General features: G+C 41.7%; 33 protein-coding genes and 1 pseudogene. 12 read left to right on the forward strand and 22 right to left on the reverse strand.

Annotated features, from left to right (window positions below; translation table 11 throughout):
* The 9 genes from CDG79_RS21260 to CDG79_RS21300 all read left to right on the forward strand — a co-directional run.
* Positions 1 to 1,117, forward strand: a 1,117-nt coding sequence (locus CDG79_RS21260) for a nitrogenase component 1 (RefSeq protein ID WP_094343900.1), incomplete at its 5' end; no start/stop codon positions are given.
* A 163-nt stretch (positions 1,118 to 1,280) separates the two neighbouring features.
* The gene (locus CDG79_RS21265; RefSeq protein ID WP_223278240.1) at positions 1,281 to 2,483 is read left to right on the forward strand and encodes a nitrogenase component 1; all 1,203 of its coding nucleotides are present in this window, start codon (positions 1,281 to 1,283) and stop codon (positions 2,481 to 2,483) included.
* Positions 2,464 to 2,811, forward strand: coding sequence for a hypothetical protein (locus CDG79_RS43905; RefSeq protein WP_223278241.1), 348 nt, complete (start codon positions 2,464 to 2,466; stop codon positions 2,809 to 2,811). Before CDG79_RS21265 ends, CDG79_RS43905 begins: the two co-directional genes overlap by 20 nt.
* 274 nt (positions 2,812 to 3,085) lie before the next feature.
* A complete protein-coding gene (locus tag CDG79_RS21270) occupies positions 3,086 to 4,564 on the forward strand; it encodes a nitrogenase component 1 (protein ID WP_223278242.1) in 1,479 nt (492 codons plus the stop codon).
* A gap of 504 nt (positions 4,565 to 5,068) precedes the next feature.
* Entirely contained in the window at positions 5,069 to 7,381 is a 2,313-nt protein-coding gene (locus CDG79_RS21275) for an NACHT domain-containing protein (RefSeq protein WP_094343901.1), read from the forward strand.
* Positions 7,382 to 7,681: 300 nt separating this feature from the next.
* Entirely contained in the window at positions 7,682 to 7,858 is a 177-nt protein-coding gene (locus CDG79_RS21280; protein WP_189525072.1) for a hypothetical protein, read from the forward strand.
* Between the two features lie 391 nt (positions 7,859 to 8,249).
* Positions 8,250 to 10,376, forward strand: a complete 2,127-nt coding sequence (gene recD2, locus CDG79_RS21290) for an SF1B family DNA helicase RecD2 (RefSeq protein WP_094343902.1) — start codon at positions 8,250 to 8,252, stop codon at positions 10,374 to 10,376.
* Between the two features lie 676 nt (positions 10,377 to 11,052).
* Positions 11,053 to 11,982: a tyrosine-type recombinase/integrase gene (locus CDG79_RS21295; protein WP_094343903.1), complete on the forward strand. Its 930-nt coding sequence runs from the start codon at positions 11,053 to 11,055 to the stop codon at positions 11,980 to 11,982.
* A 291-nt stretch (positions 11,983 to 12,273) separates the two neighbouring features.
* A complete protein-coding gene (locus CDG79_RS21300; RefSeq protein WP_094343904.1) occupies positions 12,274 to 12,675 on the forward strand; it encodes a hypothetical protein in 402 nt (133 codons plus the stop codon).
* A 120-nt stretch (positions 12,676 to 12,795) separates the two neighbouring features.
* Here CDG79_RS21300 and CDG79_RS21305 read toward each other — a convergent pair.
* Positions 12,796 to 13,828, reverse strand: a pseudogene (locus CDG79_RS21305) (ISKra4 family transposase).
* Positions 13,829 to 13,873: 45 nt separating this feature from the next.
* Here CDG79_RS21305 and CDG79_RS21310 point away from each other — a divergent pair.
* Complete coding sequence (locus tag CDG79_RS21310; protein ID WP_223278243.1) at positions 13,874 to 14,269, forward strand: hypothetical protein; 396 nt, start codon at positions 13,874 to 13,876, stop codon at positions 14,267 to 14,269.
* Between the two features lie 70 nt (positions 14,270 to 14,339).
* Here the strand turns inward: CDG79_RS21310 and CDG79_RS21315 are convergent, their stop codons facing one another.
* The 8 genes from CDG79_RS21315 to CDG79_RS21350 form a co-directional block, all read right to left on the reverse strand.
* Positions 14,340 to 16,727 carry a DUF6519 domain-containing protein gene (locus CDG79_RS21315; RefSeq protein ID WP_094343906.1) on the reverse strand — a complete coding sequence of 796 codons (2,388 nt, stop codon included), beginning with the start codon at positions 16,725 to 16,727 and terminating at the stop codon, positions 14,340 to 14,342.
* Positions 16,728 to 16,736: 9 nt separating this feature from the next.
* Positions 16,737 to 19,298, reverse strand: coding sequence for a hypothetical protein (locus CDG79_RS21320; RefSeq protein ID WP_094343907.1), 2,562 nt, complete (start codon positions 19,296 to 19,298; stop codon positions 16,737 to 16,739).
* Complete coding sequence (locus CDG79_RS21325; RefSeq protein WP_094343908.1) at positions 19,295 to 22,201, reverse strand: putative baseplate assembly protein; 2,907 nt, start codon at positions 22,199 to 22,201, stop codon at positions 19,295 to 19,297. Before CDG79_RS21325 ends, CDG79_RS21320 begins: the two co-directional genes overlap by 4 nt.
* Positions 22,198 to 24,729 (reverse strand): putative baseplate assembly protein, encoded by a 2,532-nt coding sequence (locus CDG79_RS21330; protein ID WP_094343909.1) that lies wholly within the window; start codon positions 24,727 to 24,729, stop codon positions 22,198 to 22,200. The genes CDG79_RS21325 and CDG79_RS21330 overlap by 4 nt, the downstream gene beginning before the upstream one ends.
* Positions 24,726 to 25,127 carry a GPW/gp25 family protein gene (locus CDG79_RS21335; RefSeq protein WP_094343910.1) on the reverse strand — a complete coding sequence of 134 codons (402 nt, stop codon included), beginning with the start codon at positions 25,125 to 25,127 and terminating at the stop codon, positions 24,726 to 24,728. Before CDG79_RS21335 ends, CDG79_RS21330 begins: the two co-directional genes overlap by 4 nt.
* Entirely contained in the window at positions 25,127 to 25,735 is a 609-nt protein-coding gene (locus tag CDG79_RS21340) for a phage baseplate assembly protein V (RefSeq protein WP_094343911.1), read from the reverse strand. Before CDG79_RS21340 ends, CDG79_RS21335 begins: the two co-directional genes overlap by 1 nt.
* Positions 25,732 to 26,889: a hypothetical protein gene (locus tag CDG79_RS21345; RefSeq protein ID WP_143855536.1), complete on the reverse strand. Its 1,158-nt coding sequence runs from the start codon at positions 26,887 to 26,889 to the stop codon at positions 25,732 to 25,734. The genes CDG79_RS21340 and CDG79_RS21345 overlap by 4 nt, the downstream gene beginning before the upstream one ends.
* 141 nt (positions 26,890 to 27,030) lie before the next feature.
* The gene (locus tag CDG79_RS21350; protein ID WP_094343913.1) at positions 27,031 to 27,315 is read right to left on the reverse strand and encodes a hypothetical protein; all 285 of its coding nucleotides are present in this window, start codon (positions 27,313 to 27,315) and stop codon (positions 27,031 to 27,033) included.
* Positions 27,316 to 27,441: 126 nt separating this feature from the next.
* On the opposite strand from CDG79_RS21350, the gene CDG79_RS21355 reads away from it, so the two are divergent.
* A complete protein-coding gene (locus CDG79_RS21355; RefSeq protein WP_094343564.1) occupies positions 27,442 to 27,630 on the forward strand; it encodes a hypothetical protein in 189 nt (62 codons plus the stop codon).
* Here CDG79_RS21355 and CDG79_RS21360 read toward each other — a convergent pair.
* From CDG79_RS21360 to CDG79_RS21420, 13 genes are all read right to left on the reverse strand, one after another.
* Complete coding sequence (locus CDG79_RS21360; RefSeq protein ID WP_094343914.1) at positions 27,622 to 28,266, reverse strand: hypothetical protein; 645 nt, start codon at positions 28,264 to 28,266, stop codon at positions 27,622 to 27,624. The genes CDG79_RS21355 and CDG79_RS21360 overlap by 9 nt on opposite strands.
* Before the next feature lie 129 nt (positions 28,267 to 28,395).
* On the reverse strand, positions 28,396 to 28,824 hold the full coding sequence (locus CDG79_RS21365; RefSeq protein WP_094343915.1) for a hypothetical protein: 429 nt from the start codon (positions 28,822 to 28,824) through the stop codon (positions 28,396 to 28,398).
* A gap of 168 nt (positions 28,825 to 28,992) precedes the next feature.
* Entirely contained in the window at positions 28,993 to 29,289 is a 297-nt protein-coding gene (locus CDG79_RS21370; protein ID WP_094343916.1) for a hypothetical protein, read from the reverse strand.
* On the reverse strand, positions 29,276 to 29,605 hold the full coding sequence (locus tag CDG79_RS21375) for a BrnT family toxin (RefSeq protein WP_223278244.1): 330 nt from the start codon (positions 29,603 to 29,605) through the stop codon (positions 29,276 to 29,278). The genes CDG79_RS21370 and CDG79_RS21375 overlap by 14 nt, the downstream gene beginning before the upstream one ends.
* Before the next feature lie 21 nt (positions 29,606 to 29,626).
* A complete protein-coding gene (locus tag CDG79_RS21380; RefSeq protein ID WP_094343917.1) occupies positions 29,627 to 30,256 on the reverse strand; it encodes a hypothetical protein in 630 nt (209 codons plus the stop codon).
* A gap of 265 nt (positions 30,257 to 30,521) precedes the next feature.
* On the reverse strand, positions 30,522 to 32,171 hold the full coding sequence (locus tag CDG79_RS21385) for an eCIS core domain-containing protein (RefSeq protein ID WP_189525073.1): 1,650 nt from the start codon (positions 32,169 to 32,171) through the stop codon (positions 30,522 to 30,524).
* Positions 32,168 to 32,425: a hypothetical protein gene (locus CDG79_RS21390; protein ID WP_094343918.1), complete on the reverse strand. Its 258-nt coding sequence runs from the start codon at positions 32,423 to 32,425 to the stop codon at positions 32,168 to 32,170. The genes CDG79_RS21385 and CDG79_RS21390 overlap by 4 nt, the downstream gene beginning before the upstream one ends.
* The gene (locus CDG79_RS21395) at positions 32,422 to 34,404 is read right to left on the reverse strand and encodes an ATP-binding protein (RefSeq protein ID WP_094343919.1); all 1,983 of its coding nucleotides are present in this window, start codon (positions 34,402 to 34,404) and stop codon (positions 32,422 to 32,424) included. The genes CDG79_RS21390 and CDG79_RS21395 overlap by 4 nt, the downstream gene beginning before the upstream one ends.
* Complete coding sequence (locus CDG79_RS21400; RefSeq protein WP_094343920.1) at positions 34,401 to 35,648, reverse strand: DUF4255 domain-containing protein; 1,248 nt, start codon at positions 35,646 to 35,648, stop codon at positions 34,401 to 34,403. The genes CDG79_RS21395 and CDG79_RS21400 overlap by 4 nt, the downstream gene beginning before the upstream one ends.
* Positions 35,645 to 38,404: a hypothetical protein gene (locus tag CDG79_RS21405; protein WP_094343921.1), complete on the reverse strand. Its 2,760-nt coding sequence runs from the start codon at positions 38,402 to 38,404 to the stop codon at positions 35,645 to 35,647. Before CDG79_RS21405 ends, CDG79_RS21400 begins: the two co-directional genes overlap by 4 nt.
* On the reverse strand, positions 38,404 to 39,141 hold the full coding sequence (locus CDG79_RS21410; RefSeq protein WP_094343922.1) for a T4 family baseplate hub assembly chaperone: 738 nt from the start codon (positions 39,139 to 39,141) through the stop codon (positions 38,404 to 38,406). The genes CDG79_RS21405 and CDG79_RS21410 overlap by 1 nt, the downstream gene beginning before the upstream one ends.
* Before the next feature lie 54 nt (positions 39,142 to 39,195).
* Complete coding sequence (locus tag CDG79_RS21415) at positions 39,196 to 39,666, reverse strand: phage tail protein (RefSeq protein WP_094343923.1); 471 nt, start codon at positions 39,664 to 39,666, stop codon at positions 39,196 to 39,198.
* A 10-nt stretch (positions 39,667 to 39,676) separates the two neighbouring features.
* Positions 39,677 to 41,284, reverse strand: a complete 1,608-nt coding sequence (locus CDG79_RS21420; protein WP_094343924.1) for a phage tail sheath family protein — start codon at positions 41,282 to 41,284, stop codon at positions 39,677 to 39,679.
* A gap of 713 nt (positions 41,285 to 41,997) precedes the next feature.
* Here CDG79_RS21420 and CDG79_RS44890 point away from each other — a divergent pair.
* The gene (locus CDG79_RS44890) at positions 41,998 to 42,126 is read left to right on the forward strand and encodes a hypothetical protein (protein WP_262985815.1); all 129 of its coding nucleotides are present in this window, start codon (positions 41,998 to 42,000) and stop codon (positions 42,124 to 42,126) included.
* Positions 42,127 to 42,235: the final 109 nt, after the last annotated feature.

A 42,235-nucleotide genomic window follows, 5' to 3' on the forward strand; every position in this document is an offset into this window, starting at 1 on the left:
ACGATATCCCGATTTACGGATTATCCCAATTATTACGACTTGTTCAACTGAGACAATTGGGGACGATATCGAAGGAACCATTAACAAGCTCAACGGCTTTTTAAAGGAGGCTTATCCCGATCGCAAGATTATCCTTGTTCCTGTACATACTCCCAGTTACAAAGGTAGCCAGGTAACAGGCTATAATGTCGGCGTACACGCAATCATTTCTAGCCTAGCAAAAAAAGGCAAACCAACTGGCAAGTTGAACATCATCACCGGGTGGCTTAACCCTGGAGATGTCACTGAAGTTAAGCGTATCTTAAAAGAGATGGACGTTCCAGGAAACATTTTACTGGATACAGAAACCTTCGATGCGCCCACCATGCCTGATAAGACAAGTTTTGCCTTTGGGAATTCAACCATTGAAGACATTGCTGATTCTGCCAATGCGTTGGGAACTATTGCCTTATGCAAATATGAAGGCGGTAGTGCAGCCGAATTCTTACAAGAGAAGTTCAAAGTTCCCGCAATTCTTGGCCCAACACCAATTGGTATTAAAAATACCGACATCTGGCTGCAAAATATTAGCAAACTTACTGGTAAAGCAATACCAGAATCTTTAGTTAGAGAACGTGGTAAAGCTATTGATGCGATCGCCGATCTCGCACACATGTTCTTCGCCAACAAGAAGGTTGCTATTTACGGAGATCCCGATTTAGTAATTGGTCTAGCAGAGTTCTGCTTAGAAGTTGAGTTAGAGCCAGTGTTGATGTTGTTGGGAGACGACAACAGAGCTTGCACCAAAGACCCAAGAATTGCCGAGTTGGAGAAGCAAGCAGCTTGTGATATCGAAGTTATCTGGAATGCAGACCTCTGGGAATTGGAGCGCCGCATTACAGATAAATCCCTCGAAATCGACTTGATTCTCGGTCATTCCAAGGGTCGGTATATTTCTATCGATAACAAAATTCCGATGGTTCGGGTAGGCTTCCCCAGCTTTGACCGCGCAGGTCTGTGGAAATATCCTGTGATTGGCTACAAAGGAGCAGAATGGCTAGCAGATAACATTGCCAACGCCATGTTTGCAGATATGGAGAACAAGCACGATCGCGAGTGGATCTTAAACGTCTGGTAGATTGAATTTTCAACGCAAAGGAACGCAGAGTCAAACGCAAAGGAGCGCAGAGTAAATCAAATTTCAAAACTTTGCGTTCCTCTGCGCCAACCTCAGCGACCCTACCCTGCGGGAAGGCGAAGCGCCTATGCGTTTAAAAAAGATAAAATATTGGAGAGCGATCATGACTGCAAGTATAGATCAGAATGTTGTATTTTACGGAAATTTGAGCGAACTGTATCGCTTGGCAAAAGAGGGTAAGATTAAGACTACTTTACAAGGTAGTCATACTCGCCCCTGTAAATTTTGGACTGCAACGAAGATTTTAAGTGGCATAAAAAATGCGATCGTCATTTCTCACGGGCCGAGTGGCTGTGCTTATGGTGTCAAGCGGGCATACAAGCTGACCAATAGCCGCAATAGTGGTTCCCCTTATGAACCCGTGGTGACTACAAACATGAGTGAGAAGGCGGTAATTTTTGGTGGAGAAAAAGAATTAGCAGGCGCGATTCGAGAAGTAGATGAAAAATACCATCCCGATGCGATCGTTGTTGCTACTAGTTGCGCGTCTGGCATTATTGGCGACTGTGTTGATGATGTCGTGAATAAGGCGCGCGGCGAAATCCAGTCTGAGATCATGACGATACATTGTGAAGGATTTGCCGGAGAGTATCGCAGTGGATTTGACATCGTATTTCGGCAAATCGTAGACTTTATGGAGCCACCAACTCCAGAACGGAAAGCACAACTAGCCGACGCTGTCAATATTGTGGGCGCAAAGATGGGCCCTGAAAGAACAGAAGTCGAAACTGATGTTAAAGAACTGGTGCGATTGATAGAAGGAATGGGGGCACGAGTTCATAGCGTCATCGCTGGTGACTGTACTTTAGAAGAACTAAAGCAAGCGCCGAGTGCGGCAGTCAACTGTACTTTATGTTTGGATCTTGGCTATACCATCGGCAAAGCCATGTCAGACAAGTTCGGTACTCCGCTAAATTCTACTATCCTTCCTTATGGAATCACTGCTACAGAAAAATGGCTCGAAGGCGCGGCAAAATATTTAGGCATGGAAGAGCAAGCGGCTGCCCTAATGGAAAAGGAATATGCCGCAATCAAGACTGAATTTGAAGCAGCTAAGGGTTATATAGAAGGGAAGTTAGCGATTATCGAAGGACATGATGCTATCAAGTGCTTATCCCTTGCTCACATGTTGGATCGTGATTTTGGGATGCGTGTAGTAATCTATAACTTCCATCCCTGGAGTACNAGAAGCACGAGAAACCAGTGTAGACTACCTATTGGAAACAGGGTTAGACCCGGAAATCCTGATTACGAAAGGGACACTGGCCTTTGGCAAGTACGAGTCCATGAAACAAACAGAAGATGAATTACTGGATTTCATTGGTGGTCTTGATGCAGAATCGGTAGTTTATTTTGGTTCTTCCTTGAGTTTCCCCCATATTCCTGTAGTCGATTTAAATGCTATCTTAAATCGTCCCAGATTTGGCTATCGCGGAGCCTTAAAGGTCGCAAGGTGTATCAAAACAGCACTTCAATATGGCTTTAGACCTCGCAGTTCCTTAACCAAGCAAATGGTGTTCCCTAAAAATTCCGGGTTAGCATCTACTCAATCACTAAGCGGAAAATTAGCTCAAGACATGCCTGATTGTACCGTATATGCAGAGAAGAGACGGGGCAAATGTTGCAACGAGTAATAAATGAAATGTGACTTTGCTGAATATAAAGTATGGATTTGTCTCACGCAGAAAATTGTAGGTTGGGTAGAACGAAGTGAAACCCAACAAACTCTTCGGAAATGTTGAGTTTTGTTCCTTAACCCAACGTACGTAGACTGATACGGACAAGGCTTAAGCCAAAAATGTCAAAGCAGAAGCCGTTACAAGCTGCGCGAAACACGAAAACGTCAAAGCAGAAGTTGCTACAGGGAAGGCAGAAGCTGTTACAAGCTGCGCGAAACACGGAATCGTCTTGGCAGAAGTTGCTACAGGGAAGGCAGAAGCTGTTACAGGCTGCACAAAACACGGAATCGTCTTGGCAGAAGTCGCTACAGGCTGCGTGAAACGCATTTACCATAGTCAAGCCTTAGAAAAACAGGAGGAAAAAATGTCTGCTGAAACAACTTTTGACAATTGTAATCATAGTAAAGACCCAGTAGTTGGCTGTGCCCTTGAAGGTATTGCAACTACGGTTGCTGGTATTAAAGATGTCAGTATTGTAATTCAGTCTCCACAGGGTTGCGCGTCCACTGTCGCAGCTGGGTATGATGCTCATGAGGTTGATTTCACCAAGCGGAAAGTAGCTTGTACTCGTCTTTTTGAGTCAGACATTGTAATGGGAGCGTCTGAGAAACTCAAAGGGATGATTAAAGACGCGGATAAATCTTTTGATGCTAAGGTGATGTTTGTCGTTGGGACTTGCGCGGCAGACATCATTGGTGAAGATATTGCGGGATTGTGCAACCAGCTTCAGCCAGATATCAAAGCCAAACTCGTTCCTTTAATGGCTGGTGGGTTTCGGGGCAATGCTTACGATGGCTTGGAGATGGGTTTGGAAGCTTTACTTCCTTTTATCAAAAAAAGGCAGACCAAGAGAAGGGGCAGGAAGCCAAGGATTGTAAATATCATTGCACCACAGGCAAATCTGAATCCTACTTGGTGGGCTGATTTGGAATGGGTAAAGCAGACATTAAAATCTTTAAGGATTAAAGTACAGACTGTCTTTTCTCATAATACCTCATTTGAAGAACTGGAGCTAGCTGGTGAGGCAACCGCCAATATTGTTCTCAGTCATGATGTTGGGTATAAGTTTGCTCGGAAAATGCAACAGACCCATGACATCCCTTTGATCCTTGATGATATACCTTTACCAATAGGTGTAAACAACACTACTCGGTGGTTGAAGGCATTGGCGGCACATTTCAAGATAGATGAAAAAGTAGAGCCAATCATCAAACAAGGCGAAGAAATGGTTGTAGATACACTTCGCAAACGAGCATTGATGATTATTCCCCGATATCGCAACTGTAGAATTGCCGTATCTGCGGATGGGACGCTTGGCATTGGACTGGTCAGAATGCTCTTTGAAGAATTGGAGATGATTCCAGAAGTCTTATTATTTCGCTCGGCGATGCCTGATTCTCGTTCAATTTTGGAGCGAGAACTGCACAGCCTCGGTCTTACTTCCCGCGTAATATTTTCGGCAGATGGCTATCAGGTAAAACAGACTTTAGAAGAGTTTGATGTTGATGCTGTGATTGGCTCGGCATGGGAAAAATACATGGCAGAGGAATTGGGAATCAAAATTGCTTTTGATGTATTTAGCCCCACTAACAGAGAAACCTATGTTGACAAGCCATATTTTGGGTATGAGGGCATGATAAATATCATGGAGGTGATTGCTAACGATTGGGATAGAGCTTTTCGTTCTAAAGAGATTCATTGGACATAGAAAGGTATTGTGTCAAGAATGTTTTCATATCTTGATGCAGAGTTATCAAGAAGTATTGTGCTACACGTCTGGAGCAACGGGGAGTAACTGCCCTTAGCGAATGGCACTAAGAAAAGCGGAAATGCTTATCAATTAAGCAGTTTGTAATTGTTTACGTAATTCATGCCGGGGCTCTGTGACTGTAACCAGAAGTTTGCCGGGGCGGCACGTTTATGCTTTCAAAACGCCTGGGCAAATTTCGGTGAAAAATTAGTTTTGATGTATGGGTGGTAAGAAGTTAGAGGGTGTATTGGCAGCCAAATCTTCGACATCATCGAACCACATACACTGCCACACAGGCTTATTGCTTTGATTAGAGGGCGGAGCTTTACATAGTTTGGTTTTTTCCTGCCTACTTACTTATATCCTTAACCAAGGAGAGAGTGATTACCACAAAAAAAACTCTATGATGAAAGATGTTAATAAAAGTTTGAGTCCTTGATTTTAGGATCAAGTTTTTGTCCTATGGTCAAACGATCGCTCCAAGCATCACTCACTGGGATTCAAGAGGCTAAAAAAGCGTTTGCTCGCAAGGGTTGGACACAAGACAATCTAGCAGCAGAAGTCAACCTCAAGACTAGACAACCAATTTGGCGGCTTTTCAGTGGTCGTCCAGTTGAGCGTCATACTTTTATTGAAATTTGTTTAGTGTTGTCACTGAATTGGCGGGAGATTGCGACTAATCCTCCAGCAGAATTTTTGGAGCGAGAAGAATACGCGCAGCCTCTTGCGTCGGATATTGATAAATTAGTGAAGAAAGTGCGATCGCAACGCTTCGATAAAATTCAATACCAGTGTGGTATTTTGCAGTTATTGGATATCAGCCGTCCCGTTGCGATCGATGACATATATATAGATGTGAATATTTTGGAGGAGATTGCTAGCCTTCAGTACTTAGAAATCACCGATCTGCAAAACCTTTATCCCAAAGAATTTGACCGTTTTGGCTTAGGTGAGGCTGACGAAAAACAGATACCTGGTACACAGGCAGTTGAAACCTACTCCAAGCTTAGGGTGCTAGGCAAACCAGGAGTAGGTAAAACCACCTTTTTGCAATATCTCGCCATTCAGTGTAACCAAAACGCATTTACGGCAAATCAAGTGCCAATCTTCATCACCCTAAAAAATTTTGCTGAAGAATCTATTGTCACCAACGAGTTCAGCCTGTTAAAATACATCAGCCAGGAGTTCCTTGCATCTGGAATTTCCGATCCTTCAGTAATTGAAACCTTGCTGAATGCAGGCAGAGTGTTACTGTTGCTTGATGGTATGGATGAAGTTCTTCACCAACAAAGTAATGCTGTCTTAAGCGAAATTCGCAGGTTTTCAGAGAAGTATCACACAAATCAGTTCGTGGCGACCTGTCGAACAGCAGCTCAAAAACTCAGACTCCGAGGTTTTACCGATGTTGAAATTGCTCCCTTTACCTTAGAACAAATCCGAGCCTTCGCTCAAAAATGGTTTGTGGTCTTTACCAAGACTAACCAAAAAGATGGTCTGGCCGAGTCTGTTGAGTTTATTCAGAAGTTGGAATTAGCTGAAAATTGGCAATTTCGCCAACTCGTCGTCACACCCCTATTTCTGCATCTTGCCTGCTGGGTGTTTCACGGTCAAGAAAAATTTCCGACTAAGCGGACTGACTTTTATAAGGAAGGTTTAGACCTTCTATTGGGCAAATGGGATGAAGCCAGAGGCATTGAACGGGATGAAGTTTACCGAGGGTTTTTATTACCACAAAAGCTGAAATTATTGAGTAAAATTGCCGCAGCGACATTTGAGCAAGGTCAGTACTTTTTTGAGCAACGCGTCGTTGAGCAATATATTGGTGACTATATTCAGAATCTCAGCAACGTGCCAATGGATGCAGAGTCACTGCAAATCGAAAGCGAAGCGGTGCTGAAAGCAATCGAGGCTCAACATGGGCTACTGGCAGAACGGGCGCGGGGAATTTTTTCCTTTTCCTATCTAGCATTTCAAGAATACTTCACAGCGAGGAAAATCGTTGCCAGCCATAACTTAGAGGCATTTGGGCAAGCGCTCTATGGTCTGGTCAATCATATCACCGACCCCCACTGGCGCGAAATCTTCTTGTTAACTGCTACCATGCTCAGGAGTGCAGACTCTCTAGTACAGTTGATGAAGCAACAGATTGATACACTCGTTGCCGAAGACGCTTATTTACAAGAGTTTTTGACCTGGGCTAGCCAAAAATCTCGCAGTATTCCTACCCAATCAAAAGATGCGACAGTTCGAGCCTTTTACCTGGCCTTGAGTCGGACTCCTCACATAGCTTCGCACTTTGCCCTAGCCAGCAGCCTCGACCAGGGGATGTTTCTGGATGCGGCATTAGATGACCTGCTGCTGGAGTGTGTAATTGATGGAAACCAGGACTTTGCTCACATCCACGCCTGCGGAGAAGCTATGAGCAACATTCTGGGCATTGTTCTGGATGTAGGACTCCATAAATCCTTGCAACAACTCTCTGACCAATTGCCAAATTCTGGTCAAAGTCAACAACGGTTTGAGCTATGGTCGCAAACGAACTATTCAGCTTGGGCTGAACAGGTAAAGAAGACGGTCGTTAATTATCGCAATATTAACCACGAGTGGCAGTTTAGCTCTGAGCAACAGCAAGTGCTGCAACGCTACTATGATGCCAATCAACTACTACTCGATTGCCTGCATAGCAATTGTGAAGTGACGGCTGCTATCAGGCAAGAAATTGAAGCCACTTTATTGTTGCCTCAGAAGGAACTTGAGGATAGGGAATGGCAATAATTCGTTTGGGGACTTCCAATTAAAAAAATATCCAATTTTGTAGGGTGCGTTAGCGACAGCGTAACGCACCGCCAGATATCTCGGTGCGTTACGGCTTTCGCCTAACACACCCTACTGTATATTTTATTTTTTGGAAGTCCCTTGGTTAATTCCTGAAAGAGGTTTGGATTGCAAAAATCATCAAGAATTAAGTTTTGTGTCGTAGTTAATCAACTAATTCAGAAAATCAAACAATACTAAGTTTATAACGTAAAAAATTTCACCAGAGATAAAACGAATGCTGTTCCTACCGCAGCAAACGTGAAGATTGAAGCTCTGTCAAAGCAGGAAAAGCAAACAATAGTAGAACAAGCCTTCAAGGACGCAGAAGTAGAAAATTATGCGCTGACAAATTTCGGTGTGTCAGCAACCACAGCATTAATACCCACTGGGAAAACTTGCTTGACTCTCGAAAAATGGAAGAAGACGCAATCGTAAAAATCAGGCGCAGTCGCTTCCTTGGATCGCAGTTCAGTCGCGGCGACTTCCTCCATCTCCAGCACAACCAACCAACGCAAGTATTGTCTTATTCTTTCTTAGATAAAGAAAATAATTTAACTTGTTGACCCCTTGTCCCCTGCTTGCGGTAAGTTAACTTTAACCCTAGTTGGTCTAACAACCCCAACAGCCAAATCGGTTTGGGGTCAGAGGAAACAGTGAAACCCAAAATTTTTGATGTGAGCAGCACAGTCAACAGCGATCGCCGATATATTTAATAGATGTTGGTCGTCAGCAGTGATTTCCTTACCAGCGACGAGTCGAGAGAGAATAATGGCACATCAAATTGGGATAATCTCTTTTAGTCGTAAATATTTTACCCCTGACCAAGATGCCAGCGCCTTTAAAAGTTGACCTGTCACCAATAGAAGATCAAGCCCTACTAGCACTCACTCAAGCAAAAGGTATACCACCAAGAACTCAAAGTCGTGCCACTGTACTACGCTTATCAGCCGCTGGATGGACAGTGCTAAAGATCGCACAATACTTAAAATGGCATCCACAGACTGTACGCGACACAATTCATCGCTGGTACTGGGGCAAACTCGATAGTTTGTGGGATTGTTCGCGTCCGGGTCGCCGTCGCCGATGGCATAACCCAAATATGAAGTCTCTGCTTCAATTCAAAATATCTTTATTTAGCTATCAACTTATTTTTATTTTATTTTCTTACATCTCTTACATCTATTTAATGCTATTTCTCCACAGTCATGGCGTTTCTACTACTTATGCAGTCAAAATTTACAGGCATTACTTGGATGAAGCACTCGCTACTCTCACCAGTAATCCCTACCAGTTAGCTGCTGACATCTACGGTATTGGTTTTCTGAGAACTGATAAAATTGCCTTTAATTTAGGAGTTGCGCCTGATAGTCAGTTCCGTTACCGTGCTGGTTTAATTCATGTTTTGAACGAAGCTGCTGCCGATGGGCATTGCTATTTACCCCAGCCAAAACTCATTGAGAATGTTATCAAACTGCTGACTACAGCAGATCGCACACCCGAAGAAGATGCCCTCGCTGATATTATCAAAGACATGGCACTCAAGGATGACTTAATCCGCGAGAAAAGCTCAGACCAAACACTGCTATGTTATCTACCAACCTACTTTCACACCGAACAGAACCTTGCTCAATTAATACAATCTAGATTTTGCCAACCAGTTGCACAAGATATGCCTCGTGTTCGCGCCTGGATTGAGCGCTTCACCAAGAGTCGTAAAATCAAACTTTCACCACAGCAACGGCTAGCGGTAGAAATGGCTGCATATTCAAGGGTAATGATTCTTACTGGTGGCCCCGGTTGCGGTAAAACTTTCACCACCGAGATCATAGTCTCTCTGTGGAAAGCAATGGGCAAATCTATCGCCTTAGCTGCGCCAACTGGACGCGCTGCTCAACGCCTGAGTCAAATCACACAACTCGAAGCCAAGACCATACACTGCTTGTTGGAATTTGACCCAAAGACAATGGGCTTCTTACGCGATAATCAAAACCCTTTACCCCATACCGCAATTGTCGCCCTAGAAGCTAGTATGCTTGATTTGTTTCTGGCATCTTCTTTGGTAAAGGCGATACAATACGGTTCCCAACTACTGCTAGTGGGTGACATTGACCAGTTACCCTCTGTCGGTCCCGGTCAAATCCTTGCTGACTTGATTAATTCTGGTCACGTTCCGGTGGTACGGTTGACCAAGGTATTTAGGCAAGCCCAACAGAGCGCAATTATCACCGCTGCTCACCAAATTAACCGAAGCCAGTTTCCCACAATTGAACCGATTTCCGATAATCCCGTGTCTGAGTGTCTGTGGCACGGCGGCGGTCATCACCCCAAACATGGTGTTAAAGCAATATCCGAAATCATTACAGACTTGATTCCCCGCCTGGGTTACAATCGAGCTACTGATGTGCAAGTGCTTTGCCCCACCTCGCGGGGTTTGCTTGGGACTCGTAACCTCAATACCGTATTGCAGCAGTTGATTAATCCGCCCAGTCCCGACAAAGTAGAGATTACCAGGGGCGGGAATTTATTACGAGAAGGCGATCGGATCATTCAACTGACTAATGATTATAATCACGAAATTTTTAATGGCGACTTCGGAATTATCAAGGCCATTGATCTTGAAGAGATGGAAGTTACTGTACAGTATGGTAAGCATACTGTCATTAGAACCAGAGCAGACTTAAATCAAATTGCCCTCGCCTGGAGCTTCACCATTCATCAAAGCCAGGGTTCAGAATATCCGGTAGTAATTCTGCCAATTTATACGCAGCCTTATATGATGTTGTCTCGTAAACAGTTGTACACAGCATTAACTTGTGCCAAGCAGTTAGCGATTGTCGTTGGTTCCAAGAAAGCGATATCCAAGGCTTTGCGTTCTAGTGACGACCAACTGCGATATACGCGATTACAGCAGCGGTTGGAAAGCGCTTTTTTGCACCCGACGATTACAATTTAGAAATGTTCAACTTAACAATTTCACCCGGCTTGCGGTTGTTGCTCTCATGTCTCGTAAGCGATGGCGGGGCATTTCATTACTGGTAAGTGCCTTGGCAATTCTTGAGAAACTACTTCTCTAGCTCCCGTTTACGGTTCTAGAAAAAAAGTGTCTTAAACACAAAGCAATCAAACCACTCTCAAAAAATAAACTAAAAATGACTCTATAGTTTTATGGCGTGATAGCGCTTAAAAAGCAGTACACTGCCACGTAAATAAACCCTCTATTCCGATTGGTACTGAAGCAACATAAGTAGGGGAGAATTTTGTACAAGTTCTTTAAAATAAGCACCCTTGTCCATTTTTTTAACCAAATACTACATTTGTAGTGTTTGTATATCGCATTTGGAGTCCGCTCTTTGACCTCTTATATCATTTATTAACTATAAAGTCATTTTTAGTTTATTTTTTTCACCTATTTTTAGGTTTTTCAAAATAAATACCCTGCTGAACAATTGCATAACAGTATTGTGTTTGTCATGCTCCTCAGTATTAGAGGTGTACTATACGCAAAAATCGAGAAATTTTCAGTCGCTTGAGGGTGAGTTGAAACGCCCATTTTAAAGGACAATAAAAATCAGATACTATAAAATCAGACGAAACCAATATTGTGTCTGATTATTAAGGGAGTAATAAAAATGACGCTCTCTCTTGTCCACATAACGGCCCATAGAAAGGCTCTTGCTTCCTTGCCAGTAGCGCAGGCGGAGGCGAAGTTGATTGGGTTGTGGTTGGAAGGAAAAGCAGAGTCATCTATCATCTCTTACCGACGCTACATTAGGCGATTTCTGGAATTTTTGGACAAGCCCCTCAAAAAAGTGACTTATGAAGATTTGGTAGAATACGCCAGTTGTTTTGGGGACAATGCTCTTAGTACAAAACGGATATATATTGCCGCAGCTAAAAGCTTGATTAGTTTCGCTCATAAAATTGGATATCTCCCTTTTAATGTGGGTATGGCGCTAAAACTCGGTGAACTGCCGGATGTAATCAACGAACGCTATTTAGACGAAGCTGATATTAAATTGTTGGTAAGAGCAGCTTCTAAGCATTTAACTGATGCTAAAACTCCTAAGCGCCAGTACACAGCCCTACGTAATTTGTTAATTATCAAACTCCTGTATCAGGCAGGGTTACGGGCAAGTGAAATCTGCGATCTGACTTGGGGAGATTTGACACCCCGTGGTGAAAGTGGTCAAGTTTACGTGCGAAAAGCCAAGGGCAGCAAAAATCGGACAATTCTCATCAAGCCAAAGCTTTGGGCGGAATTAATGGAGTTCAAAGATAATGCTCACTCCAATCAAGCAGTGTTTCCAAGTCAAAAAGGGGGACATTTAGACCGTCAAAACTTGCACCCGATTGTCAAAGCAATTGCACTTGAAGCTGGATTAAGCGAACTAGTTTCTGCTCACTGGTTACGTCATGCCCACGGTTCTCACGCCATTGAGCGCGGGACTAATCCTGTATTGGTGAAAGAAACTTTGGGTCATGCCAATTTAGCCATCACCGATCGCTATCTCAAGGCTAGACCCAATGACAGTAGCGCTTTGAACTTGATGGATCTTTGACATTTACACAAACTCTAAGATTTTAACCAGTGAGAATGCAGCACAAATAAGAACCAGTGGCATCAATTGCTATTGGAAACTAAGCAGAAAAACTGCTTTCAAATGCTAAAGAGATTTTTCCCTAGCCAGCCCCCTCCATAGGCAACACTTCTTCCAAGAGCCATTCATAAAATTCAGGAACTTGAGATTCCACAAGTCGCAGTTCATTTGCCCAGCAATTCCAAATTCAAATTTTGACAAGAGGTACAGTCTACCTTGAGGATAAAGGAGTATCTCTTCAAGGGCATCGAGATGGAGCCGATGACACTGAGTTTTGGGGTAATGCTGGGATTTCTGACTAGAGCGATCGCTAAAATCAAGGACCCCCGGCAAGCTAGTAATGCGACCCGCTACAGCATCAAAGATACTGTGCTGGCAGCTTTTTCAGTATTTTTCATGCAGTGCGAATCTTTTTTGGAACACCAGCGTCAAATGCATAGTCGTTGTGGGCAAGATAAGCGAAGAAGCTTGTTTGGTTTGACGCAAATTCCCACCACGCCTCAAATTCGCAATATTCTGGACGAAATCGCAGCAAGCGGATTATTTCAGGTATTTACATGGGTTTACCAGGCATTGAAAGGGCTGGCGCCTAAAACCCTATCACTATCTGGGTGGGCATCTGTTGGTAGCCTTAGATGGCACTCAGTATTTTAGTTCTGGAACCATACGGTGCAAAGCTTGTATTCGACAAAATTGACCACTTGTTCCCTAAACTACATTTGATTTGGGCAGATGCCGGATATGCTGGCTCGTTAGTCAATTGGGTTCGATATTTCAGAGGATGTGATTAATACTCTCAACATTCCACTGTGCGCCAGAAATTTTTATCCTAGCTCCAATCTGTTTAATAGCAGACTCGACCGCACCAGAACCAATAGAGCAAAGTTGTTCAGCCTGGTAATAGCTGTAATTGACAATACGAGAGCGATGTTTTTCAAGATAAGCAATGAAGTTTTTCGCTTGTTTACCTCGGCAATGAAGAAATAAAGCTTGAGTATTATTTACCTGACCTTGCCATAACAGAGTTTCAGCAGCTTTTAACCGCTTTAAAGAACCACCCACAATGCAAGAGATTCTCTTTGAGGTGATACCAATCTAAGATTTCCCAACGCTCAAAATGCTGTGATTGGCCAAACTCTTTGACTAAATTCCAAACGCCATCATGACCATCTCCCAAGCAGACAAGTGGGTTAACCAAATGCTGGCTATTGACATAATCAACTAACGATTGGTTGTCATCAAAAAATGCACCATAGTAAATCCCTTGCAAACGAACGGTTTTATAGTCGCGCCAGTGACAACCTGCTTTCGGTTTACCCCTGAGTCGGACTTTTCCTCCATCTACACTTACTTCTGAAACGGCTTGTAATGCTACGGGTAGCTGAAAATCTTGTTCGAGAACTAGTTTTTGTTGTGTCGTGTGACCAACTTTCACTCCTGTTAATGCCTCAATCTCGATTTCTGCTTTTTGGTATGATTCATTTGCTGATAGCCTTAAACAGCACTTTTGAAGTAATGGACTTAAACGACTTCTTGGCTTTAAACCCAGTCTATGTATCTGTTTCGCTTTTAATTTTAATTCCCCTACTAGACTTTTGATTTTCCTGGTTTTACCAAATGATTGTTCCAGTTCTCTGTTCGATAAAAAAAGGGCTATTTCTGGGCTGACTAGTTCTAATACTTGACTGCGAACTGTTTTTTCTATGCCTTCAAGGTCTGTCAGCAAAATTTTGTCTGCTTCTTCATACAGCAGTGTTGACAATTCTTGTAAGCAGGCTTTGATCCGTTCTTCTTTCTCTTGGTTCATAGTCAGCGATCGCACAGGGTTCTTTCCTTCTACATTTTCTCAGAAATGGTAAATCTTCCAAAACTGGATGCTCCCCTATTAAACGAGCGTATAGGTCAGCTACAGCAACAATTACAAGGTGATTTGATAGAACCTGTATATGGTGACTTTGGCTTTGATATTAACGGGAAAATGGGACTGCTGACGAATTTATTAGAAGATGTCCACAATTTGGCATCAGACGAAAATGTGGAAAAATGGCAGAGCGCGATCGCTAACTACCTGATAAATGTCAAAGATGAGATTTCTTTAGTTAAACTGCAACGTGTGTTGCAAATGCCGATGGTAGAAGTATGGTTGGGATTATTGCTGGGTAATTTTACATTAGAGCAACGTGGTGATTTTTATAGCAGCCAGGATATTTGGGTAATTACAAACGCTGATAAACTTGTTACAAAATAGGTTTATAGCTAAGATAAAGTTGATATGTAATTAATTCTATCGTGGTAATTAATTACTTTAGCTTAACCTCTCAAGTTTTGATATGAATAATACTTACCCAGTCTCCTCCTTCAGAGCCATTTCCGCTAAACCGCTCAGGAACACCAGGCCAGAGATTGTTGCCGTCCAATGCTTGAATATTGCTAACTGTTAATTTCATATTATCTATTTTAATAATATAAATTTTACCCTCATTGAGTAAGCGCCATTTTAAATTTTCCTTTTCCGTCACTAAAATAGAATTTTTGGAAAGGAAAATTCCATTTTCTTGACACTGCTGACGCAATCTATCAGGAATAATACCTTTATTTAAATCTCCTTGTAAATCAAAATTTACATTATCAAATAATGGTTCTTCATTCATAATCCAGTCACCACGTAATAGGACAGTAAACTGATAGATATTACTTTGGTTAAAGACGGCTTTTTGCGGCCAATCATCAGGTGTAATCAATCGGACTGCTTTAGTATAGCCATTGCTCTCATTTGTCAAAGCTTCAACTTCTGTAATTATATTGACATTGCGATCTAATACATTATTGCCAATTGCCCAACGGATAGATTTTGTTTCAACTTTTTTAACTTGAACTGGTTCAACTATCATTGGCAATATATAAAATACTTCGCCTCTAAATACATTGTCCGTATGAGCTAACACAGATACACTACTTTTATGCAAGCTATCAATGCGGACTGGTTTTTTAAACTGAATTACTAGACCTAATTTAGTAAAGAAATTTCTTAAATCCTGAGATTTTAAATTAAATAATTGATCCTCTGGAATATTGCTAGAATTTTCCTCTTGTTTTGAAATAGTAGCTTCCAAAACTTGATCGTGATGCCAACTAGCATTTATTATGCTGTTGAATTCTTTGATTATTTGTGTAGTGGTTTCTTTTTGAGGAATAGGTGGTGTAGAATTTTGCTGAGGCTCATATATTTGGGTATTATTGTCTTTTTTAATTTCAACTGGGGTAGAATTATCTTTCTTGCCAATTTTAGTTCGACAATCATGAACGATGACTTTATTAGGATTACCTAAAATTATCGCTAGAGGTGCATAATAATGGTTAGTACCATGTGGTGATTGAGGTTGAGGCTCTAGTTTTCCTTCTTCATTTTTTCGTTTGGGCCATTCCACATTGCCAGTAGCTGTCCGCACAGGAATTAGCCAATAATCACCTACCTGATAAAAGCTATTCTGAGTATCTGCTTGAAGTTGAATCTCGATTCCATCCTCAAGAGGAAACCATTTATGATTCACATCAGATAAATTTACTTTGACTTCTCCAGAGTCCCAACGGCGTAATAGAGGGTGCTTTTCTTTAAGAAATATTTTGTTCTTCCCATCACCTGAGAGAATTACTTGATTCTCAATACGATCCACTTGTTCAACTTTTAGGAGTTGACGATCGCTATTTTGAAGTATATAGTCATCGTCGATGATTTCAACCCAATCACCTGCTGATAAACTAGAATCTTTATCCTTTCCTAAATATTCTAGATTTAATGCGATCGCAGAAGAGTTGATCGAAGTAGATGTCACAATAGGAAAAATAATTGAGCTATTCTCCCGCGACCAGACAAATGATAGTTTATTCTTGTTATCATCAGGGTTAATTGTAAAAATTTCCGCCCGGTAAAGATGGTTTTCAGTACCACGGAATTTGGAATTAAAGGGGATAATACATGGATCATTTATTCCTGAGCTAGGCTTTGTGACTCTGGCAATAATTTTGCCTTCTCCAGACTTCAATAGCTCTTGACCTAACACACTCCGAAAATAGTCATGATCCTTGGTAACTTGCTTTGCAACCGTTTCAATATCTTGATTATCTTTTAATTGTTTGAGCTTGACTTGCCAAACTAACTTAGAGCGAGTTGCAGTATCTGCTCCCCCTAAAGCAACTTCACGAATATTAATTTTGAGATCGTCACGATCTTCGATAGAGGTTATATGTCGTTCCCAAACATCAAGATAAGCAAGATATGTAGTTCCATTTAGTTGGACTTTACAAGGATCTATGGGTTCAGGTATAAAATCTGGTTGTTGAGAATAAGATATAAATTCATCATTTTCACAAAGTATACCATTTACATAATAGTTGCCTTTGCTAATTAGATAGCCCTGAGATTGGAGCATCTGCTTTAATTTCTGTTTTTCTTCCTCTTTGAGGTTGTTAATATTATTAATCTGCTCCTCATTACCGATAAATTCAAAGCCACAATTCTCCTCTGGGCCACCTTGTAGTCCAAATACATCTTTGGCTAAAGTTTGCAGACGATTTAGTAAAATCGATGTTTGTTCGTTGAAGTCTGCATCTAGTTGCACTCGCCCTTGTTGCATAAGCACCCGCAGGAAGTGCTTGCTTTTGTCGTAGGTATCACGAGTAAAATCACCTCTAAATTCTCCTTGCATAAAATCCTCTTAGGTAGCGTAAATAATGCCAATCTCAATATCAGCAGGTGTATATTCATCTAGACGGATGCGTAGGTTAGCCTCTCTTTGAGGCTGATATAAATTGTGAAAAGCACCCATCTCTGACTCGTCATCAGCACCACGTTTGATTTCCTCAGCACAGGTTGACGCTAACTGACAGTAGGTAGGGGTACCATAACGTGTACTGTTGAATTGAGGTTGTACGCGATCGCTAGCGATAAGTTGTTCCGCTTCTATTTGTTCTGGCTGTAGTTCAGTTTCTTGTCTAACCATCTGCTCCACTAAATCAGGTTGACAATTATACCGACGTGGTGTGCGTGAGTTGGGCATCACGTAGCAGAAACGGATACAACCTTGTTGGCGACGAACAACGAATATAACGCCGTTAAAAATACTGTTTTCTGCTAAATCAATTGCATGTACTTGAATCTGGCCAAAAACTGTGCAACGTGCAATTGTCAACCGTGCATGAGCTATGGAATAACCTGCTGCACCGATCGCTTCACCTTCAATACTGGTAGCATCTATAATGCTATCGCTAATATGTATGGGTAAAGGGTCAGTTTCTACCTCATTTTGATTGACCTGAATGGAGCCAAGAATACTGTGTGCGATCGTTACGCACGCATTGATATTAAATAACTCCAAACTGGGTTCGGTAGAACGTCGGGGTTCGCAGTCGCAATGTAATGACCAGCCCGGCACTAATGTAGAATGACGGATAATAATCGCAGCTGGATTTTGAACAACAGAGGTAGGATAATCTGCAAATTGACTGGGATTACCTTCTATATGTACTCCCCGACCAATAATTAACAAGCCATCGAGAACAAAGCAACTTCCTGACTCTACCGTGACATTTAAAGCATCACCGAAAGCAGTTCTCCAGTCTAGAATGCGTATCACCGGACGCTTGTGGTTAGCTGCACGTAATTGCAGACTTTGATTTTTTTCCAGTTCAATATTAATTCGTTCAACATAAACACCACTATCAATAATTTCAATTACAGCATCATGGGGTTTGTCTCGTTGCCACTGTGAGATTGCCTCGCTAATAGTTTGATAACACTCTTGTGAGGTTTGACTGACGCTGTAATAAGCATAATGCTTTCTGATTTGAGATGGAAAAGCTTCTTCTAATAGCAACCGATTGCAGCGAATCAGTTCTTTACCTTGGAGATTTTGCTGAACCAAACTTTTAGTTTCTGCACTCAAGGTAATAGATGCAAAACGTTGTTCCTCATAGAGGCTTTCACCTAAAAGTAGTTGATTTAGCTCTGGGAGTAAAGCTGCAATTAAAGCTGGTTCGGGAGGAGGGCTGGTGTAGGCATCCAGAAGCCTTTGGGTAGTGGCGGAAAATTGCGATCGCAAAAACCGGGATAATGCAGAAGCATCTTGTTGTGAGCTAAAAATTGCTGGCTCTTGAATATCACCAACATCAAATAAAAAATGTGCCGCAGAATCTAACAAAGTTCGGTCATATTCGCCACCACCAATATCGGCACTGAAACCATAATGATAAGAAACCCAAACACCATTTTTTGGTAACTGGCGTAGAGGAAAAATCATCCGTCCTAATTCTGGGTCAACTGCTATATGGTCTTGCTCTGGTTGATAATTCCAATCACTGAGATCGGCGATAATAATTTTATCTGGAGAGACTGGATGCGGTTTTGAGTCAACACCTTTCCAGATTGACAAACTTTTGGTAAAACTTTCTGGATTTGGATTTGAGTCATAATAATCCTTCTTACTCTCTTGTAAAACTTGCCGTTGAATGGGAATAGGTAAATTTAATTCATGAGCAATTTCTGTTGCATCTTTGGATAAATGCGGACTAGTGTAAAGCGGAATGTCGTTACCCGTAATACTGAAGGTGTAGCAATTAGAACTAACTTCTTCCAAACAAAAAGCTGGTGCAAGAGTCACAGAATAAGCTTTTAATCGCCAAACAAAAAGACCAACATTTTGAATATTGTACTTTCCAGGTTGATGCTGTGAACTAATCTGGTGGATATCTACTGTATGAGCTAATTCATCAAATGGGCTATTTAACTTTGCAACTGCATCGACTTGACGTAGATTTACTGTTGTTGAGCTTGACGAATTTAGGTGATTGATATGCTGTGTTTTGCTAAGTAACTGATGAAATTCTACAACTCGTGCTGGCCAGCCAGATACCTTATCAGCCAGCACTTCCAACAAAGCTAATGTTCCCTTGCGTCGTCGGTAGCGAATAGTATTTGCAACTTCACGACGGGGAATTAAAATCTTGTTGTTTTGCTGTGTCTCATCAGCAAGAGCATTTGTCAACTCACCAGAACTGTGAACGCTTTGATAACCAATTAAATCACCAATGTATGGTACTACCCAATCCTGACAAGTTTCAATAAACCAGTTTTCGTAGAGTTGAGTAATATCAGTTTCAATAACATCTACCTGTTCAGCAATTACACGTAGTAAATCTCGCAGCGAATAGCCTTGTTCTGCATCACGTATGCGATAAACAACTGGCAAAAGTTCATAAAGGCGGTCTGGGGAATTGCTCATGATTTCAACTCCTTCAGAATTAGTGTGTCTGGCACTTTCGGGCTAAGAATAGCTAATTGAGCAGGAATAAGCTGGTTAGCTATTGAATCAAAAACAGCCAAGTTTACAGGAATCCATTGTTTTGGTTGTCCATTCCTACGAGTCATATCCAGTTTTCCCAGTTCTTGAAGTTTTATATTTAAACTGTCTGGATTTTGGGCTTCAGTTTCAGAAACACTATCCAAAATATCCACATCCACGTAATTTACCCCAGGTACTTGTTGAATCGTGGTGATAACTTTGCTAAGGACAACATCTTGTCCTAGATCCTGATGTTCAAAGCTAAATTTATCGAACAAAGCAGTCCGAATTTTCAGTGCAACAGATGTCCATTGATAATTTGGTAAAATTCGTACATTGGCGCTGATAATTAATAGCATCAGTTCCCGCATCTCTACTTGTAGTGGTTGATAGGGGTCGCCAAACTGGTATAATGCTTGCACGAAGCTGCGGTATAAATCTGAATTTCTATCAATATGGATATCATCAGCCCCAGCGATCGTTATATGCACAATTTGACGCGAACCATTTGAAAGACGTTGAGCATTCGCTTTGCCAATTCCGGTAAAGGTAAGGGCAAAATTGGCATAGTCTGGGACGGAAACTGCACGGTTCAGAGATATCACTCCAAGAGGTGCATTGCGGCGGATTTCATCATGGCTTTCGGGATCTGCGCCTCCTGTTGCTGCTATTGGATTGAGTACACCACTCAAACCTAGAGGTTGCATTGTTAGTTGCGTGATTTTTTTTGCTGCAACATTACCTGCTTGGCCAATGCCAGTGCGGTATACTACTTTGACATTTTCAGTACCACTAGGCAACCTAGCCCCATGTTTACCATTGCCAAAGATAATAGTTGTGTTGTGATGACTATCTGTTTGGGTGACATAAGCATGGTCTGTTGGACTTAACTGAATCAAATTTTCCACTTCTTGCCAACGGACATCATTAACATATACTTCCAAGGTGCTAGCAACGCCACTAGGGATAGGTGCTGGTAGATAAGTTAGGGGCGGTTGTGAGAGTGTAAATTGTTGATTTGCTTTAGTACCGTCGCCACTGCCGAGTACTTCAGTACGCGTCTCGCCATGAGTGGCTTTAACTACGTTCCCATAGATAGTAACAGTCTCTAGCTTATAAGAATAAGCTAAAGGTCTAGCAAATTTTAGGAATGTATGGGGTTTGTCATCAGGCAAATTCTGATTAATATCCTGTCTGACCCTGCACAGCATGACAACTTCGCTAGTCCACACATCGTTGACATCGGATATATCGCTGCGTTCACCTGAGATAATCAACCAGCGTCCAGGTTGTAAACCTTCGTAGAGATTGTCTAGTTCAATTTCATTGTCTAGTTCAATTTTCACCTGTTCGGATAGAGAATCTTGACCACTTGGTGCATCTTTCAGATCAATTGGTTTTTCTATCAAATTTAAATCACTAGGAAGATACACTGTGGTTTTACGCATCACATCTAAAGATATATCCTGTTCTTTTAACCAAGGTTTATCTAAAGTAAGTTGTGTAATTCTTGCTACTATGTTGTATGCAATTTTAGAGATATTTTCAACTTTTGTTACTTGATAAATACTAATTTCACTATCATCTACACGTTCGATTGCTAGCCAACTGCCAGGTACAATCCCATCATATTGGGCATCTAATGCTAAAATATTTCGTAATTCTGCTGGTAGTGTGCTGGAAATATTTGTTTGATTAGTGGAACTCAATATTGGCTGATCTACACCTGCAATTTGCCATTCTTCGTACTTGTCAGAAACTTGCTTTAATGGTACGTCATTTCCGAAAGGTGCAGCTTTTATACCTAGAGTCTCAATTCGCTTTAACTGATTAGAACAATCAACTTTATCCCTGGTTAAAATCTGATGTATTGCTGTGTTAAAACCAGGGTTTAAGGTATTAATTAATCGGGAATTAATCTCATTTTTTTCGGGATCGAAGATTTGTTGGTTTGTCCGCTCCATTTCCAGAGCATTCGCAGGTTGTATTGACGGCCGTTTGATTACTTGCTTTATTCTTTGTTCTCTTATATTTGCTGACGAACCATCAACAATTAATTGTTGTGGAACTTTTGGTGGTACTTGGAATGTAACTTTTGTACGGTTTTCATCTGGTTGAGGTTCAATAATCTGAACTCTACGCAAAACTTGTTCAGCTTCAGTATCACCAAAAATTAGTAAAAGTGGATCGTTAGGTTTGAGATTCGTGTTTACACCATCTAAATAAAGCTGATTAAGCGTGGCGGCTGTTGTTAAACTAACTTGCTGCGCTTTGCCGATTCGGGGTTTGATTTGATTCAAATGGGCATAGGCTTGCAGTTTTTGTGATGTTTCAAAAAATTCCGGCGATTCACCAGAATCAGGTAAACTCTGGCTACTCAAACCAGCAGGAATTTCCAAGTTGTAACCATCTTCTATGGTAAAAGCTAAATAAACACTGGCGCTCACACCGGGACTATGGGCATAGTCTACTAGCCGAGCTAATTCCATTAAGGAACGCCGCTCAATGGCAGTGCGTAAATAACCCTCGTTGGCTATGCGTTCTTGATAAAATGTCAGAACGTCTGCTACAGTAGCCCAAGCATCTAGCAGAGCTAAAGATGGGTCTTGAGGATCACGGGTTTTCAGATGTTTGAGTGAGGGAAACTTGCTGTCACCTAGACGCGCTTTCATGGTTTCTAAAAAGCTGGCATGGGTTCCGACTCGATAAGCTAGGGTATACAAATTAGGTTGATTTGCTACCGATTTTGGAGTTATAATTTCGACACCTTCACAGCAACCACAGCTAGATTTATCGCTTGGTTTATAGTTAGAGTGACAGTTACAGCTACAAGTTAATTTCATCTGCCACCTCGCAAATCGAGTGTGAATTTACCGTTTTCGGGAAAGTTGGGGTTGTTGTCGAGTCGGGCAATTTCCCAAGAACCAATGGGTAAAAAACCTGCTTCAATCTCGTGATTGTCACCTTCAAAAAGACGTTCTAACTTGGTGACAGAGACACTTTCAATACCTGGAACAGCATAAGCGATCGCAACTATCTGACTTAGAGCAATACCTAGTCCAAAAGTCAAGTTATCGGGATGGAAAAAACCACTTCGGCCATCAGGTAAAATTCGGTTACTGAAAATATGCAGCAAAGCAGTTTTGACATGACCGCGTAAATAGTCAGATTTGACATGAACTGTCATAGCGATATCCAAAGAGATGTATGCTGCTCGTTGAACGATGACATCATGACCAATGCGGCGATAATTTTCTAGGTCTGTGGCAATATTTGGCAGTAATTTGTCGTCTGCGGCTTCTCGGTTGAAGGGATCTACTGCCACCCAAACTTCATACGAGCAGCCTGTCCAGCGTAAGGTAGCCGCCGCTCGTTGCACTTTTGTCGAGAAATGTTCCATCACCAATTGTGCGTAGTCATCAGCAGTAATGGCACGTTCTAATTTTTCGTGAGATAGGTGCGGTGCATATAATTTTACGTGAGATAGAGATTCGGGTGCTGTTCCACTTTTAGCAGGGAAAGGCTGGTGTGGCTGCAATGTCGAACCACTATTAAAAATATTGTGAAAAACAATATAAGAAATTGCTTCAGCACCAATATTACCTACAAGTCCGTTACCTACTCGGTAAGTTGCCTGGAAGTGAGTATTGGCTTCTGGCCTGATTCCTAATTCACCGTCCCCAAAGCGCAAGTGTGCTTGCCCGTCATTGTCCATTTCCACAACAAAATGTTGATCTTCGCTGTTGCTATCTATAAGGTCATACTGGGGAGTCCAAGTAGAATTATTTAGTTGGATATGGGGTTTTGCTTGATGGGGGTGTTGAATTAGCAAACTCTTAGCAGAGTCTTGGGTAAGATTTTTTATCGAAAGAGGTTGGCTGAAAGTTAAAGGCGTTTTTTGCAATCTGGGACGGAAGCGATCGCTTTTAACTAAAATTTCTACAGATTCACCTTCCTTTTGGCACTGTTGGATCGCCTCTTTTCCCGGTACAGTTCCCAAATCTTCCCGATCAATAGTGCGACCATGATCCACTAGAATCACATTGCCTCTGGCAACACTAATATCAGCTAGCTGACACTCTGGTGGTACTATTGCGGAAATACAAAGGGGAAAAGGTAACGCATCCTCTTTTGTCCATTCGATTTCCACAATTGGCTGATTGTAAAGTTCGTCTACAATTGCCTTGACATTTGTCAAGCGTACTGCATGGCGATTATTCAGGTCAGTATCTTCTGGATTGCCTGTTTTGGGGCCTTTAATTTCTTCAAAAATCAGAATGTCACCAATTTTCAGGTGCAGTTTTCGCTGATATTCAGGAAATTGGCAACTGGGCGAACTCTCCCCATTTTCGGTAACAGAATCTATAAATTCATCTAATAATGTAGCGGTTGTAGAACCACGAGAAAGACAGCAGGAGCGATCGCCCCAAGTATAAAATAGGATTTGGTTGTGAGCTATGTAAAGATGTATCGGTAGGGGCGTTAGCGGTTCAAAGACTTGATAACTACTAAGAGGAACATCATCTAAGTCACGATTATCTTCTAGGATAGTGCCAAGGCGAGGCGCATTTTTATAACGATTAATAAAGTAAAAATTTTTTTCTTTTAGGGAAATATCAACACTTGTCTCCAGCCATAACCAAGTACGTGCATTAGAGCCCTCATGCATGGGATAATCGATCAGACGGGCATGACGGCGAACAGAAATCCGTTGGCGGGCAGTTTCTAGATAAGCTTCAGTGGCTACAGCGTCCTGATAATAGCTGAGATAATCGCCAACATAAGCGAGAACTTCCACTAGAGTAATACCCAAATCGGGAGCATGGCGTTCTTCCCAATCCGGCATCACCAGGGATAGGCGGTCTAAAATCAAGTGGCGAAAACTTGCATAATCCTTAGCGAGATAGTTGATAGCTGGTTCAACTAGTTGCTGTAGCGGACAAGTTTGCTCTTGCAAGCAATCTATGTCGCTGTGACAGTTAATATCTCGGAATTGAAATTGGACTTGGGAGTAGCGCGGGTCAAAATTGGGATATGGTTGATTTGTGGGTTTGCCATGTTCATCCAATGACACCAAGCGCAAAGTATAGAGGGAAAAATCGCCTAGTTGGTTAAGATTAACTATTAAGTAACCCTCATAATTTTGGGAACTTTCTACCTCTAAACTAGTTACATGAAGATTGCGGATGCGTTCACCGCCTTCAATACGTAGATTTCCTTTTGTTAAGTCTTCTGGTACTGAACCTAAAAAGTAGACATATAGCGATCTCAAATCCTCGCTAACTTCTACATAATCTAACCCGTTTTTTCTTTGCCTGCGGATTTCTAAGCGGCGCTGTTCATTTTGGCAAATGGAGGTGTGGCTGTTCATGGCATCGTCGTCCTAAAAGTAGCTGTTTGTGACTCACCACTGCTTTGCACAAAATACTCCACCACTATATAAAGGCTAGCATCAACGCTAGTTACTTCCAGCGTTTGCAGATCGATTAAATCACTCAACCAATGCTCAATAGATGCTTGAATAGTAATTTGCATAGCTGTTGCTAATTCCGGGCTATTGGGTGCAAAAATCAAAGACAATACACCACAGCCAAAATCTGGGCGGTTGACTCGTTCGCCGGGAGTAGTAAACAGTAGTTGTTCAATTAAGTCGCGGATATGGCTTGCATCGCTGGTGCTAGCAGTGCGATGGTATCTGTCAAAGTGGAAGGGAAAATCGATGTTGGTGATATTCCTTTGCCTGGGCAGATTTACAAGATATTCTGGCATCAAGTTACCTCCAAACCATCGTTGTTAATCGATACATTATTACCATTCAGCTTTATAGTCGCACCGTTTCCGTTGTTAATCGATACATTATTACCATTCAGCTTTATAGTCGCAATAGTCTTATCGTTTGCATTGCTGATTTCAATTCCCGAAATATTCATTACCAGACGCATAGTTTGCTTCTCGAACTTGGCTTCGATGGTGATACTTTGCTCACCTGCTTTATCGTTGATCTCAATTTTACCGATATCGGTTTTAAGTACCTTGATGTTGGGGTTAGCTGGATTAGCTGGTAATATATCGACCTGTTTATCAGCCCAAAAACAGCCACTCCAAATTGGTTTACTGGTATCTCCGTTTTCAAATTCAATCCACACTAAAGCACCTTTGGGTGGCATGAGAAATAACCCAACTCCCTGACCTGCATAGGGAACGCAAGGTAATGCCCAACCGCCAGGCTTGTCACCCCAAATTTCTTGGACTTTTGCCCGCACACGACCAATTTTCCACGAGTCATTATTGTCCCATACTACGCCTCGGTATTTGCCATAAAAAGGAGACCTTTGTTGATTGCTAATTTCATTAGGAGAAAATTGTTGTTGGCTCATACTTCTAACATCCCAATTGTTGCACCTTGTCCCTCACGTATCAAAGTAAAGCTTTGTTTGTATTCGCCGCGTTTGATGCGATGCGTTACCTGTTTAACGTAGTAATAACCGCCGTAGCTTTTCCCCACACCCCGCACTCCCACCAATTGACGCACTTCCAAGACATAACCGTAGCGAACAGTATCTACTTCCCCAGTAGCAGTTACGGCATTTTCCCGCGAACGGCTAGCAAATGATTCCGTTTGCTTTTCGGCTAGGATTTTTTCGAGTTTATTGGTGTTACGTAGCACTTCCGTCCGTAAGGATTTAGCAGGGTTGCTGGCTAAGGCTTGACCAGGTGATTTAGGAACCTGAATCGGAATTGATGCTCCGCTCATTTCATCGGTAATTGATGCTTCAGGTTTAATAGCTTCCAGAGCATTAAAATTGAAACTTATAGATGAGTCTACATTGGTAAATGCGCCCATATTCATTGACAATGCTGGTTGATAAGGAGTAACTTTCTGTTTTTCTTCACCCCAATAAGCAATATTTATACCAGGAGTTTTATCGGGCTTGATTTCAAAAATAAAACTATTACGTTGAGCTAATTTCTGAATAAATTCTAAGTCTGTACTCTGTTGAGTAGTAATTTGTTCTTCTTTTTGTGGGACAAAATAACTGGTATCTTGAACATCAATTTTCAGCCCATATTTCCTATAAGATTTCAATAATTTAGTAACAATTGTAGAATCAGATAAGTTTGGATAAATTTCGTTTTTATCTTCGAGATCGAGCATAAGGCTAATATCTTCACCCGTAACTATGAGCCTTGATTCACCTGGTTTATTACTGGGTGCAATTTGATGATTAGTAATCATACCGTCAATTAATATAGGATTTTTAAAACTGCGATTTACACCCACTTTGACATTAACTATGACCTGAATAATAATTCGGTTGGGAGGGTCTAAAATGCCTTCTTGCAGTAACCAATAATCTGAGGAGTTTTTTAATTCTTTACTAAGACTAAAACTCATTTGAAAAGCACTGCGATCGCGGTCTTGCTGAGTCACTTCTAAGTCGATCAGCGCGTCCACTACTTCATAAGGAGCGGATTTTGGTACAAGGGGGCGACCAATCATGAGTTTGATCTGAATATCGGAGTCAGACATAATAATAATTCGTAATTCGTAATTCGTGATTCGTAATTCGTAGTGAAGAGCTACTCCAAAAAATTGGCTATCGGTGGTTTTTTTATCTCTTACTATACTTGGGAAATAATACCTATTTATGGGAGTATTATAAGTTAATTTTTAGGGGAGAGGAATACGCAGTCGCCGACCAATTTGGGCTGTCAATTCATTAGGGTGCATGGCGTTGTTGGCATCGCATAAATGCCAGAAAAGTTCCGGGTTATTAAGATAATTTGCAGTGATATTATCTAGGCGATCGCCTTCGTTGACTAGATGTTCTTCAATAATTTCAAACCTTTGTGATGACGGTAAAAATCTCCGTTGCAGGTAACTGATAGTTTGATTTGATAGTGTTTGCCGGGTGGCAATTTTTATATCATGGTAACGACTGCTTATAGAAAACATTTTACTCTTTTTTAGGTGACAAACAAAACTTTATTTAACTTAACAACAATTGAGAAAATTGCAGTTTATCGTCAATAGGTAAATTCATAATAGAGAGGCAATTGTACTTATGGCAGTCAGACCCGAATGGCACTAAGAAAAGGGAAAATCGTTGAGGTAGCACGGGTGCAGAGGAGCGGAGGAGCAGGGGAGAAAGAAGAAGGAAGAAGCGAAACAAGAGGCATACAGAAAGAAGCAAGAGAAATTCTCCTCTGCCCCTCTGCCCCCCCTGCTCCTCTGCAATCCTTACGCCACCTACCCTTCAGCTTAACTTAGTGCCATTCCAGTCAGACCCAAATTCACATTAGCCAAAAGCTCTTTCTGCTTCTGATAAACTGTGAATAAACTGCTGCCTTTATGGTCAAATCTCAAATCATTTGTGCTTAATACTTGCATACCTAAACTGACTTTGGCGCGAATGGGATTTAGCTTGGGATCAAATGCTTCTTCGGTAATGCTCAACTCAGACAGGCGGACTGGCATAACACGATTTATGCCCCAGATAAATACACTTAGATCAGCTTCAATTGGTAAGATTTCTAAAATACCTCTGCGCGCGAGTTGATTGTTTTTCTGGATTTGGCTGCTTTTAGGATAGATGAGGGTTTCTAGGGCTGCTAATTGCGGGTATATACCACTTAACACTGTTACCGGATTTTTTGCGGGAAACTCCAGTTGGTCTGTAGCGTCAATTTCTGCCTCTAGTTGAATTGTCTCCATCGGTGGTGCAACCAGACGCAAAGCTTCTAAGCGATCGCCTCCTTCAGAACCCGCACCTCGCACCTGTAAAGTGCGTCTGAGTGTTTCGGGATTATATTGCAGTGTAATTATCCCCTTTGGGAAAAAGCTAACAGCATCAAGTAAGACAATCGTTCCTTTTAATAAGCGTGGCGCACCGGGAAAGCTGGACATAAAATTCTTCCTAAATCATTTGTGTTTTTTTGTACTAATTTCTGGGATTGCATAGTTCAAGGCAAACTTTTAAATTGGCGATCGCACTCTAAATAAAAGTACAAAATATTTCACTTCTACGAGGCTTTGTCAAGTTGCTTTTGCTCTAAAATTAGTAGTCATAAAGGTTCCCGTGCCAGTATATAGGAGAAGTGGGTCTGGTATCGGCGCTGGTATTGACGGTTGCATAGCAGGAACCATTACCTGAAATTTTGCTGTGAAGGTAGTGCCTTTGAGCAATACTGCCTTTCCCCTGGATTTAACCCTTCTGGCTTTTTGATTGGGGGCTAAGGATTGAATGGAAAGTGTTCCTGTACCGGGAGTGACAAAGGGCGGACTTGTGTAAGGACAACCAGGAACAATAACTTTGTTTTCGTCACCATCAATGCAAATAGTCTTTTTGTTAACTGTTGCTTTGCCAGTACCAGTTAAGGTATCAGGACGCACTACAACTATTGCTTTTCCAAAGATGGGGTTGAATATGACGAGATCGCCAGTGATGAGAATAAAGTCTAACATCAGCTTTTTGGTGAGAAAATAAAAGATTAATTCAGATTGGTTCGAGTTTGCTATCTGGCGATCGCACGCTTATCAACCTTCATATATGGGCGATCGCTTTGAGGTTAGGTTGAAGCAGCAAATAATGGCGCGATCGCCTGATTCACAAAAACCCTGTGAGCGATCGCACTAACAATTAGTTTGAGAGCGAATTTCTTGTAGAATATCGGAAATTTCTGCTTCTGATTGAATATGTTTTGCCAGAACTTGAGCAGTAGCCTCTAGCACGCGGTTAGAAAATAACTTAGCTAAATCTTGGCGTAAACCTTGCCCAATATAAAATTTAAGTAATGCCTCATAAGACATATCTCGACTCAAGGCTATTTTTTTAAGCGATTCTAAGGTATCTTTGGGGATTTCCAGAGATACGGTTTCATTTGGGCGTGGGTGCAGTTGTAATATAAATTCCTCTTCAGGGTTGTTCATAAAGTTTTCTCTCTGTACGAGTAGCAGGACGAGCAGAAATAATGCGGGTTCGTAATCCACGTTCTACATAGACTACAAGTAACAGCCGTTGTTCAAGTGAATACCCAATGAGAAAAGCGCGTTGTTCGCTGCTAGAAGCATTGATAGGGTTTGCATCGCCAGTTTGGTAGAAGGGATCAAAGAAAACCTCCGTGGCTTCTTCAAAGGTAACACCATGTTTTTCGATGTTGCTTTGGGCTTTATTGCTATCCCACTCAAATTCAACATCTTGTAGGCGATCGCATTGTCTTATGGTGATGTGTGGCAGCGGAGACAAGCGCACTGCGAATTAAAAACCTCACCCGGCAGAGATGGGGTGAAACAGGTGATCATTGTAGTCATCAAAGATTAAAGGCATTTTTCTCCTAAATCCTTCCACTGTTAGATTTTCCTCAAATCCGTTGCATAATGTATGTATCCAATAGAAATAACCTCTGGCTTCTATCAGCCTGTCTATATACTCTAGAAAGGTATATCTTGTATTTAGTAAATCTTCTCCGAAGTAGTGATAATAAATTGTATTTTGTAGTTCTTGTTCCGGATGTTGATAAAAGGCTGCACATGCTTCCGGTATAAAAAAATCCATTGGTAAAACTCCTTTGTACTCTTCAGCATCACCTGTGTCAAACCATGTTGTGTTTTTCCAATCTCTAAATATTTCTTGGATCGGAAGTATATTTATATATCCTTTATCAGAATCGTCATCCTCTTTTATTGCTTCAATCGTATGTTCCCATTCCATAGAAAACCCGTTCATCTCTCTAAAGAATCTCTCCACCTCTGTTGGCAATTCTCTGTTGGCGTAATTTCTTGCCATCACTAACTCTTTTTCCGTTGCCTGCCTATTAAATGCTAGCTTGATAATTTTTACATTTCTGTTTGCTTGAAGTTTTTCTGTCATCATTTCAAATTTTTTACGAAATTCCATACCCTTCACCCTCTTGCTTATTGATGGACAATGGTGACTATATTTGATGTTTTTATCTCACTACAATAGTAGTTAATTGCAAATTCTTGGCATTCTGCATTTATTGCATTATGTTTTGCTCTTTTGTTCCTCGACCTCACAAAAGCCTTACTAAAACACAGCTATTAAATATCTTCTATATAGGATTGGCATGGATTTTACAACAAAACGCGGTTTCCTTTTTTCATAGAAGTATATTGTTTTTGTCATTAAATCTAAATATGGTTTAATAGCTTATTGCTAAATTAACTGTATTGGATTCACCTTTTATTGCCCGGTCAATTGCTTGTTCATAGTTATCCATACCCTCCGGTGCATTTTCTGCGTATAATGCTTTCCAAAGATCATCAAAAGAGCTAATTGCAGTGAGCGAATTAAGATATTTTACTGCTTGTGTTCCCACACCTGCCCCTGTCAGTAAAGACCAAGTTTGCGCGGTCATTTCATCGAGTGTACGAGTTTTGACACCTGTACCAAAATCTGGTTTATTTAAAGCTAAAGACGTATTACTTTTATCCATTGTCTTCCACTGATTAGATGCAGCATCATACCACTCTGAGACTCCTGTTATCGTCTCTGGAAATCCGTCTGGGTAAGATGAATTATAAGTTACAATTGTTTTACACCATATCCACTGATCCTTGTTCCAGTGTGATTTCAAATCTGTTTCAAAATTCTTCCATGTTGTACCAGTATTTATTGCGTGGGGAGTTGGCACAAGATTGTTTTTGTTATTACCAGGTCCTCCTACGTTATCATTAATCAGGTGAAACCTAACCCATGAACCTTTGACTTTAACTGCTTGAGAAAGAACATCATTCCAACCAACAGGTGACACGCTTGGTGGACTACCCTTTTTTTTATTAGGATGATTTTTTAGATTTTGGATTTCCGGACTCCCAGCTTTTTGCCCATTTGCATTATCTTCCCAATTTGGAGTTTGTGGAGTTGCTTCTTTTACCGTTAACTGTATGATTGTACCTGAGAAGCTTTCAAAATTAGTTTTTAGATTATTCGACAAGCGGGTTTTATTTCCCTGATGCACTTTGGACGAACTGAGCCGCTCAGTAGATATTTTCTTTTCAATATTTATAGACTCATCTCGTTTCAAAGAAGTAGCTAAGGGCATTTCTCTTTTTGCTTGTGACTGCGATCGCAGCACTGCCCCCCCATTCTGCTGTACCACATGGGTCAACTCATGCGCCAACAACTCCTGCCCCTCTCGACTCTCAGGATTATATTCCCCCTGCCGAAAGAACACATTTTGTCCTGTCGTGAAAGCACGAGCTTGTATTGATTGATTCAACCGATCAGATTGAGCATCCGTGTGAACTTTCACCCTACTGAAATCAGCGCCAAACGCCTGTTCCATAGGTTGCCGAATATTGTTCGCCATCGGCTGTCCGCCACCCCTTGCTCGGTTAATGGAGGTTTCCATATCTGGCGTAGCAGTCATCTCACCATCACTTGACTTACGCTGTAATATTGGCGATCGCATCAGTCTTGCTTCGTTATCTTTTGTCTCCATCTTCTCTCGCTGAACAGTTTCATCTTCACCTGACTGCACAGACGCAGGTGCATTTATTCGCTGCACCACTTGGGCTGCTACCCGATCCGCTTCCTGTTCGTATTTATCCCCCACTGCACCAATCGTCAGCTTCGCCATAATCAACTGTGGTTTAGTGGTGCTAATAGGCACTCGGCTAAAGTCTTTGGAAAAAGCCGAATTACTCAATGGCTGTACTTCTTTATCATCCGTTGATTGCATCCCAGCGTCGGAAACCGAACGAACAGCAGCACGCTGTAAAATTCCACTTTCTTGGGGTTTATCACTTTTTTGCTGCCGATCGCTTTGTGCAATTCTTTTACTAGTCATGGTTTCATTCCTCGATATACTGTTTGTGCAATTTGTTGCGCCATTTGGGTAGGATTAGATCCAGGCTTTACTTGAATCGCACCACTAGGTACATGAGACACCACCCCACCTGAAGCCCAGTTATGTGGTACACCTTCTGTTCTCAGCAATCGCGCCAATTCAGTCTCCACCAACCCTTGCAACTTTCGCCCCTGACTGGGAGAAATAGACATTCCCTCTAAAACCAGCTTTTCTATATCAATATTGATATTCATACTGTTACCCCCGTAAGTACTGAAACCCGAAAATCCGCCTCATTCACAGGTCGATCTAATTTGCGAAACTCAGTCCGCACTGCTGCTAACACCAACGCAATTGTCACAGGTGTACCCGCTTGCGCCGCCAAAAAAGCTGCATTCAACGCCACATTTTGGATACTCGCACCTGTCAAATTCAGACGTGCCAAGCGGCGAAAATCTAAATCCTCAGTTGGTGTCTCTGGTGGAAACACCTTCTCCCACATCACCTGACGTTCAGCAATGCCAGGAAAGGAAAAATTAACAATAAAGCGCAAGCGGCGCATAAAGGCATGATCCAGCGAACTCTTGAGATTGGTTGCCAAAATCGCCAAACCGCGATATGCCTCCAACCTCTGCAACAGATAATTCACCTCAATATTCGCGTGGCGGTCATGACTATCTCTCACCTCAGAACGTTTGCCAAACAAAGCATCCGCTTCATCAAAAAACAGAATCGCCCCGCCATTTTCCGCCGCATCAAATAAACGACGCAGATTTTTCTCAGTTTCTCCGATATATTTATTGACCACCGCCGACAGGTCAATCCGATAGAGATTGAGTTGCAAATCATTAGCAATTACCTCTGCTGCCATCGTCTTCCCCGTGCCGCTTTCCCCCGCAAACAGTGCGCTGATGCCCATCCCCCGATTCATGCGCTTGTCAAAACCCCAATTTTGATAAACTTGGCTGCGCTGGCGGATCTGGTCAGCAATTTGATGCAGCAAGTTTGTCTCTTCTGGTGCTAGAACAATATCATCCCAAGTTGCTTTCAGGTCGAGGCGTTGAGCTAAAGTATCCAATTGCGGACGAGCATTACCAAGACAAGCTGACCACAAACGATTTGGGATTTCAAGATTGGGTGTTTCAGCTAGCACTTGCTGGGCAATCTGCTCAATTGTGACTAAATTGAGGTTAAACTGACCAGTCAAGAGTCGCGGACTAATATCCGCCACGATTCCTAATGCTTTGCTCCAAGTTGCTTTTTGTTCCGTGGGTGTTGGCTTTTCAACATCTACAACAATTGTGGACTGACCCAAGTTTTGCCTAATTTCACGAGTGCTAAGGAAAATTAGACCACCACTGCGGGTAAGAAACCGATGCAAGGGAAGTGCTTGTCCTTCTGTAGTAGGTTTATCATCAAGTTCTTGGGCATCTAAATACAGGGCAAGCGGCAATAGCAAGCTTTCTCGATGCCACAAACGGGCAACTGTCTCTAACTCTCCCGCCTGAGTTGGCAATAGTTCCACTGATAAACGATATACATACCTATCTAGTTGGGCTGCTACCTGTTGGGCTATTAGTTGCTTGCTGAGGGAATCTGCCCCTACTAACTGAATAACTGGTAAACGTTGTTCTCTCTGCGTTTGGCGCAGCTGTTGAATAATTGTTTCGACAACAGCATTTTGAGATGGCGGTAATTTTACATCCCATTCTTCTGTTTCTAGTGGTATCACTAATGATGCCAAGCGATCGCTTAAAGAATTTAATCCTTTGATGTAATTTAATATTCGTTCATCTACCCGTAAACCACTACTCGTAAGAGGTTGAACTCCCAACTGATAAATTTCAATCAATCGCCAGTAACGCAAAGGTCGTTCCCAAGAAAGGGCATCCCAGGTAGGTTCATCGAATAAGGATAAAGCCAAGGCAAAGGTAGGGTAAGGCTGGTGAGCATTATCTTGAGCCTTAGCACAAAGACGCGCCATACCTGGATCTAATTCCATTGCAACGCATAACAGCAAAATCTCTTGTTCAAAATCAGACAGACCTAACTTCTGGCTCAACAGAAGCAGCGCCGGGAGTGGATTCATCTCCTCAGCCGTTGGCTTTTCTGTAACATCAGCTATCTCAGTATCAGGTAACTGTGCAAACTTACGTAAACGCCAGCGTAACCAAGCTAGTGCATTCGCTAAATATTCTTCGTTGTTTGGCATCCAGGAATCAAGGTTGCTCATAAAATCACCACCTTCTGATTCTGGTCGAAAACAGGCGGTGTGACTGTGCGATCTACCAGCAAGCTATCTACTCCATCAATCCGCACCCGCACAAAATACTCACTCGGTGTAACACCTGCAATCCGAAACTCCAGCCTATCTGTTTGAGTTGGATGTGGTTGAGCCAGAACTTCGCGATCGCCTAACAATAATGCAACCCTCTGTCTTGGTCGCACTTGGGGGCTTAAAATCAAAGTGAGGGTTACTTCGCCATTAGCATCTGCTGTTGCCTGTCGTGGTGTAATGTCTAAGATTTTTGGTGCTAAGGCAAAAGATAATTCATTGGTAGTCCGATTTGGTTCGCCAGTCCGCGTTACTCCGACTACCACAGTATAAAAACCCGCCGCCCAGTTTACAGGTTCATCAGGTAATTGGACTCTAATATCTGTTGCCGTTCTCGTAGCTATTGGTGACACCTCCAGAGAAATTTCTAAACGAATATTTGTAAAATATATAACTACATTTTCAGCGTCTAAGTGAAAACCATTAAAAATCAGAATATCACCCAATCTGGCGCTAGCTTGCTGGTTAGGCAATTGCAGAGAAACTAGTGTGGGTAAGGGCGACGACAAATCTGACTGAACAATTGGCCCGCGATCGCTAGATTGACGTTTAATAATCGGTAGCGGAGTTTTTGCAGGCTGGCTGCTTTCAATCAGTACTACTGATACCTCATAAGCAGCTGAAACCCGATAGGGGGCTTGAAAAGTTGACCACAGGTTAAATACTTCTTCCACAGATAGCGGTTGATAAACAATTCGCACCTGTTCCTCCTGTTGATCAAGGTCATACTCTGGAGGATTGGTAATAGGCAAGGCTGCTGTAATATCAGCAGAAGTAATTATAGGATGATCGTTAAAAACACTCATAGCCACACCTAATAGCCGATGACTTGTGGGTTCTGGGAAGTCATCATTCTGGGCGTAAGCAGTCAGTAGGTAATAGAGGTTCAACGGCAAAAGCTGCTGTCCTGTTTCACCAGGCTTCACTTGAGAAGGAATATCCATATTCCGCCAAGCCGCGTTAATCTGAGTATCGTAGAGAAACAGATTAACTTGATCGCCACTACTAACAGTATGATCTCCCACTTTATCTAATGGTCGTGTCGTCACAGTGATTCTACCAGAACTCTCAGCGTCAAACCTTTGCTGTAATAGGTGACGCAATGTGATCGTGACAGCAGCTATGGCTAAGGCATTGCTCATCGTTTACCTCCCCCACGTCGCTGCAAGTACTCATTCAAACTCATCACAGACGGTGCTGGACGGGGCTTTGGTCGAGGTAGAGGAGGTACTGGGGCTGTGCTACGAACTTCTAACCGACCAATTGTGACTTGAATAACAGGTGGTGTTTCCAAATGCTCTGAGTATCGCTTTTGGTCTTTTTTACTACTAGCTGCAATGACTGACAAACTTTTTACAGTCATGTCATTGATTGACCCAGAAAGTGGTCTTAAATCAGATTCCTCTAATTGCCTAAAGTATGAAGACTGCACCCCGTTTTTGTCCCTATCCGCAGACATGGAGAGATTAGGAGGCGTGTTCTGGGGCAATATTAAGTTATCAACTGGGCTGGAAACTATACCTTCATTGCGATTAGTTTTCTGGATACCAGTATGTTTATGATAATTCGTATTATAATTTTGTGAGCCAACTTCTTGAACAGAAGCTTCATTTCCGCGAAAATCAGACAAGTGAGAGTCAGCTTTTCTGACTCGCGGTTGTATGTCAATTCCGGCGGTTGAAGGATGTAAAGCAGGAGTTGGCGTTGGTATTATATCTGAATGAATAGCAGCTAGCTGAGTTGCAGGTTGGAAAGTGATAAATGATGATAAATTATCTCTGAATGATGCAGTAGAACTGTTTGTCTGAAGCGAAGATAGTTTGGGAGATACATCTGTTAGCAGTGGCTGGATTGATAAAACGTTTTTGTGGACAAACCTCTGGGGAATTTCTGGCAGATCAGACGCAAGTTTAGAATGTGGTAGTCTAACGTTTGTTTCTCTGTCAATTGTGGGTGTTAAGGTCTGTTTGTGTGAATTCGATAACGTCTTATCAATAATCGGTGCGATCGCTTGTAGCGAATCTGGACTCTGTGCGTTGGCAAAGCCTGTCGTAGACATCGCTGTTGGTTCTTCTAAAATCTGACTGGATAATATTTCTGAACTGATCAACTTTTGCACTGGAGGAGATGAAATATTCCCACTTATTTGTAATGGTTGCTGTTGTGGCAATTCATTCACAAGTTGTTCCTGTAGCTGAATTGCCGTATTTGAAGTGGGAGTAATAGTTTCTACTGCTAGCGCAGGTGTTAAAGGCAATACTTGAGCAATATCAGATGCGCTGGCAAAGTCGGTCGTAGACATCGCTGTTGCTTCTGATTGAAGTTGAACGGGAGATAGTTCAAAAATTTCTACCTGTGGTGACAGAGAATGGGTAAAAACTTGATTAATTTCTGTTGGTTGCTTATGTAAGTTTTCAGTTGCAAATTTTTCCTGTTGTAGAACGCTAGGGATTGATAGGATAGTGCTGGTTTCTGTTTGCACTTGAGTGGGAGATTGTGGGAGATGCTGTACCTGTGGTGAAGTATGACTTTTCACGGGTTCTGCAAAACTTCTCTCTTGAAAAGCTTTGCTAGCCCTTAGCATTGGCTCCGCCATCGCCGGAAACCTCCGCTCAAACTTTTCGCTCTCCAAACCTCTCTTCTGCAACTCAAGAGGCTTTAAATTCTCCCCATTCCCTAGTAGAAAAGCTTGATCGGGGATTAGGTTTCGTGTTGACTTGTCCATATAATGTGAAAAGTCAGATGGTGAGGTATAAAGAGAAGCTACTCGATTAATTTCAATTGGTTGGTTATTGAATAATTGAGTTGTAAGTTCTCCCAATTTTTCAACAACTAACCTTGAGACAGGAGCATTATTTTCCTTGGCGATCGCAGTCCTGAAAATTGTAGTATTTAGACTTGGCTGCAAAAATATTTTCTCTTGAAGAACGAATGGAACTGTTAAATTTTCGTCAAAATATATTTGCAAGTCTGGTTTTAAAGGTGACTGTAAAGATAAAGCTAAACGATTAATGTCAATTGGTTGTTCAGATAAAGATTTAGGTTGAGGCTGACTCTGGCGATCAATTGGGTTTGAGAGAGAAGTATTTGATAATGATTGCAAAGATAAAGTTAAAGGATTAATTTCAATTGGTTTTTCAGATAAAGATTCAGGTTTAGACTGGCTTTGGTGATCGATTGGGTTTAAGAGAGAAGTATTTGATTTTGTGGTGAGTACAGAAACGACACGACTTGATAGAGAAGGCTTTGTTTCTGCTACAGGTGAAGGCTTAAACGGATCTGAGTTGGGAGAAGATGCTACTTGATTTGTAGCGGGTGAAATCATTTCTGATTCTGAAAAAGGTTGAGTTAGAAATTGTTTCCGACTTCTTAGCTCTGGTGATTGAACGGAAGAAACAACTGAATCAATGTCCGTTAGTTGTTTGTGTGCTAATCGGGTAGGAGCAGTGATTAGTGGAGGATTGTTTGTTTCTAGCTCTGGGTTTGGAGTCAGCAGCAGATTGTCAGTGGTGATTTGACTCAGTACTGACTCTGGGAAAAGCTCACCGAGAGATAATTCAAAGTTAGGCTTCTCTGCCAAATCAGGAGTTAATTCTGGTATTTGTCGGGAAGAGTAAACAGGTGTTGAAGTTAAATTAGTTGAGAGCCTGTTGGTTATCTCTTCAAATATTTGCCCTGTTGTTGCAGGCGATCGCGACTCCAAAGACTGTACACTCTCAAAGTTGGGAAATTTCTCTGCTTCGGATGTTGTTTCCAACTCAGTCTCTTCTGTGGTCATCGATGGCTCCCAGTCAAGTGTAGACTCTGGTAACGGTTCAAAGACTGATAACACAAGAGGTTGAATTGTATCAATCAGGTTAAAGCTTTTAGCTACTAACTGGTAAAGATAATTGCTCATCAGCCCGCCACCATTTCTAAATAAAATTGCCGCCGTCTGGGACTCATCGCCAAAATATCAGCTTCACGCCAACCGTAAGTAACAGCCAAAGTATGCACCTCTCGCAAAACTCGAAATGCCCAAGTGTGAATCTCAGCCCAGAAGAAAGACACAATGTCAAACAATGATTGCCATTGGTGGTTGCAAGTGGAACAGGAGATATCGATTGGTACATTTGCTTGAGGATCAACCAGAGCCATCTGGCTAATAATTGCATTGATCGCATCAGATGGCAATTGCTGAAACGGCAGACATTCACCGTCACTCACGGCTCCTAAAATACATCGTTCCAATAAAACTTCTTGGGCAATCTCTGGCTGTGTATGTTCAGCGATCGCTATCATATCTAAACTGTTTGGTAGACGAAAACTCACCTCATAATCAGCAAGTTCAAGACAATATTTCTCTGCTGGTTCAAGTGACAGTGACGCTACACGCATATCTGCAACATCAAAATTAAGTTCCAAGACTTCACCACAGTTTGGACAAGTCACTTGACTAAGCAGTTGCGAACCAAATGTCCACTCTCGCAATGTCAGCAGCATAGCATCGCGCTGACCGAGACTGAGTTGGGTAAGCATATCTATGGAGGTTTCAGAGCAAGCACTAGCTAGTAGCTTGATTGCTTTAGACCAAGATGGCTGATTACGTCCCCATTCCCAGATATTTAACAGTTCCGAGGCTGATAGCGATCGCATAATTAATTTCCTGCTGGTTGAACAACTAAATCATGATTAACTCGGCTTAGTTAATCATGAAGCCCGTTCCCAACCTTCGTTTTCTATCTTTATGTACTCGATAGCGACAGCATTAGCACTCGCATCCAGGTCTGGTAAAGCTTGATATTCCGAAACCCAGCAACCAAAAACGTTATATGAAGTTGCTGGCTTACCAGCTTCATCACGAACCTCAATGATGATATCTTGACGGAAATCTGCTAGAGACACTTCTGGACTACCACCAAGCGCCCAGACCTTGTTTACCCATTTTTCAAAATCAGGATCTTTGGTAATACCTCGTTCTAAGGTAATAGCATCATACTTACTTTGTCCTGGAGACTTATAGACAGTGCTAGGGTCGCCACCTGTGCGGTGTTCTATTACCTCAGTGGTTCGCTTCAGACTGCTGACCTTACTTACCCCAAGCACTTCTTTACCATTGATTTTCACAACAAACTTAAAGTTTTTGTAGGGGTCAAAACGCTTACCTGAAATAGAAGGCATATATTTCTCCTTAAACTGCTATTTGTCCGGCTATTTGCTGAATCTTGAGAATGACAAATTCAGCAGGTTTGAGAGGAGCAAAACCAACAATGATATTGACAATTCCTAAGTTAATATCATTTTGGATTGTTGTTTCTTTATCACACTTGACAAAGTAAGCATCTTCCGGCTTACGACCTTGAAAAGCTCCTTGAAGGAAGAGAGTATGCATAAAAGCCCCAAGATTCAAACGAATTTGTGCCCACAATGGCTCGTCATTTGGCTCAAAGACAACCCATTGCGTACCGCGATAAAGGCTTTCTTCCAAGAAAAGTGCAAAACGGCGAACCGGAATATACTTCCAATCATCGGTAAGACGGTCATCTCCACGTCGCGTCCGCGCTCCCCAAATCACACGACCAAAAGCTGGCAAAGTTCGTAAACAATTGATTCCCAGAGGATTCAATTCCCCATTTTCTGGATCTGTTAGAGGTACACTCAATTGTGGTACACCCGTCAATGTTGCTTCTGTACCTGCTGGAGCTTTCCACACACCACGTTGAACATCAGTACGAGCAAATACACCAGCGATCGCACCACAAGGAACAAATTCTTCTATTTGATTATCTCGTAAGGGATTTGGCTGTTTGATTCTAGGAAAGAAAACAGCAGCATAACTAGTCGCTGCACCAATGTTCGGAATACCACTCTTTGCTGCATCCTTATTAGTCCAATCGCTAGGCGGATCAATGATAAAAAATGCACGCCGATCTCTACAAAATTCAGCAGATGAATCTACTAAAGAATCATAATCTATATTGTTGTCGGCTTTATAGGGTGGAATACAAAGGATATTAAAAAGATCGGCTTTATTTAAAGCATAAAGACCCTCTTTATTTCCTTCCTTATTTGACCCAGTGAAGTCGTTCACATCTAGATCATCACCATCTGCACCGCTATTTTCTTCAGCTTTGGTGTTTGTATCGTTATCACCCCACAATTTTTTATCCGATGCTGGTTGGGCATGAGCAGAGGGTCTTTCTGTTGGCAGAGGTTCATTTCTAAATCGAACTAAATAAGACTCATTTGACAAGACTTTATCTACTCGTCTTGGGTGATTTGGAAGCACTGATACATTCCGAAATACTTCCTGTTGACCTGTACTATTATCCAGAACTGTAATGTTGAATAGTTTTTGTGCCTCTGCATCACGTATTACATTAATATCTACGTATTCAATCCGCACTTTTAAAGCATTTCCCCAGTTACCTTCATTTGCTGCTTCCAAGTTGAGACTATTAACATTTAGTTGTGCCTTCTTAGCTGTAGGTTCAGCTTGTGCTGGAGCTTCACCTTCTGCCGGCTTAGACTTGGAGTGAGTGAGTCGGACAATGATTGCTTGACTACCACCGTTGAGATAAAAGTCTCGTACAGCATAGCCAAGGGTGCTATTCAGCCACAATCCTCCAAAAATGCGTTCAAAGTCGCCATAACTATTGATAGTAATCGGCTCGTTTACAGGGCCGCGTAAAGAACGACCAATAAAAGCAGTAATAGAGGTAGATACGCCTGTAATCGTGCGTACACCACTAGGAATTTCCTCTATGTAAACGCCTGGATAAGTTGGTTGTGTAGGCATTGTTCATTCTCTGGTTAAGCATTTAGAACTTGCAAATTGACAAAATAGTCAACTTTTAAATATGCAACTTGGATAATATTTTTCTTCCCAATTTACTTAATATTAGATAGCTGCTTTTAAGAACTTTATTGAGTTATTTAAAATTTTGATTTCTCTGACGGGGAGATGCCAAAGGCGATCGCACACGGCAAAAGAACAATTTAGAGTCCGATGAGCCTTATTAACTGTAAGGTTAATATTATACCAAATTAGATGAGCTTAACCTGTACATTGGGGATGATATTTCATCAGTATATTTGCAATGTGAAATTAATCAATGTATGCGACATTATATTGTTTGATAAAATGTTCACTTTCAAACCTAGATTTATTTGGTTACTATACAGTCTGTTCTCAAAAAGCTTTCCAAATGCTTCTAATTGGTCTTATTATCGTCAATGTAACAACCAGACGTTTGAAATCGAGTATATACGATAGTCTGATTGATGGTTGAGTTGTATAAGTTGATTAAATACGACACAAAAAGTAGTCAAAATAATTTCGCAATATAACTCTTTTGAGAAATTAACCAAGAAAGCGATGCCTGCGGCGGGCTACGCCTACACTACACATCAGTAGGCTACGGGACAGTGGCAAGCTAGAAGCAGCAGCAGAGAGAGTTTTGAAGTGTTTGGGAAGTCGCTCGTTCTGCTAAACAACAACTCAAGCAAAGTATGACATCTAACAAGCTGTTTGGGAAGATTTTTCAACTTCAACAATGGCTGTCTACCCATCCTAATCCTGATGATGCTTTACAAGTATTTAAAGACCAATTGGACTACGATACATCAGTAAAAAATTAGTGATAGTAAAATTGCCGCGTCATCGCCCACAACGAAAATTCAGTAACGCCAAACGAATAATTTTAGAATGTTCGCTCATTGAATGTGTCCATTGTGGTAAAGAGTTAGT

It is taken from the genome of Nostoc sp. 'Peltigera membranacea cyanobiont' 232, from assembly GCF_002245985.1.
Classification (GTDB): Bacteria; Cyanobacteriota; Cyanobacteriia; order Cyanobacteriales; family Nostocaceae; genus Nostoc.

Bases quoted from the DNA above. Each gene is read 5' to 3' on its own strand.
- CDG79_RS21275 (WP_094343901.1), top strand. From the start codon at position 5,069: ATGGTCAAACGATCGCTCCAAGCATCACTCACTGGGATTCAAGAGGCT.
- CDG79_RS21300 (WP_094343904.1), top strand. From the start codon at position 12,274: ATGGAGCCGATGACACTGAGTTTTGGGGTAATGCTGGGATTTCTGACT.
- CDG79_RS21340 (WP_094343911.1), bottom strand. From the start codon at position 25,735: ATGAGCCAACAACAATTTTCTCCTAATGAAATTAGCAATCAACAAAGG.
- CDG79_RS21370 (WP_094343916.1), bottom strand. From the start codon at position 29,289: ATGAACAACCCTGAAGAGGAATTTATATTACAACTGCACCCACGCCCA.
- CDG79_RS43905 (WP_223278241.1), top strand. From the start codon at position 2,464: ATGAAACAAACAGAAGATGAATTACTGGATTTCATTGGTGGTCTTGAT.
- CDG79_RS21315 (WP_094343906.1), bottom strand. From the start codon at position 16,727: ATGCAAGGAGAATTTAGAGGTGATTTTACTCGTGATACCTACGACAAA.
- CDG79_RS21410 (WP_094343922.1), bottom strand. From the start codon at position 39,141: ATGCGATCGCTATCAGCCTCGGAACTGTTAAATATCTGGGAATGGGGA.
- CDG79_RS21405 (WP_094343921.1), bottom strand. From the start codon at position 38,404: ATGAGCAATTATCTTTACCAGTTAGTAGCTAAAAGCTTTAACCTGATT.
- CDG79_RS21415 (WP_094343923.1), bottom strand. From the start codon at position 39,666: ATGCCTTCTATTTCAGGTAAGCGTTTTGACCCCTACAAAAACTTTAAG.
- CDG79_RS21385 (WP_189525073.1), bottom strand. From the start codon at position 32,171: ATGACTAGTAAAAGAATTGCACAAAGCGATCGGCAGCAAAAAAGTGAT.
- CDG79_RS21325 (WP_094343908.1), bottom strand. From the start codon at position 22,201: ATGAAATTAACTTGTAGCTGTAACTGTCACTCTAACTATAAACCAAGC.
- CDG79_RS21310 (WP_223278243.1), top strand. From the start codon at position 13,874: ATGGTAAATCTTCCAAAACTGGATGCTCCCCTATTAAACGAGCGTATA.
- CDG79_RS21295 (WP_094343903.1), top strand. From the start codon at position 11,053: ATGACGCTCTCTCTTGTCCACATAACGGCCCATAGAAAGGCTCTTGCT.
- CDG79_RS21320 (WP_094343907.1), bottom strand. From the start codon at position 19,298: ATGAGCAATTCCCCAGACCGCCTTTATGAACTTTTGCCAGTTGTTTAT.
- CDG79_RS21400 (WP_094343920.1), bottom strand. From the start codon at position 35,648: ATGAGCAATGCCTTAGCCATAGCTGCTGTCACGATCACATTGCGTCAC.
- CDG79_RS21345 (WP_143855536.1), bottom strand. From the start codon at position 26,889: ATGTCTGACTCCGATATTCAGATCAAACTCATGATTGGTCGCCCCCTT.
- CDG79_RS44890 (WP_262985815.1), top strand. From the start codon at position 41,998: ATGACATCTAACAAGCTGTTTGGGAAGATTTTTCAACTTCAACAATGG.
- CDG79_RS21350 (WP_094343913.1), bottom strand. From the start codon at position 27,315: ATGTTTTCTATAAGCAGTCGTTACCATGATATAAAAATTGCCACCCGG.
- CDG79_RS21390 (WP_094343918.1), bottom strand. From the start codon at position 32,425: ATGAATATCAATATTGATATAGAAAAGCTGGTTTTAGAGGGAATGTCT.
- CDG79_RS21360 (WP_094343914.1), bottom strand. From the start codon at position 28,266: ATGTCCAGCTTTCCCGGTGCGCCACGCTTATTAAAAGGAACGATTGTC.
- CDG79_RS21365 (WP_094343915.1), bottom strand. From the start codon at position 28,824: ATGTTAGACTTTATTCTCATCACTGGCGATCTCGTCATATTCAACCCC.
- CDG79_RS21420 (WP_094343924.1), bottom strand. From the start codon at position 41,284: ATGCCTACACAACCAACTTATCCAGGCGTTTACATAGAGGAAATTCCT.
- CDG79_RS21355 (WP_094343564.1), top strand. From the start codon at position 27,442: ATGGCACTAAGAAAAGGGAAAATCGTTGAGGTAGCACGGGTGCAGAGG.
- CDG79_RS21395 (WP_094343919.1), bottom strand. From the start codon at position 34,404: ATGAGCAACCTTGATTCCTGGATGCCAAACAACGAAGAATATTTAGCG.
- CDG79_RS21380 (WP_094343917.1), bottom strand. From the start codon at position 30,256: ATGGAATTTCGTAAAAAATTTGAAATGATGACAGAAAAACTTCAAGCA.
- CDG79_RS21335 (WP_094343910.1), bottom strand. From the start codon at position 25,127: ATGCCAGAATATCTTGTAAATCTGCCCAGGCAAAGGAATATCACCAAC.
- recD2 (WP_094343902.1), top strand. From the start codon at position 8,250: ATGCCAGCGCCTTTAAAAGTTGACCTGTCACCAATAGAAGATCAAGCC.
- CDG79_RS21330 (WP_094343909.1), bottom strand. From the start codon at position 24,729: ATGAACAGCCACACCTCCATTTGCCAAAATGAACAGCGCCGCTTAGAA.